Source organism: Natrinema sp. CRL1, from assembly GCF_059162405.1.
The window spans coordinates 992,776-1,047,545 of sequence record NZ_JBLVOY010000001.1 but is presented as its reverse complement, the minus strand read 5'-3'; the positions used below and the strand labels follow the sequence as shown (position 1 = coordinate 1,047,545).

Below are 54,770 nucleotides of genomic sequence, written 5' to 3'. Positions count from 1 at the left end.
GCCACCGACCGCGACCGCGGTGCTTTTGCCGCGAGCGACCAACAGTCCCCTATGAAGCCAGCCGATGTCGAGGAGATCATCGAGTCGAACCTCGAGGACGCCGACGCCACGGTCACGCACGCACGAGACGAACACGACGAGGACCACCTCGCCGCGACCGTCGTCTCGCCAGTCTTCGACAGTCTCCCGCTCGTCCAGCAACACCAAGCGGTCTACGATGCCTTGGGCGATCACATGACGACCGACATCCACGCCCTCGAGCTGTCGACGTACACCCCCGAGGAGTACGACGACCTCGAGGCCGAGTAGCCGCGATCGGTCGGGTTCCACGCTGAACGAATTCCGATCCCGCCGACTCGTTTCACGCCGTGAAGCGCCTTCACGGAGCGATTCGGACGCGAGGAGTGAAACCCTGATACGGCATGCATGATTTTCTGGACAATTATATTCCCCTCCGGACGCTAGCACGACGTAATGGCATCGTCCTCGAGTGGAACGAACGAATCGACCACGAATGGCGAACTTCACGCTTCAGATGAACAGTCGACGATCGCAGAGACGTTCGACCGCGTTCTCGTCGCGATCGACGGCGAGACCGACAAGGTGGTCGGGTCGGTCGCCGTCGCGGAGGCCGCCCGTCACGACGGGCGAGTCGAGACGCTGTCGGTCGTCCCGATGAACGCGTCCGTCGACCGGTGGGATATGGTGGTCGAGCGGCGGGAAGAGAGTGCCGAGACGGCGCTGGATGCGGTCGGCGACGCGGCCGCCGAGGTCGACATCCCGGTCGCAAAGCGACTCCGATACGGCGACCCCGTCGAGGAAATCGTCGGGTATGTGAGACGCAACGATGTCGACCTCATCGTTCTGGGTGAGCCATCTCGGTCCGGTTTCCGCCGATTCCTTTCGCCGACGAGCGTCACCGAACGGGTCCGCAAATCGGTGTCGGTTCCCGTCCTTACGGTTCCCACAAACGACTGAGCACCAGACAAATCCGCCGTCGGTGAGCCGATATCCGCGCCGTGTCCCCGGAACCGTAGCTTTATCCACCGGTCCTGACATGTATCGAACATGGAATCGCTGCATCCCCGCATCCGACTACTCTGGATCGCCCGCGGCGCGCTCGCCGCGGTCGTGATCGCCGTCGCCCTCGTCGCTCTCGAGCAATGGCTACCCGCCGTGCTCCCGGTCGATTTCTCCGTGCCGCCGGCGGCGATCGCCGCCGTCGTCGCGGTCACGCTCGTTCTCGGCAGTATCTACGCTATTCGTCTCTATCAAGTCTGGCAGTTCGAACTCCAGGACGACGCCCTCTATCTCGAGCGGGGCGTCGTCACCTTCGTCGAGACCGCGGTCCCCTTCGTGCGAGTCCAGCACGTCGACACCCAGTTCGGCCCCGTCGAGCGGGTGCTCGGCCTCTCGAGCGTCGTCGTTTACACCGCCGGATCCCGAAACGCCGACGTTCGGATTCCGGGGCTGACGCCGGACCGCGCCCGGAGCCTGCAGAACACGCTCCGCGAACTGGCCGTCGAGAGCGAGGCCGAGGATGCCGTCTGAAATGAACCGACTCCACTCGCTCAGCGCGGTCTCGATGGCGATCCAGCGCGGCGTCACCGGCCTCTCGATGCCGTTTTTCGTCGTCATGATCCTCTCGAGCCTCTTCGATTTCGTCGACGTCGGCTGGACGTTCGTGCTGGCCCCGATTGGATTCGTTGCCGGCGTCGGCTACGGCCTCGCGTACTACTATCGCTTTACCTACGAGGTCACCGACGACACCTTCGACGTGACCTCTGGCGTGTTCTCCCAGCGATCCCGCGAGATTCCTTACGGTCGCATCCAGAACGTCGACGTCGCGCGCGGGGTCCTCCAGCGGGTGCTCGGACTCGCCGTCGTCTCGATCGAGACTGCCGGCGGCGGTGAGACCGAGGCGACGCTCAGGTTCGTCAGCGAGGCGGAAGCGAACCGACTGCAACGTGACATCCGGCGGCGAACCGCCGCGGTGAAACAGCGCCGACGCGAGGCCGATTCGGCCGAGGCCGGCGCTGGTGCTGGCACCGGCACTGATACCGGCACCGATAGCGATCCGTCTCCCGACTCGTCGGGCGCTCGAGCCGACGATGGAACAGCGGATTCAGCGTTCGAATCCGGAGAGACGCCGTCCGCGGACCGGGCTCGCGAGGAGACCCAGTACGCCGGCCCCCGACGGCAGCAGTTGTTCGCGCTCGAGCCGCGGGAACTCCTGTTGTACTCGCTCTCGTCGTTTCGGCCGGCCGCCGCCGCGGGACTGCTCTTCGTCTTCGCCGTCGCGAGCGACCCCATTCTCGACTACCTCGTCGCCGTCGCCCAGCCGTTCGGCGGCCCGGCGGCCCTCGGAAGCGGCTCCGTCGGCAGTTATGGTATCCTGACGCTGGTCTCGATGATCAACGCGATTGCCGTTACGTACGTCCTCAACGCCGGGTACACGTTCGTCGCGTACTACGACTTCCAGTTGGGACGTGCCGACGAGGACTTCGTCTACGAACGCGGCCTGTTCCAGCGCTACAGCGGCTCGGTCCCCGCCGACAAGATTCAGGCCGTAACGATCACCGACAACCCCCTCCAGCGACTGCTCGGCTACGCCGGCCTCTGGGTCGAGACCGCCGGCTACGGCCCCGAGAGCAGCGGCGGCAGCCAGTCGGCTGTTCCCCTCGCCGACACGAGTCGGATCCGGCGCTTCGCCGAGAACCTCACCGGCGTCGAGCCGCCCCAGTTCCGGCGTCCACCGACGCTCGCCCGCCGGCGCTATCTCGTCCGCTACGCCATCGTCGCCGCCGTCATCGTCGCGATCGCGTTCGGGCTCGCACAGGTCTCCGCCCTCGAGCGCTGGTATGTCGCCGCGATCGTCTTCGCGGCGGTGCCGCCCGCGGCGCACCTGAAGTACGTGCATCTGGGCTACTTCGTGGGCGAGGACCACCTCGTGATCCGGACCGGGTTCTGGAAGCGCCGGACGACCGTAATCCCCTACTACCGCATCCAGACGGTCTCGACGCGGCGGTCGATCTTCCAGCGACGGCTCGGGCTGGCGTCGGTGGCCGTCGACACCGCCAGTTCGCGGACGTTCAGTTGGGGGACGCCGACGATCTACGACGTCGACCTCGAGGTCGCGCGTCGCGTCCACGACCGCAGTCGAGAGAACCTGCAGGTGGCCCTGCGCGACCGCGCTCGAGACGACCTCCGGCTGTCGGTGGATTTCACCTGATGGACTCGAGACCACGACGCTTTTGCCCCGACCGTTCCACTCGCTCCGTATGGATGCAGACGGTCTCGACCGACCGCTCGAGAGACGCGGTCGGATGCGGATATGATCGCCGACGCGCTCCGGTACCCGGTCGGCGACGCGGTCGGACGGGCGGCGCTGCTCAGGAGTAGCGTCTGTGTCGTCGCGATCGCGGTCGGACTGCGGTACGCGGCGGCGTTCTCGCCGTCGATCGCCGCGCTCGGCCCCGCGCTCGTCGCGGTCATCGCCACCGTAATCCTCTCGGGAACGGCGGCGGTCGTTCTCGGAGCCGCCGACCAGCAGTCACAACCGCCGATCCGAGCGGTGGTCAGACCCGGCCTCGCGGCGCTCGCGTTGTCGATCGTCTTTCTGGCCCCGCCGATCGCCCTGCTGGCGCGATCACTGACCACGACGCCGGCGGCGCTCGGACTCGAGAGCGGCGCGGGACTGTTCTCGCTGGTCTCCTCGACCGCGTCGCTGTTTTTCTTCGTCGCGTGTGCGTACACCTACCCGGCCGTAGTCGCCACAACTGCCTCGACTGGCCGCCTCCGTACGGCCCTCGAGCCCGAGACGTTACTCCCCGTGTTGACCGCCCCGGCGTACCTCCTACGGTGGATCGGCGGGTTCTCTTTCGTCGTCCTCGCGGTGTGGCTCGTCGGCGTCTCCGCCCGTCGCGGCGACGCATCGGGGCTTATCTCTGCGGCGGCGGCCGCCTACCTCCTCGTCGCAAGCGCCCGCGTCGTCGGCGTCGGCTACGCTCGAGCGTCGGGCAACTGACTCGGCTCGAGCCAAAAACGGCCGGCTACCACTCGCGGCGGAACGAAAGAACTAGCGCTGCAACCGTCTGACAACGCCGGATTCGGGGCCGATCAGCGCCGATCAGACGTTCGGCACTCGCGGCTCGTTGCTCTCGACGCGGCGGTTGTGAAGCGCCTCGTTGGTATCCCCGTCGAAGACGTGAACCGCGTCCTCGGGAACGTGGACGACCACGCGATCGCCCGCTTCGACCCGGCTCATGCCGTCGATCGTCGCGATGATCCGCTCGCTTCTGTCCGCACCGAGATCGAGGTAAACGATGTTCTCGTCGCCGGTTGGTTCGACGACGGTGACCGACGCGGGGACGGTGTGGCCGTCGGCCCGCCGTTGGTCGCCTTCGCTCCGTTCGATGCTAATGTCCTCCGGGCGAACGCCTAAGACGAGGTCGTCTCGACCGCCGATCGCCGTCGTGATGTCCTCCGAGACGGTGTACTCGAGTGTCTCGTTGACGAGGACGGCTCCGTTGCCGTCCGTGTCGCGACGCGTCACATCGAAGAAGTTCATCGCCGGCTCCCCGATGAAGTCCGCGACGAATACGTTTGCGGGCTCGTGATAGCACTCCAGCGGCGTGCCGACCTGCTGGAGTTCGCCGTCGTTGAGGATGGCGATCCGGTCGCCCATCGTCATCGCTTCCGTCTGATCGTGGGTCACGTAGACCGTCGTCGTCTCGAGTTGCTCTTGGAGTTGCTGGAGCTCGGTCCGCATCTGGGCCCGGAGCTTGGCGTCTAAGTTCGACAGCGGCTCGTCCATCAGGAACACGGCGGGTTCCCGGACGATCGCGCGACCGAGTGCGACCCGCTGTTGCTGGCCGCCCGAGAGCTCTCCGGGCTTTCGGTCCAGCAGGGGATCGATCCCCATCATTTCGGCGGTTTCCTCGACTCGAGCGGTGATCTCGTCGTCCGAGAGGTCCGTCGACTCCTCGAGTCCGAACGCCATGTTCTCCCGAACGGTCATGTGCGGGTACAGCGCGTAGGACTGGAACACCATCGCGATATCCCGGTCTTTCGCCGGCACGTCGTTGATCACCCGATCGTCGAGGCGAATATCGCCGTCCGAGATCGTCTCGAGGCCGGCGATCATCCGCAGCGTCGTCGACTTGCCACAGCCCGAGGGGCCGACGAGAACGAGGAACTCCCCGTCCTCGATGTCGATCGATACATCGTTGACGGCAACGATCTCGTTGCCGTCGTTTTCCGTGAATACTTTTCGTACGTCGTCGAGTTGGGTTTCTGCCATCGTCAAATCCTCCGGTTCGATACCGTTCGTTGTCGGTCGGTCATGTCTGTACCCCCTCCGCGAACTTGTCGGCGAACAGCACGTAGACGAGCAGCGTCGGAAGCGCCGTGATGAACGCGCCCGCCATCCGGAGCGGGTAGTCCGTGCCCTCCATCGACTGGCCGAGCCCGGACAGGATAAGGGTCGCGGACGCAGCCGGATTGTTGATGCTCCCGATGATCGTCAGCGAGAACAGAAATTCGTTCCAGATCTGGGTGAACTGGAAGATGAACACGACCGCGAACATCGGTATCGACAGTGGCAGGACGATCCGTCGGTAGACCCGCCAGACCGACGCGCCGTCGAGTCGTGCGGCTTCGATCATCTCTTCGGACATCGTCTTGTACTGCGACCGGAACAGCAGCGTCACGATTGGGATCCCGTAGGCCGTATGCGTAATGATCAACTCGAGGATCGTCGCGTGGTGTGGCTCGAGCAGCGGGAGCCCCCAGAGGAACGAGAGCCGTGCGCCCAGTTGCATGTACTGGCTCCAGAACTGGAAGAGCGGGACGATCACCGCCTGATACGGAACGAAAATACCCGCGATGAACAGCGCCAGCACGGCGATCTGACCGCGCCAGTTGACGAGCGTCAGCCCGTAGGCGGCCATGCTGCCGAGGATCGCACACAGAATCGTCGAGGGGATGGTGAACAGCATGCTGTTGACCATCCCGGGCGCGAGGAAATCGAACGCGATCTGCCACTTCTCGAGCGTAATCCCGCTCGCAGAGAAGGGTGGAAGGAACGGGAAGGTCTCCTGGAGTGCGGCCGACGTTTTGATCGACGTCACGAGTCCGGACTCGATCGGGATCAAGTAGAACCCGACGAGTCCGACCAACGTGGCGTACAGCCCTACGCGGCCGAGCGAAATGCCGTTGGTCTCGTGTTCTGTCGACGCCGCTTGCTCGGTGGTAACTGATTGTTCGCTCATAGGTTCCCCCGCTTGTACTGATTGTACAGGTACGGTGCGATGACCGCCAACGACAGCGCGAACAGCATGAGCGCGATCGAGGACCCGTAGGCCCACTCGGATCGGCCGAACGACTCACGGACCATCTTGGTCGCCAGAATGTCGGCCCCACGGCGGGGTCGGTAGCCGTCGAAGGTCGCGTACAGGAAGTCGAAGGCCTTCAGCGCGAACAGCACTAACGTGACGGACGCACTGACCATCGCTGGCCGTAGCTGCGGAATAATCACGCGCCAATACATTCGAGCCGTGCTCGCTCCGTCGACCCGTGCGGCCTCGTACTGGTCGTTCGGGATCGACCGGAGCGCGGCGAGGTAGATGATCATCGTGTACCCGCTGAACTGCCAGACGAGCGCGAATATCACCGACCCCAATACGAGTTTTGGACTCCCCAGCCAACTGTACGGGCCAAGCCCGAACACGCCGATGAACTGATTGATAATACCGTTGTTTACGTTGTACATCCACCGCCAGAACTGGGCCGTGACGATGAACGAAAGGGCGAACGGAAGGAGATAGATCGTCCGAAACGACCTGCTAAAGCGGATCTCGCGATCGAGCAGCAGTGCTAAGAGCAGGCCGACGATCAGGCAGACGACCGTGAATCCCACGAGCAAGACGAACGTGTTCCGCGTCGCCGCCCACATTCCCGGATCGTCCAGCATCGCCCAGTAGTTCTGCAGACCGAGGTTGCTGTAGTCGGGGTCTCCGAACCCGGAGTACTCCGTCAGCGAGAGCAGGAAGTTCCAGCCGATCGCGGCGTAGACGAAAAAGCCCATCAACAGGAACGGCGGCAGCCAGAACGGCGACGACTGTACGATGTCGCTGTCAAGCCAGCGTCGGAGCGTCGACCGTTCCTCGGTCGTCCCCCCATCTGTCATGACGCGTCGCTCGCGACTCGTCCGTTCGCTCTCGGGACCCTCGCCTCGGGGACGCCGGACGCTACGCAGTAATAATAAAAAACGTTTCATGTTTGTTGGGCGAGTTATACGCTGTCCATGAAGCCGCTCGTCGCACCGTCGACGTCGTAGGGGTCCGCGAAGTTGTTGTTGAGGACCTCCTCGAGGTCGGACTGCGTGTTCGTGTCCACGGCGAGTCCGTGTGCCAGTGTCGGCGGCTTCTCCGAGACGTTGTTGAAATCGTCGATCGTGTCCGTGAGATACTCGTTGAACTCGTCGGTAGACACGTCCGTCAGCGTCGGGATCGATCCCTTGTACTGGTTGAACGCGACCTGTGCCTCCTCGGACCCGACGAACTGCAACCACGTCGCGGTATCCTCGGGCGTCGGATTGTCGCTCGGGTAGATGAACGAGTCGATGTGGAGGGTGTAGTAGTCCTCCGTCCCGGGGTACCGGATCGCGTCCCATTCCGTGCCGTACTCGAGTTCCTCCGCGATGTACGCGCCGGCGGCCCAGTTCCCCTGGTGGATGAACGCGGCGTCGCCGCTCATGATGTCCTGATTGACCTCCGTGAACTCGACGGAGGCCGCGTCGTTGTTGATGTAGCCGAGGAGTTCCTCGAGTTTCTCGAACGTGTCGCGGACGGCGGCTTCGTCGCCCTCGCCGTTGATGAAGTTCATGTAGGCCTCGTAGCCGTGCTCGCCGAGCATCGTCTGGGCCCACGTCTGGAGGATACACCACGGCGCGAGCGAGAACGCAAACGGCGTCGCGTCGGTCTCCGATTCGACGGCGGCGAGCGCGTCGATCAGCGCGTCGGCGCTGTCGATCGACTCCGGATCGACGCCGGCGTCCTCGAGGACGCTGACGTTGTAGAAGAGGTCGTTCAGTCGGTGGGAACCGAGCGGGACCGCCGAGAAGCCGTCGTTGTGCTGGCAGAGGTCGACCGCTTCCTGGACGTGGGCCTCTTTCAGACCGGCCTCGTCCCAGACCTCCGACTCGATGTCGCCGACGGCGTCTCCGTACTGCTCCAAGTTCGCACCCGGCCAGCCGGCGAACGAACTCGGCGGATTACCGCCCTGAAGGCGGTTGGCGACCGTCTGGTCGAGGTTTTCGTTGCCGCCGCCGCCGATCGGGTTCTCGTTGAAGTCGACGTCCGAATGCGCTTCCTCGAACGCCGAGAAGAGCGCGTCTGCGGCCTCTTTCCCGTCGCCGCCGGTCCAGCCGTGAAGGACCTCAACCGTATCGCTTCCGCCGCCGCCCGTACAACCGGCGAGACCGGCGAGTCCCGCTGCACCTGCCCCTTTTAGCACCGTTCTCCGTGGCACCTTGTTACCATTAATCACTGCGAATCACACATGATTGTTTGTATGGTACCTACTTAATAGTTTCCAAAATTAATTATGTTCTGAGTGAATGGCTTGAGCAGCCAGATATAGCTCGTTTGCTCACCGAACCGGCAGGACGTACGTGGTGGCCGGGATGCCGAGTCCGATGTCGAATGCCGGAATCAGACCGGTGGATTTTACGCACCCGGCGGTCAACGCACCGCACATGAGCGAGGATTACAGAGTCGAACGCGACAGTCTCGGCGAGATGCAGGTGCCCGCGGAGGCATACTGGGGCGCACAGACCCAGCGCGCGATCCAGAACTTCCCCATCTCGGGGATCACGTTCAGCCGGCGGTTCATCCGCGGACTCGGCGTGGTCAAGAAGGCCGCCGCACAGGCCAACCGCGACCTCGGTCTGGTCGACGACGACGTCGCCGAAGCGATCATCGAGGCCGCCGACGAGGTCATCGCCGGCGAACACGACGACCAGTTCCCGGTCGATATCTTCCAGACCGGGTCGGGCACGTCCTCGAACATGAACGCAAACGAGGTCATCGCCAACCGCGCCGCCGAGGTCATGGGCAGCGAAATCGGCGACCGCGTCGTCCACCCCAACGACCACGTCAACTACGGCCAGTCGAGCAACGATGTCATCCCGACCGCGATGCACGTCGCCTCGCTCGAGGCCGTCGAGAAAGACGTCATCCCGGCACTCGACACCCTCCGCGAAGCCCTCGAGGAGAAAGAAGCGGAGTTCGACGACGTGATCAAGACCGGCCGCACGCACCTGCAGGACGCGACGCCGGTCACGCTGGGCCAGGAGTTCAGCGGGTACCGCACCCAGGTCGAGAAGGGTCTCGCACGGGTCGACCAGGTGCGTGACCACCTTGGCGAACTCGCACTCGGCGGCACCGCGACCGGGACCGGGCTCAACACCCACGAGGAGTTCCCCGGCCGCGCCGCGGAGTACATCACGAAAGAGACCGGCGTCCAGTTCCGCGAGGCCGACAACCACTTCGAGGCCCAGGCCGCCCACGATGCGATGAGCGAGGCCCACGGCGCGCTCCGGACTGTCGCCGGCTCGCTGAACAAGATCGCCAACGACCTTCGACTGCTCGCCTCGGGCCCGCGAAACGGGCTCGGTGAGATCGAACAGCCCGAGAACCAGCCCGGGTCCTCGATCATGCCCGGCAAGATCAATCCGGTCGTCGCCGAGGCCGTCAACCAGGTCCACAAGCAGGTCGTCGGCAACGACGCCGCCGTCTCCGCCGGCGCTGCGGAGGGCCAGATCGATCTGAACCTCTACAAACCCGTCCTCGCCCACAACTTCCTCGAGTCGGCCGAACTGATCTCGAACGCGAGCCAGGTCTTCGGCGAGCGGTTCGTCCGGAAACTCGAGGCCAACGAAGAATACTGCGAAGAGCGCGTCGAGCAGTCGATGGCGATGGCCACCTCGCTGAACGTCCACATCGGCTACGACAAGGCAAGCGAGGTCGCCAAGACCGCGCTCAAGGAGGACAAGACCGTCCGCGAGGTCGTCCTCGAGAAGGGCTACCTCGACGAGGAGGAGGCCGACGAGGTGCTCGACCCCCGGAAGATGGCCGAGCGCGGCATTCTCGGCCAGGACGACTGATCCGGGGCCCGTTTTCGGTCGTCTGCTACTCGGTTTCCCGTCTCCTGTCCGCATCGTCTCGCACATCGGTTACGGAGATGCAAGGAGAAAGCCCCGCCCTTCAGGGCGGGGAGGATGTCAACGCACACTGTTCGACCGATTCGGTCCTCGAGGGCCGTCGTTCTTCGCCGTATTTTTGACAATAACTCGGTGTTTTGATACAATCTCGAGATAGTTGTTCTCACATGGCATGATCCGTGTGATCTGACAGCAAACGGAATACTCGAGGGCGAGTAAACCGCCAATTCTGTCGTTCTTTTTTCCCGGACCGGATCGATCAAATCGGCACAGTGGAGCCGAATCAAGGCATAATTCGATGTAATAAAAGAACCCAAGCAGTTTTGACGGATGCTCGCGTCAGACGAAATATGCACACCTGTCGCAACTGCAACCAGTCGTTCCAGACCGAACTCGCCCTCGAATTACACCGAGATACGTGCAAAAACGGACAACTCCTCTGTCAGGTATGCGGGGAGCGATTTCAGGAAGGAACGGCGACCCAAGACGGCTGGCACTACGAATGTCCGAACGAGGACTGCGAGGGAGACGGCCTACAGGAGGATCTCTATCGCGTCGGAGACGTTCGAACGGCGACGCAGTAATTTTCGCGGCGCATTTCTACGTCTTCTTTCGTGTTCGGATGAAATGGGACAGGGCTATCGAATCCGAAGCCGACTCCGGAAAAAGCAACAAGCGGGTCAGGAGCCGCCGTACGTCGTCTCGAGATATACGATTAGTTCCTCGACAATCACCGGATCGTACGTCCAAAAGCCGTAGTACTGGCCCGGATCGCGCTCTTCGGCGATCACCGCACAGTGGTTCCATTCGGTCCCGCCACCATCAAAGATCACGAACCAGAACGCGTCGAGTTCGCCATCGCCGTCCGTCACGACGGTTACGTCGCTGGTGAGTCCGTTTTCGTACTTCCCGTCGAGAAACACTGTCACAGCGATCGAGTCGCGTTTACCGAACCGTTCATACACGTCGGTCTGTGCCCGGAGCGCAGCCGGTCGCTGAAAACCGGCGTACAACCGCCCCTTCCCGACGCGCCACGCCCGCTCTTCGATCTCTCGAGAGGTGGCCTCCATCTGCCGGCGATCGTACGACGAGAACAGCGTGTTCTCGAGGAAGCTAAACAGGTCCTCGCTGTCGAGGTCCGTTTCGGCGAGTTCCCACGGCGGATGGATCTCGGGCGAGAGGATCGCCTCGAACTGGTCGATCCCCAGTGCACCCCGAAATTCGCCGTCCCGATCTCGGATGATCACGAACCCCGTCCCATCGATCGAACCCAGCGGCCGGTGGGTCACGTCGACGTTGCGCGTGTCGAACTGGCGTCGGAACTCCGCTATGACGGACTCCTCGTCGGTGTGTATCTCGAGCGTTTTTCGTCGTTTATCGACGGTATCGAAGGCGTTTCGGAGCGATTGCATGTTAGTCGTCGATCCCCACGGCGGCAGTGACCGGTTCCGGAATCGATGTCTCGGTCACGGTGTTCGTCTCGCTGTCGAAGGTGATGAACTCCAACTCGGCGAGTTGCGGGAGGAGCACGTGATACAGTCGGAGCTGGATCCGGTCGCGGTCCGACGGCATCGCGATCGTCTCGTCGCTACTCGCGGCCGCGGCCGCGAGCACGTCGGCGAGTTCGTCGACCGTTGCCGTCGAGTGATCGTGGAGATAGATGATCGCGTTTCGGGCGTGAGCCGTCCCGAGAAGGCGGATCACATCGTCGACCGGAACGTCATCGGCCGCCGTTCGGAGGGCGAACAAATCGAGGGTGACGTGATCGTTGCCCATCGTAGTTTGTATGTTGACAATGGACAAATACTTACGGATCACCGGCGATACGGGACTCTCACTCGGGATCGCATATCAGCGATTGCTACCCGACGAGGAGTCTCCCCGGCGACGGTAGACGCCGTGTCAGCCATGCCCCGCTTCGAACGGGACCGCCGGCCGACCCGCTATCAGGTCGTGAGAACGGCCGCCGCTTTCCTATCCTTTAATCGGGTCGTTCCCACAGGGTACGTATGGAACGGCTCACCCCGCGAGTGCGGGTCGTCTGGATCGCCCTCGCGACCGTTCGAGCCGCGATTCTCGGCGGCTTTCTCGTGGGCGCGGCGATCGGCCTCACTCGAACCGATTTCTGGGACGCCGCGCCTTCGGTGCTCGTGCCCGCCGCCGTCGCAATCGCCGTCGTCCTCGCCGTCGTACGCGTCCTTGTGGCGTGGCGACGCTACGGCGTCTGGCGGTTCGACCTTCGGGACGACGACCTCTACATCGAACGCGGCGTGTTCACGCGCGTCAAGACGGTCGCTCCCTACGTCCGCGTCCAGCACGTCGACTCCCGGCGCTCGCCGCTCGAGCGAGCCACCGGTCTCGCGACCGTCGTGGTCTATACGGCCGGCTCCCGGAGTTCGGATGTCGCGATCCCCGGGCTGACACCGGCCCGCGCCGAGGAGGTCCAGGAATCGCTCCGACGACTCGCGATCGAGAGCGCGGGTGAAGACGCCGTATGAGGTCGCTCCACCCGGCGTCGGTCGCCGTCCGCTCGCTCTCGCGGAGCCTCAACACCGGCTTCCTGTTCTTCGTCGTCGGGATCGTGGTCTCGCCGGGCGGGAACGGGACCGATCTGGTGTCGGTCGGCGCGCTCGTCGCGATCGGCATCGTCACGGGGATCGTCTACGAGTTCGCGTACTACCGACGGTTCCGGTACGAACTCACTGAGGATACCTTCGACGTCACCTCCGGGGTGATCGCCCGCAGGGATCGAGAGCTTCCCCTAGGACGAGTCCAGAACGTCGATATCAGGCAAAACGTAGTTGGCCGGATTCTCGGCATCGCCGCCGTCCACATCGAAACCGCGGGCGGTGGCCAGACCGAGGTCAGCCTGCAATATGTCGCCGAGGAGGAAGCCCACCGACTCAGACGACGGCTTCGACGCGGCGCGAGCGCCGGAACGAGCGACGCGACCGACTCGAGTACCGACGAAACGGGAGTGCGGGCTACCGAAAGCAAACGGGAGGCCGACGACGAGACACTCCTGTTCGAGATCCGGCCGCACGAACTCGCGATTCTGAGTGTGTTCACCATCGATCCGGGTGCGAGTCTGCTGGGCGGCATCGCGCTCTCGTTTGCCAGTGGCTTCGACCCCGCGACGTTGCTCCCGACCGACCGCATCGCGGGGCTTCCGGGACCGGAATCGGGATTGCTCGCGCTCGCGTGGGGGCTCGGTCTCTTCTTGCTCGCCGCGTGGGTCATCAGCGCGGCGCTTACCTTCACGCGGTACTACGGCTTCCGGCTCACCCGCGTCGGCGACGAACTCTACTACGAACGCGGGCTCCTCCAGCGCTACAGCGGGACGATACCCCTCGAGAAGGTCCAGACGCTCACCATCTCGGAGTCGATCCCGTTCCGGTGGTTCGGCTACGCCGCGCTGAGCGTCGAGACGGCCGGCTACGCGCCCGGCCAGTCCGACTCCCGCGGGACGGAGTCCGCGATTCCGCTCGCCGACGCCGGCCGCGTGGCCGAACTCGCGCGGGCGATCGAACCGTTCGGTCCGATCGACCTCGAGGCCCCGCCGCGACGGGCCCGCGAGCGGTACGCAGTCCGGTATTCGCTCGTCGTTGCCGCTATCGTCGGCGGCGCGTACGCGGTGGCTCGGTATACGGCAGTCGTCCGGCAGTGGTACGCCCTCGCCCTCCTCGCCGTCCTCGTGCCGATCGCCGCTCACCTGAAATGGTCGAATCGGGGCTACCGCATCGGTGATCGGTACGTTCTCACCCGCACGGGCTTCTGGCGGCGGACGACCAAAGTCGTCCCCTACTACCGGGTACAGGCCGTCATCCACCAGGCGACGATCTTCCAGCGCCGACGCCGACTCGCCAACGTGACGGCCGATACCGCCAGCTCCGCGACGCTCCTCGGGCGGGCCGCAACCGCCTACGACGTAGACGCGGATCGCGGACTCGAGATCCAAGCCACTATCGAGGAACGGCTACAGGACCGTCTCCGGGCGCGCCAGCGCGAGCGGACGGTCGGACAGTGGTTCCGCGACGCGACCGAATCAACGGACGAGGAGTCGTCTGCCGACGAAACCGACGACCACTGAATCGCGGGCGACTCGGTCTGCCTCGTCATCGGCGACACCCATTCACTCTGTATAGCGCTATAAGGTATACGAGTTTGAATGTGAACAGTGTGGGTCGTGTTAAAGAAAGGAAAACTTTCCGTGGATACACGACCTCATTCCGTTGGATCGACAGATAGAGCTTGCAACTATAGTAGCCACTAAAAGTCATTGCACACCTGACCGCATGACTACGTCGAGGTCAGTGTGTAAATCGTTTCAGTGGCTCTATAGCCTCGACGAAGAGAACGTACACTATCGGTGTTGTCGTCCGATACAACGAAAAGCGCCACAGCGGCGTTTTGAGCGGATCGAAACACTCGACGCCCTTCGGGGACCAAACGACAGTTTCTCACCCGAGAGATTCGTTGCAGACGCAGTTCAAAGTGTTCTGCACTCGACTCGAGGCTCTGGCTAACGGGGGCCTCCAGTATAAGGAGGACGTGTCCGCCACTCGGCCGGTGACAGTTACGTCTCGGCTGATAAACGGGACCAGCAGACCGGTTCGAGCACGCAGCGACACACTCGAGCAGGACAGGTGGTCCTGGATTGGTTCACGAGCGAACCGTCGGTCCCGGGACCAATGCGATGACGACAGCTCACGATCGGACCAATCGACCCACTCGGAAGTGAGTCCGTTCGAGCAGACGAGTGTGGTACCTGATCCGCTCTCGACGACATCGTCCAGCACTGGCGCACCTCGAGTCCTCCTCACCACTGTTCGAAGGCTTGACGGCACTTTGCTCGACGCTGACTCCAGCGAGTCAATCTCTCACTGCAGTTCGATTTAATCCGAGTTAATCAGTCAGTGGGCTGTGTACGTGGCCAGTTCGCGGAGTCCGCCGAGTCGAAGACTCAAGACCCCCACATGGCCACTGGCCTATTCGCTCTCTACTCATCTCCATTTCAGTCTGAATACCGGAGCATTTCGGACTCGAGTCGGACCGGTTACGCCGCTCAGCGAGTGAATCGACTGCGTTGATTACCAGTGAACGGTCAAACGTCGTAGCCGAATTCGGGGCTCTAACTCGATTCCTCAATACGACCCACTGATTGGTTATATCGAACTATATCACTACATAGTCTAATCTTATATGTGAGAATATATCACCTCATTAATAGAATATCTGAATTCATAGGGCTACATTTGCTGCCTTAGGGGTGCGGTATACTGAGATAAATTCACTTAGCTCGAATAATGGGTAGATTGAAGATCATCGCGTTTGATGGGTGGCGTATGAGCGATTCGGCGGACACTACTCGGAAATCTGTCAAAACGTACGTGCCGGCCTACCAGAAAGTGGAGTGGCAATCTCACGCCGACGATCTCGATATGAGCCAGAGCGAGTTCGTTCGAACGATGGTTCAAGCGGGGCGAAAGGGGTTCGAATCCGGCTCAGCGGAACCCGATTCTACCGGCCCAGACCCTGGGGGTAACGCCCTCGAAGCACAGGTCCTCAATTCACTCTCGTCTGACACGTATTCGTGGGAGGAACTCCTCGAGGCGGTATCGGACGATATCGAGTCGCGATTGGACGAGACCCTCGAGGAGCTCCAATCGGAAAACCGGATTCGCTACAGCGGTCGCCATGGTGGGTACACGACGATCGATGGTGGTGGCGATGGCGACTGAACCCGGGACCGACGCGCCGGGGGACGTGGCCGACCCCATCGAGTACTTCCTCGACGACCAGCGCTATCACGGCAAGAGCGACCGCACGCTCGAGGCCTACGAACGGGTGCTTCGGCAGTTCGAGGGCTTCGTCCGGGAGCGTTTCGACGCGGACGCGGTCGGCGCGGCCGAGCGACGGGAGTGTATGGCCTGGATTCACTCGCTGCGCGGCGAGTTCGAATCGAGCACGATCGCGAGCTATGCGTCCTATCTCAACCGATTCTACGACTATATGACTCGCGTCGGCGTCTTCGACGACAATCCGATGGCGCTCGTCATGGAGGAGATGTCCGAATCGATCGACACCAACCCGACGAGACGGGATCTCTCCGTCGGCGAAATGCGGTCGTTCCTCGAGTCGATCGATCACCCCCTCGAGCGGGCCGTTGTTATCACTCTCCTGAAGACGGGGATGCGCGTCGGTGAACTGTGTAACCTCGATTTGCGGGATCTCCACCTCGAGTCCGTGCAGGCGGAACTCGACTGTAAGTGGTCGCCGCGTGTCGGCCTCGAGCGCCGGCCGTCGTCGCTGTTCGTTTCGGCCGAGCCGGCCCGCGGAACGACCGTTAACGGCGAGGAACGGACGGCCTCGAACAAGCGAAAGCGCGATACGGTCGTCCCCGTCGATGCCGAACTACGGCAGGCGCTGCTCGAGTGGCTGGCGATCCGTCCCGATGCAGTTTCGCCGGCCCGGCCGCTCTTTCTCGATACCAGAGACTCGTGGGGCGAGCGGCTCACGCCGTCGGATGTTCGCTATATCGTCGAAAAACACGCTCGAGAGCACGGCTGGTATCGAACCGGCGGCGGAACCCAGGAGAACGTCACGCCTCACTACTTCCGGCACTTCTTCACCACGCATCTGCGGGATCGAACCGGCGATCGGGGGATCGTCCAGTACCTCCGGGGCGATGTCGCCGGCGACGTGATCGATACCTACACCCACAACTGGGGCGACCGCGTTCGTGAGACTTACCTCGAGCACATCTACGCTATCACCGAGTAGGGACAGCGACTGCGTGATTCGCTGTCCCGACGACCCGGCTGCCAGCAGGGCTTTAGACCGGCGATTCGGCTGTGTGCTGCACGCTATATCAGAAATATACTATAATCCTCTATATCCCTCACGCTCGATATCGTCCAAATAAATTTTATATCGCTATATCAATTTCGCTACGAACACCGAACGCGATCGGTTGTCGAACACAGCGAACGGAAACGCCGCTGCAACGGCGTTGCCATCGATATCAGAGCTGTTCGCCAGAGAGTAAAACGGTCTCCAACACTACCGTCGCGGGATGAGACTGCGGCCACACGACCGAACGGTGGTGACGTGTCTCCACAAATCGGTGCCAGCAGTCTGAATCGACGAGCCTCGAGAACGCCGTTTACGGTTCGACGGCGAGTTCCGTCTCGAGGTCGCCCCCATTCAACAGGGATCGAACGAGACCGACCGTCTCGGTGGTTTCGGCCGTGTTCTCGAGTAAGACGGTCTCACTCGGAAAGAGCTGTTCGCCGAGCAAGAGACCGTGCTCGCGTGCGGTCGAGCCAGTGACGGTCAGGTAGACGCCGAGTCCCGCGTCGGCGATGGCTGCCTCCTCCTCGCGGCCCTCATCGGGGTAGCGAAAGTCGACGCCGTCGAGGGTCCGCGTGCCGAGGACCGCTTGGACGAGCCGTTCGTATCTGGGTTCGATACAGAGCGGCCCCTCGTAGGTCTCGAGGAAGTCCCGGTCGAGCGATCCGGACGACGGGGCAACCTCGGGCGACGCTAACAGCGTGTGGTAGACCGTATCACCGAGGCCGGTGACGACCTGCACGTCGGTATCCGAGGGGTTGATCCGGGCGTTCACGTCGGCGATCCGGTCGAGCGGCTCCGGCCGGAGTTCGACGACCTCCTCGAGGACCAGATCCGCGCTGTCGAACCCGAGCGCGAACTCGTGGGTCCGCAGGGAGCGAAACGGCTCCTCGCGGCCGACGAGTTGAATCGTTGCGTCGTCGGGTACCCCCTCGATATTCGTCAGCGGAATAGTGACGCTGTCGAAAACGATCCGGCGGGGTTTCCCGGCGCGGTCGTCGCGCAACAGCGTGTATTCGGGATCGGTCGGGTCGTCAACGGAGCTATAGTCGGCGAGACGATGGTAGACGCCCTCCTCGTCGGGATCGATAGACCCCTTCGTGAGTGCCTTTTCGTGGCGAAGCGTCGACGTGATGTCGTCCGCGAGTTCGGGGACATCGAGGCGATCCGCAAGTCGGTCGAGGACCGACTCGAGGGGTCGCCCCTTGCGTGGAACAGCGATCGGTATCGTCTCGCCCATCGATCGGTTCTCCACCGGCGACGGATAAACGAGTTGTGTTTCCGGAAGAGCCGCGAGCCGTGCAGTCAGGGGTTGCGAACCGAATCAGTCCGAGAACATCGAGCCGAGCTGGTCACGCCACTCCTGAATATCGGTCACGTCGTCTCGTACGGCCTCGAGTTCGTCTTCGACCGTCTCGAGGTCGTCTCCGACGGTTTCGACTGCTTCCTCGATGGAGTCGACGTCTTCGCCGACGCGTTCGAGATCGTTCTCGACCGTGTCGACGGTATCCTCGACATCGTCGAGGTCGTCCGCAACTGTTTCGACATTATCGTCGACCGACTCGATGTCCTCAGCAAGGTTGTCGACGTTCGATTCGAGTACGTCGACGTCGTCGCCGACCGCACGCAGATCGGCCTCGAGGTCGCCGTTCCAGTCGGTGAGATCGGTGACATCGCCTTCGATATCGGCGACTGTGGTCTCGGTCCCTTCGAGTCGGTCGTCAATCGACGCGAGATCGTCCTCGAGAGCGCCGATATCGGTCTGGAGTTCCTCGATGAGTTGTGCGCCGGTGCCGTTCTCCTCGAGGAACGTCTCGAGGGCGTCCGTATAGGCCGCGACCTCCTCAACGCGACTCTGGAGGTGCTCGACTTTAGCGATCTCCGGCCCCGCGGGCTCGAGGTCGAGTTCCGACTGAATGGTCTCGAGATCGGCGTCGTCGATCGTTCCGTCACGGATTTCGGTCGCGAGTCGGGCGGCGACCGAGCCGCCGAAGTCGGGATCCGGGTTCGGTGCCACAGCGGCTGTCGCGGCCGATTCGTCGGCGTCGTCGGCCACGACTGCCGTGTCTTCCTCGGCCGACGGCTCGGACTCGGCGTCGGCAGTTACGGATTCGGCGTCCGTTTCGGCGTCAGCCGCTTCCGGTTCCGGTTCTGCCTCCGGTTCCGGTTCGTCGTCGAGGACGGCCTCCTCGTCGACAGCTTCGTCTTCGTCGAGGGCGGGTTCGTCCGCCTCGTCTACCGCCGCGCCGCCCGTTTCGTCGGGTGCAGGCTCGTCGGTCTCGTCGGCGTCGGTCTCGGTTTCGGCGACCGGCTCGGTCGACTCGATATCGAGGTCGTCCGTCTCCGCCGTGTCCGTCTCGAGATCGGCGTCGGTGTCCGGTTCTGCGGTCGATTCGTCGGCTTCGCCCTCGTCCTCGTCGGCGGCAGCGGCCGCCTCCTCGAGGTCGAGTTCGATTTCGGGTTCGCCACCGGCGTCGGAGTCATCGGACGCGTCCTCCGCGTCATCGAACTCCTCGGTTTCGGTTCCGAGATCGAGATCGAGTCCGTCGGACTCGGCCGCGTCGCCGTCTTCGTCGTCTTCCGGCTCCGGAATCTCCTCTTCCTCGAAGCCGAGATCGATATCCGGCGCGTCGTCCGCATCGCCGTCGTCGTCCGCCTCGACATCGACCGGATCGGGATCGACGTTGCCGAGATCGAGATCGAGTCCGTCCGATTCGTCGGCCGGCTCGTCGTCGGGTTCCTCGTCGGTCGCTGTGGCACCGCCTGTCTCCGCCGTCGAATCGGCATCGGCTCCGTCGTCCTCGTCGTCCTCGAGTCCGGGGACGGTGTTCGATTCGCCGGCGATCATGTCTTTGACCGCCTGATTCCGGTCCTCGGAGACGATGTTGCCGATGACCTCGTCGTCGACCTCGTCGGCGTCTGCCGCGCCGCCGTCGTCGTCGGCGTTGCGTTCGAGGATCGTCGGCTCGGTGAGAAACGCCGCGGCCCGGCTCTCGTCGTCGATCTGGATGCCGTAGACCGTCTCGAGTCGGTCGCCGGCCTCGAGCGTTGCGGTAAATTCGACGTGGTTGTCCTGAAACGCCGTCCAGTCGTCGCTGTGATAGTCCGGATGGAACCCGACCTTATCCATCGGGAACGATTCGGGAATCTCCTCCGAAAGCTGAAATGTGACCGGCTCGTCGCGGTCCGATTCGATCTGGAACCGGATCACTGGGACGGGGAACTCGTCCGCTTCGAACGTCTTTCGGACGGCTATCCCGTCGCTACTGACCTCGATCACGTCATCCGTGTCGGCGGTGCTACTCATATGGAACCAACGTTACCATACCATTACTATAAATTGTGCGGACAGACTCATATCCGTCGGTAGACAGATCCTATAAGTCGACGCGATCGCCGATTTCGCGAATCTCGAGTCGGCGCGGATACTCGAAGCTGTTCGCGTGGTGGGAAAGCGCCGTCGGATCGGCGGTGAGTCCCTTCCACATGTCCCAGTGGCTCGGCAGGAGTCGCTCGCACTCGAGGGCGGCGGCACATTCGATGATCTGGTTCTCGTCGTTGTACCAGCGGGTTCGCTTCGGTTCGCCGGTCTGTTTGTCGGGGATCTGCCCGACGGTGCCGAACGCAAGCGCCGCGAGATCGATCTCGTACTCGTCGCCGATCCGCTCGAACTCGTCGCTTGGCTTCGTGTCGCCGCCGTGGAAGAAGGTCCCGGCGTCGTGTTCGATCACGTAACTCACGGGATGGGTCGCGTCGGGGTCGTTCGCCGTCTCGATATGAACCGTGAACTCGCCGACTTCGTGCGTCTCGCCTTCGGCCACTTCCGTCAGCTGATCGTCGGCGACGTCCCACTCCTCGGTCCAGTTTTCCGCCTCGCGGGCGACCGCGAGGCTGTCGTCGGGCGCGTAGAAGGTCGCGCCCGTATTCGCGAGGATGGGTGCCTGACTCGGCCCGTCGACGTGGTCGGTGTGCTCGTGGGTCGCGAAGACGGCGTCGGCCGCCTCGACATCGTCCGGATCGAACGGAACGGGGATCATGCGGATCGTCCGCGGCGGGCTCCCCAGCCCGACGTATGGGTCGATGAAGATCGTCGTTCCCTCGCGGCCTTTGAGGATAAAGCCGTTACAGCCGAGGTACCAGATCGCGACGCCGTCGGGTTCCGCGTCTTCCACGTCGCGAACGAGCCAGTCTCCCCAGTCGCTTTGGGTCATACTCGAGGGTGCGAGGACCGACTGGGTAAATGTTGTCGTCTCCGCTGACGGATCGACGTGCCGACAGTGTCGCGAAACGAACTCAGTGCGAGAGAAGAGCGGACAGAGCTGTGCGCGGGCTTCTGATCACGATATTACAGCGGAAGCTGCGACCGGCGGTCCGTGCTGCGTGCGTCGAGGTCGTCGAGGCGGGAGCCGAGCATCTGACGCATGAGGACGACGAGTCCGTTGTGGGTTCCCTCGCCCAGGATTGCGGTTTCGGCGTACTCGCCGTCGTCCGCCAGCGGCTGACCAAGGGTCCCGAGCATGATCGCCTCGCGGTCGGCAAACACCAGCCGACCGACCGACTCGCCCTCGGGCGGCAGGTTGAGCCAGTCGAGTTGGGGCTCCCAGAGGACGACTTCGGGCACGCGCTCGCCGACGAGTTCTCGCACACGCGGGTCGCGCGAGCCGAGATACACGTCGACGCCCCGGTCGACCGCGTCTTCGATCCGGCGGAAACACCCCTCCTCGAGCAGCCCCGTCGTCGTGAACATCAAGAAGAGTTCGTCCTCCGCGCGCTCACAGAGGGACTGGCCGGTCGCGATGATCGTGTCCCGACCCTCGAGGGTGCGGACGTCCGTCTCCGCCGTGCCGTTCGCGGGCGCGTCGACAGCGGCAGCGCTACCGGTGCCAGTACCGCCGGTCGTCGCCGGCGCGCTGTCGGCGGGCTGGATCCATTCGGCGCGGACGGCCGGGTGCCCCTCGTAGGAGACGCGTTTCGTTTCGTCGACCTCGTCGTAGCCGACGAGCGTGGCCTCGCACAACTGCGGTAGGTGCACGTGAACGAGCGAGACCTGGACATCGTCGACACGTTCCTGTGACACCTCGCGCTGGGACACGTCGGCTTCGCGGGCCGCGACATCGCGGGCGAGCGTCTCGGTTGCGATCGGATGATATTGATCGCTGAGGACGGCGAGAACGGTTCGCCGACGATCGTCGGCGAGCGCCGCGAAGACGGCATCGAGTTCGGCCTCGTCGTCGGCTCGGCAGCTCGAAACGGCGGCCTCGAGATCGAGCCCGTCGAAGGCGGGATCGTCGGCAGTCCGGATCAGTTCGTCGTCGGTCTCCTCGAGAAGGCCCGCGTCCGTCAGGCGGGGGAGCAGTCGGTGATGGAGGTCGACGAGCGCTCGCTGGTGGTCGTCGTCGGTGACCGACGCGAGCCGTTTATCCGAGGTTACCGCCGCGAGGTGGAACGCAAGATCGGCTTTCTCGATTCCCTGCGGTGATCGGTCGCAGACGAGACGGAGGACCGTTCGGCGGCGGGCGTCGGCGAGGGCGGCGAAGTAATCGTCACGGGGGGCGGCCGCGGATCCGCTCGGATATGAGTTACTCATCGACTACTCGTCGGGGACTAGCGTGCAAAAGAACTGCTCCAAACCACTTTGGATTCAGTAACGTATTATCCTTCTTTAGGAAGATATTCAACGATAAATATTATTTTTTCGATGAACGTAGCATACAACTCCGATACGTGTTCCGAATAGACAGTCGGAGCCGAAAATACCCGATCGGAGGGAGTCGTTCGTGCTGTAACGAAGCCGACGAGAGAAACGTGAATCCAGCGCGTGTTCTGTAGAGCCCGCTACCAGGTACCGTGGAACGTGTCGAAGGAGAGTTCGTCGAGCGGCTTGTTGCCGACCGCGATCTCGTACTCGCCGGGGGTCAGCATCGGTTTGTGGAACTGCGGTCCGTCGTCGGTCGTGATCCGCGGACAGCCGGTGTTGACGAACGCGTCCATGTCGAAGTTCCGGAGGCGATCGGGGGTGACCTCGTCCATGGTGATGAGGTAGGCGTCGTCGTTGTCCGCGAGGATCTCTTGGGCTTGCTCCCAGCGACCCTGGCCGATTTTGGTACAGAAGATGACACCCCACTTCTCGGCGTCCATCGCCCGGTGGACCGCGCCGTAGCGCTGTTTCATGAACTTCTCCGTATCCGCTACGGTGACGACGTTGTTAACGGGGTCGGCGATGACGACGTGTTTGTCCGGGTGTTCCATCGCCAGCCCGAGCGGGTGGAACTTGCCGCCGCCGACGTAGAGAACCTGGTCCGCGGGCACGTCCGCGCTCGCGTAGTTGCAGCCAAGCACCTGCCCCTCGTGGGTCAGTCGGTCGTCGCCGCGGCGGCTGTGGACCTCGTAGCCCCGTTCCTCGAGGAATTCCCGCATCTCGTCGTAGCGGTTCATGTGCTGGGCCGTCGTGACCAGCCCGACGCCCTCGGTCTCTTCGGGCGGCTCGAGGGTCTCGAGAGATTCTTCCATGATCGGCGTGACTTCGACGTTCGAGAACAGCGGGACGTAGATCACCTTGTCCGTGTCCTTCATCGGGGAGTGGCCGAAGTGAACGAACACGTCGGTGCGTTTCATCAGATAGGTATCGAGGTCACACGCCCCATAGCAGGGCTGGCCCGAGAGCATGAACGTCACGTCGTCGTCCGACAGTTCGCGGAGGTCGTCGGCGACGGCCGGGCCGCGCCGTTTCAGTCCCTCCGGGAACTGCAGGCCGACCTTCTTGGCGTCTCGCTCCTCGATGGCTTCGACGATCTGCTCGAGTTCGTAGTCCCACTCACGGTCGTGCTTGAGCTGCATTCCGGTGTTCCGGAGGTCCCCCTCGGTGTACTCCGACTCCTGACTCATTGACCGTTCTAACGACCACGGACGTATATACTGCACGCTGTCTCGAGACGCACGAATTCGCCGTCGTTCCGGCAGGTTCGTGTCCGCAGTCAGCGAGTGTCCGGCAATTTCGTGGGGCGACAGGCAGGGTCATTGGCGGGCTCGAAACAGGATGACGGGCTCGAGGCACCACTCCGCGACTGATCGTGACCGATCACGACCGGATTCGGGTACGCCGGCCACGACGGTCGGTGCCGGTTCCTTTCTCGACCCAACAGTCATAGTACTGGAGTGTAAACGGGGGGCTAATGGCAGCGGAACAGGCCGCAGACGGCTATCTCTTCGACCTCTATCGCCGATACATCGGTGAACCCGAGGACCGGACCGACGTCTACGTCGGGTTCGGACTCTTTCTCGGCGGGATCGGACTGGCAATCATCGGGCTCGTGCTCTTTCTGTGGGGCAATACGTTCGAGGCGCGATCCGGCGGCTACTTCGCGTGGGTCGGTCCCGCGTACGCGCTCGCGATGACGGCGCTTCCGGTGACGATGCTCGGCATCGTCGTGCTCTTGCCCTCGGAGCGGCGGATGCTGTACACGTCGATCGCCGGCGTCGCCGTCACGATCGGCGCGGTCGTCGGATTTCTCGTCGCCTATCCGGACAACTGGAACGGTTACGGCGCCGACTACACCGTCGAAGTCATCGCGACCTACGCCGTCGGGCTCGCCGCAATCACCGCCTCGACCGGCGCTGCGCTCATCGCTCACTACCTCGACATGGCCCAACAGGCCGAGGTCGTCGCGACCGAGGCGGCCGACGCGGACGACGACCCCGAACTCACCGACGAGGAAATCCAACAGGACATCGACGACGCGATGGACGGCGTCGAACTCTCGTGGGGCGGTGTCGAGAAGACCGAGCACAAACGGCTGAACTTCTCGAGCAATGACCTCGACGATGTCAGTATCGATACCGACGCTGGAACCACGACCACCCGCTCGTCGGGGGTCGACGCACAGGTCAGCGGCCTCAAGGGGCTGAAAGGCGGCGAGACGAAAGAGACGACCTCGAAATCGACGGTCGACGATCAGACGGCCAAGCTCAAAGAACTCCGCGAACAGCAGCGTGCAGAGGAGTTGGCGACGGCCGACGACGACGGTGGCGCTGTCGATACCGTGCGGAAACCCGTGGCGTCCCTCCTCGACCGGTTCCGAAACATCCTAAAGCGTAATTAATCGCCGACGCGGAAAGAAATATTCTGTTATAACGTAGTATCAGATCCGAATGTGACGCACATAGATTTATAATCCGTCGGCGGCCTTGCCCACACATGGCCAAAGGCCTGGACGTCGGTACGATGAACATCCTGTCAGCACAACAGGATGGGAACGACACGGTTTTCGTGCAACAGCGTAACTCATTCGTCGAGATCGAGTACTCGGATATGGCCGAGCAGATGCTCTCGCGAAGCGAAGTGCTCCACATTCGCAAGGACGATAAGGTCTACGTCGTCGGCGACGACGCCCTGAACTTCGCGAATATCTTCAACAAGGAGACCCGCCGGCCGATGAAACACGGGATCCTCTCGAACGACGAGCAGAGCGCGATCCCGATGATGAAACTCATCATCGAGCAGGTCGTCGGCGAGCCCGCCTATCCCGACGAGAAGCTCTATTTCTCGTCCCCGGCTGATCCGATCGACTCGGATCTCTCGACGCTGTACCACCAGAAGACGATCGAGTCGTTCCTCGACGACATGGGCTACGACTCCGAACCGATCAACGAGGGGATGTCCGTCATCTACAGCGAGCTCGCGGACAACAACTTCACCGGACTCGGTATCTCGTTCGGTGCCGGGATGACGAACGTCTGTCTCTCCTACTACGCGGTCCCCGTCATGAAGTTCTCGGTGGCCCGCGGTGGCGACTGGGTCGACGAACAGGCCGCCCGCGCGACGGGTACCCCCGTCGACAAGGTCACCTCGATCAAGGAAGACGACTTCGAACTCGACTTCACGACCGACGTCGGCGGCGTCGAGGGCGCGCTCTCGATCTACTACGAGAACCTGCTCGACTACGTCATCGAGAACATCGTCACGGAAGTCGACGAGGAAGACGTCGAGGAAGGACTCGACGTTCCCGTCGTCGTCACCGGCGGGACCTCGAGCCCCAGCGGCTTCGAGGCCCTGTTCAAGGACCACCTCGAGGACGCGAATATTCCGTTCTCGATCAGCGGCGTGACACACGCGAACGAACCGCTATACAGCGTGGCACGCGGTGGCCTCGTCGCGGCCCGGTCCGACGAGGACATCGACCACGACGGCGACGACGAGGAAGCCGAAGCGGCGGCCGCAAACGAGTAACTCGTTGGCCGGTCGGAATTCGTTCTTTTGCACTCGCGTCTCGCAGAGTGACGACTCGGATCACTGATCGACCCGAACTGACTGCGAGTCGCGGACCGTCGACTTACGGAAAGTCAAGGAGAAAGCCCCGTGCTTTAGCGCGGGGATGAATCCCACAATAGGGACGCAAACCACGAATTTTATAATAATTGACAGGATGTCGTAGAGTAAGCACATCAGACGAAAATTGGAGTTGGATTGGGGTCTCCACTATCAAAAAGCAACCCTGCGTCGGATGTTCTACCAACCACCGTGGTTGAGTCGGGTCGATGGCACGGCCTGTGAGGTGCAAGCGGATACCCAAGCACACCACGCCTCCTTGCGAGGCCCGACGCACTACTCACAAACCACAGCCGAGACCCCCGATGGTCTCGGTCAGGGTGCCTTCGGGGACACACGAACGGCGTGCTGTCCCACGAAGGAATCCTCGCCCTTCACGACGGGGAGGATGTCAATCCTTGTAAAAGCGGTTGAAGGCGTCTCGCCACGACTCCGGTTCCTCACCGGCGGGCAGGTGTTCGACGGGCACGTCGGCGTACCCACACCGGGAACACGTCACCGTCGACACGTCGCCGAGCGAGAGTTCTTCGATGGCCCCCCCACACCGTGGACACTCGTCCATACCTGTAACTTTCCCGGGCCGTCCTTAACTCTATTCGAAACTATCTCGAAACCGGCAGGTTTCCCACCGGCGGCCAAAGCGCTCCACACGCGCCGTCGCATCGGCTCGAGTGTATTACTACTGCGTATTCAACAATCTTTTTGTATGCAAGCCATGTATGGTCCGACAATGAGTACGACGTTATCCCACGCCCGCGCGATCGACCGCTGTCAGCCCGCAGACGCCACTCCCGTCACCCTCGAGGCCGACGCGCTCGAGTCCACGTCGCCGGAGTACCTGCGCGATTTCAAGGGCGAACTGACCGCGGAGGGGCTGGTCCCCGCCGAACTGACCGTCGAGGCGTGTTTCGACGAGGACTGCTCGCTGGCTACGCAGGAGGAAGTGGACCGCATCCGCGGTTACGTGCGCGCCGGTTCGTTTCTCGGCGTCGGGACGGTCATCGTCACCGTCGGCGACGTTGCTGACCCCGAAAAGGTCCGCCCCGCGCTGGTGGCCTGTGCCGAACGGGCCGACCGCGAGGGCCTCGCGTTCGAAATCGAGGGACCGATCGCCGTCGACGCGTGAGATGGCCGGTCTCGATCGGCGCACGCTCGCTCGCCGCCTCGAGTCGGTCGCCGACTTTGCCGATCCCAGCGCCGACTTGGAGCAGTACCTGACGCCGGCGGAACTCGCCGCACACCTCTGTCATCTGGCCGGGTTGCAAGACGACCTCGAGCGACGGGTCATCGACCTGGGAACCGGAACCGGGATGCTCGCGATCGCGGCGTCGCTCGCCGGTGCCGAGCGAGTTGCGGGGATCGACGTGGACTCGGACGCGCTCGCGTTGGCTCGCCGGAACGAACGGAAAGTAACCGCAGAGAGTGGTCGCGAACCCGCGATCGAGTGGCTCCGCGGAGACGTCACGCGGCACCCGTTTTCGACGACCGACGCGACCGTCCTCTCGAACCCGCCCTTCGGTGCCCAACGGGGGAATCGCCACGCCGATCGGGACTTCCTCGAGACGACCAGCAAAATCGCATCCGTCTCGTACACGATCCACAACGAGGGAAGCCAGGAGTTCGTCGAGTCCTTCGCCACCGACGCGGGCGGCGACGTGACCCACGCGTTCCGAGCCGAGTTTCCAATCGCGAAGCGATTCGAGTTCCACACCGAGGCCCAAGCGACGCTCGAGGCCGAGGTCTTCCGGATCGAGTGGGCGTGATTCGAGGGAACGATGCGATCGATCGCGCCATCACCGATTCTCAGCCGACCGCATCGTACGTCTCCTCGCTCGCGACCGCGACCCGCGTTCCGTCGGCGGCCGCGTAGACCGTCTCGTTGCTGCGTTCGAAGGTGAGCCCACCCGCAGTCGCCGTTTCGTTCGCCGCCGGAATCGGCGTCGTCGCGACGGCGGTTTCACTCGAGTCGACCTCGAGGACGAACTCGCCGTCGGCGGAGTCGACCGTCACGTTTCGGCCGGCGATGCGGGCTTCGGCCCGCGACTCGTTTGATTCGTGTGCGAGCTGTCTGTCGCCGCCGTCCTGCCACAGCCAGACCTGATAGACGGTCTCGTTGCCGACGGGTTCCCAGCCGGTGCGCTCGACGTAGACCGTCTCGCGCCAGCCGGGGCCGCCGACGGCGACCGTCTCCTCGCCGGTAAAGGACAGTCGTTGGGCGCTGACCGCCTCGAGCCAGATGTTGCGTTGCTCGCTCGCGACGATCACCCCGCTCGACTCGAGCCCTTCGTCGCTCTCGAGGGCTTCGATGCCGATTCCCGAGACGAGGCCGTTCGGAACGCCCTCGACGTACTCGACGGTGTAGTCCTCGATCTGGACGGCGGATTCCGAGGACGCGCTGGCGTCGTCGACGACGAGGAAATTGGCGGGAACCGCCATCCCGGCGACGACCGCGAGGACGGCCACGACCGCGAGAAACGCAGCCTGTTTGCGTGTGATGTCCGACAGCGCGCTCGAGTCGGCGGCTTCGGCGGCTCGCGTTCGCGCCCCCGAGGCGAGTTCGCGAACGCGTGCGAGTCGAACGCGGACGGCTCTATCGGCGGGATCGCCGGCGAGTTCGAACGATCGCTCGAGTGACGACCGCCCCCCGTTCGACCGCGGACCCGAGCGCGTCGAGCCGGCGAACACCCGCTCGAGTCGAGCCGGGACGAGCGGTTTCTCGGAGGCGGTTATCGAGAGCGTGACCACCAGCGCGAGTATCGAGACGACGGCGACGCCGGGGCCCTGAAAGAGGATGTACGTGTTCTCGCCGCCGAACCAGTAGATCGCCCACAGCCGCTTCGAGAAGCCTAACAGGAGGACGGCGAGCCACAGTCGAAGCGGGTTCGGACGGGTGCCCCGGCGCTCGAGGAGCGCGATGCCAAGGACGAAGCCGACGAAGAGCCCGAGCGCGTGGCCCTGAATGGCGATGCCGGCCCACGAGGGCGCAGACGGTGGACTCGGCTGTGCGGTGTAGACGCTGATCGGCTCCTGAAGCGCGTAATAGAGGCGTAGAATCACGCTCTGGACGCCGAGCGTGCCGACGATCGTGACGATCGGGTAGTGGACGACGGCGAAGCCGGCGAACGCGAAGACGACGCCCGAGAAGCCGATCACGGGGCCGAGCGAGAAGAGACTCGTCGCCAGCCCGACGGCGACGACGGCCAGTGGAAAGAGCACGAACGCCCGCAGCCGCGGATTCGTCCGCCACGAGCCGGCTCGCTCCGGGTCCCGGTCGTCGGGATAGTGACCCCACGTGAACTCGACGAGCGGAGCGACGACGACTGTGCCGGCCAGATTTCCGAGGAGGTGACCCAGTCCGGCGTGGGAAAACGACGCCGTTGCCATCCCGAGCGGGTAGAAGTACGACCACGTGCGGTAGGGGATCGTCACCGGATCGGACACGTCCGTGATCCCGTCTTGAACGAATAGGTAGACACAGACCACGAACGCGATCACGATCAGCGACCCCCACGGGATCCCGTACACGAGCCGCGACTCGAGGACGTCGCGCCAGCGCCGCGCCGGCCGGTGGACTCGCCTGACGACCGCGATCGACCCCACCAGCACTACGGCGATGACGACCGTCAGCAGGGCCGCAAGCGAGAGCATATCCCGTGGTTCGAACGGCGGCGTATAGTGATTTGCCTTCGCACACGGTCCTCGAGCGGCGGCTTCGAAAGGTACAAGCAGCCGACGAACGGACTCCGTGACATGGAACTGCGGGTCACCGAGAGCACCGAGGACGAACTCTCGATCGAAATCGCCGGCGAGGATCACACATTCATGAACGTGCTCAAGGGCGCGCTGCTCGAGCACGACGACGTGAGCGCAGCGACCTACGACGTCAACCCCGAACAGTCGGGCGGCCAGACCGAGCCGATCCTGACGATCAAGACCGAGGGCGGGGCGGACCCCCTCGAGTGTCTCGAGGAAGCCGCCGTCGCGGTCCGCGAGAAGGCCAACTCCTTCCGAGACGCGTTCGAAGCGGCCGCATAAGACGCCGAGTGGGCCGTCGCTCGATTGCAACGCTCTCGATCGTTCTTCTGTTCTCTCTCGTCGTTCGATTCGACTCACAGCCGGCGGAGAGATCGTAAGATAATATCCCTCGCTGAATTGCAACGCTGAAATAATGCGTCAGTCGACCGGTATGAGTTAGCACGCAGCGTAGAAGACGTAGATATTCCCGTTCGGCGCGACGTGAACGTCGACACCTTCGGCGTCGAACCCGGTCCGCATATCGTCGCCGTACTGCGAGAGCAACGCCGAAGCGATGTCCGCGGCGAGTCCCGACTCGTCTGCGTAGTCGTCAATCGAGACGTCCGTGATAACTGCCGGTGCGCTTTGTACCGGGGCCTCGCAGTCGTGATCGAACTCGTCGGGGTTTGCCGGATCCGGCTCTCTATCCCCGAATTCACGCACGACGAGCCTGCGGTTCTCGGACTCCGCGTAGGCCGCCAGTCCGTCGTCGTAGGTCCGCCGGTCCGCAGGCTCTCGTTCGTCCTCGAGCCGGTCGTGGACCGCTCGGTCTACGGCCTCGAGATCCAACCCGGAGGCCTCGGAGCCCTCCCCTGGCACGTCGGGCGGGCCGATCCCCGGCAGGATCGTCGGCGAAACGATCCCCGTCGCAAACAGCGCGATGATCACGCCGATGCCGACGAAAATCGGCAGGTACGGCTTTGCGACCTCGAACCAACTCGGCGTGTCCAGATCGCGTTCCAGCCCCTCGTAGGTCTGCTCGACCCGCTCGAGGTCGGGGTTGCCACAGCGAGAACAGGGTGGGGTGTTCCGGACGTGTTCCCGGCCGCAGTTGGTACAGGCCCAGACGTACTCGGGGCCCGTTTCGACGGTTCCGGACGGGATCGGTTCGGAGCCGCCGGCCTCGACGCTGTTCTCGGCTCCGGGCTCGCCCCCGCTTTCGCTCTCGCCGTCCGCGCGGACGACCGCCGCTTCGAAGGTGTTGTGCCCACAATTATCGCAGGGAGGTTCGTTCGCCGCGTGTGGCTTCCCACACCACGTACACCGCCATTTCACTGCTCGAAACGCAGGACCGTGACGAAATAAGCGTATTGAATGTCTGTCAGACTCGAGGTCGGGCCGTTGATCAGCGTCTCGAGAGCCATTGAAAAGCGAACGACTGCTATCGGGTGAGTCAGTTCGGGGGTTTCAGCGGCGGACGGGAACGCCCTGTTCGTCGAGGTACTCTTTCGTCTCCTCGATGGAGTACTCGTCGAAGTGGAAAATCGAGGCCGCGAGGCCGGCGTCGGCACCGGCGTCGGTGAACACGTCGTACATGTCCTCGGGGCCGCCACAGCCCGAGGAAGCGATGACCGGGGTGTCGACGGCATCGCAGACGGCCTCCGTCAGGGGGAGGTCGTAGCCGTCCTTGGTGCCGTCCTTGTCGATCGAGTTGACGAAGAGTTCGCCCGCCCCGCGGGACTCGGCTTCCTGGGCCCACTCGAGGACGTCGATCCCGGTCCCCTCGCGGCCGCCCTTTTTCGTACACTCGAACCAGCAGGATTCACCGTCAATTTCGACGTAGTGTTCGCCCTGCTCGTCGAAGCGCCGCCTGGCATCGACGCTGATGACGATACACTGGTTGCCGAAGGCTTTCGCGCCCTCGTTGATCAGTTCGGGGCGCTCGAGTGCCCCGGTGGTGATCGAGACCTTGTCCGCGCCGGCGCGCAGGGTCTCCTTGATGTCGTCGGTGGTGCGGATGCCGCCGCCGACCGTCAGCGGGATGAAGACCTCGTCGGCGACGCGCTCGACGACATCGAGCATCGTCTCGCGGCCCTCCGCGGAGGCGGTGATGTCGAGAAAGACGAACTCGTCCGCGCCGGACTCGTTGTAGGCTTTGGCCATCTCGACCGGATCGCCGGTGTACTTCAGATCCTCGAAGTTGACGCCGGTGTAGACTGCCGGGTTCCCGTCCTCGTCGAGATCCACGTCGATACACGGGATGACTCGCTTGGTCAATACCATGTGGTAACTACGGCACAGTTCGCACTGGGGGTAGTAAAGGGGTCTGGATCGTGTTTGCGAGCCGAGACAACCCGGCGTCGGGACGCGAGTCGACGATCCGTGTAGGTGTTCTTAAGTGATCGAACCGAGAACGAGCACGTATGACAGACGACACCGAAACCCCCGAGGGTGACGACACGGGAGCCGACGTCGGGCACGATCTCGACGCCGAGCGAACGACCGCACCGATGAGCGACTACTCGTCGCGGGCCGTCCTGATCGGGTCGGTCGTCGCGCTGGTCGGCGCGGCGATCGCGTTCGGAATTCCGTTGCTCGCGGTCGGGATCTAAGCTAGAAGACGTACTCGTCGTCGTGGCCCATCATGCCGTCGTCTTCGAAGCCGGTCCCGCCGGTTCCTGCTCCCTCCTCTTCGTCGGAGGGTCCACTGGTCTTGTAGGCCTTGATGCCCGTCGAAAGGAGGTCCTCGATCGCCTCCTCGCGGTTGACGAACTCGCCGCGTTCGACCATCTGGGCGATCTGCATCTCGAGGTGCTCCGGTATGGTGATCTCTACTTTCGGCATCTGATTCGGCTTTCGGCGAGGGGGTATTTAGGTTTGACGGGGAACCAACAGCGGGCGAAACGGAGGGTTTCAGTTCGTCGAGCGGAGCGACCGCTCGAGTGGCGGCCGAAGTCGTCGCGGGAACCGACGGCGAGAGGCGAGAAAGCGGCGGCGGGGCTCGACTTAACGGTTGCCCATCATCGAGTCGAACGCGTCCTTCAGCTTCGTACCGGGCTGGGTCAGCGTGTTGAGCTGCTGGCGCATCTTGCGCTGGTTGAAGTAACTCGCGAACGCGAGGATGGTCGGTGGCCAGAGACCGATGAACGCGCCCAGCTGGCGCTCTCCGCGGAAGAAAAAGTAGTATAACGAAAGGCCGACCGATGCGGCCGACGCGACGAACGCAGGCCCCATCGCCTGTTCACCGACTTCTTCCGCTGCCTGTCCGGACATCTCTCGTTCCGTTAGCTGTTGTTTGCTCGCCATGCAGTGATTTCTCTCGGCGAGATTGTACTAAGTGATGGCGAGGGTTTCGCGAGAAACCCTCGAGTAGTCCCGGCCGAGGGACCGTTTCGATCAGTTTCGAACCCCACTCCCGTCGTGCCAATTCGAGGTTAGTCGAAGAGTGGCTGTCCGAGCTCACACCAGTTCGGATCGCGAGGCGGAATCGGCGCGCTTTCCGCGGGGATCGAATCCGCGGACATCCCGCCAAGAGGCGTGACCGGCTGCTGAGACCGATAGGGAATGTCGCCGATGCGTCACACCTACGTCCGTCGGGACGTACGAACGCACATGGACACGACGGACGTTACGGACCTCTATCAGGAGTTCGGCGACGAGCGACTACCGCCCGGACAGCGCGAGACGTCCGCGTTTCCCGTCCTCTCGAAGAGCGGGACGCCGAACTGGGGCCCCGAAACGTGGGAGTTCACCGTCACCGGCGCAGTCGACGAGGAACTCTCCTTCTCGTGGGACGAGTTCCGGGACCTGCCGAGTGTCACCCAGCGACAGGATTTTCACTGCGTGACCGGCTGGAGCAAGTTCGACTGTGCGTTCACTGGCGTGGCGTTCCCCGAACTCGCCGAGCGAGCCGGCGTCCACGATGACGCGGTCCACGTCATGTTCTCCGCGATGGACGACTACACGACGGATCTCCCTCTCGAGGACTGCATGCGCGATGAGGTCCTGTTCGCGTGGGACTTCGACGGCGAACCGCTCCCGGACGATCACGGCGGCCCGCTCCGGGTGGTCACGCCCCACCGATACGCCTACAAGGGCGCGAAGTGGGTCGACGGCGTCGAGTTCCTCACCGAGCCCCAGCGGGGCTACTGGGAGCGGCGGGGCTACTCTCAGACCGCGGATCCGTGGCAGGAAGAGCGGTACAGTTAGCGTGACACTCTCGGTCAGCCACCGAATAGTTAGGCTGAAGGCGAGGCGGTCCTGACCTGTGGTCGATGGATCGATCGTCGGGCGATGGTCGACTGGCGGGTGAGACGGCTTCGACTGCAGCGGCTGACGGCCTCGTGAGCCGGAGCCGCGAACTCGAGGACGTCTCTTTCAGCGCGATACTCGACGGCAGCGCCGAGTCGCGCGTCCAGTGGGCCACGCCCGACGGTCTCGAACTCGTCGGTCGGGGCGTCGCCGCGCGGTTTACCGCCGCCGGTCCCGACCGATTCGATCGAATTCACACGCAGGCGAGCCGCGCGTTCGACGGGCTCGCACACGACGGCCCCGAAGCGGCTCGGCCGCGAGCAGTCGGTGGCGTCTCCTTTCACGACGGCCACGAGCCGGACCCGCCGTGGACCGGGTTCGACGCGGCCTCCTTCGTCGTCCCGCGGATACTGGTCACCCGAACCGACGACGGCACGTGGCTGACCGCCGTCGGAACCGGAGCCGACGAGGTCGACGATCGACTCGAGCGCTGGCACGAGCGCGTACAGGAGCTACCGGCGATGCGACCGACCGGCTCGACGCCCGGCGTCGCCGCCACCCGCCGGACGACCTCGCAGGCCGACTGGACCGCACAGGTCGAAGCCGCCCTCGAGCGAATCGCTGACGGAACGCTGACGAAAGTCGTCCTCGCACAAGCGCTTGCCGTCGAACTCGAGGGGCCGATCGACGTGCCTGCAACGGTCGAGCGACTGCGCCGCCGGTACCCGAACTGCTACCGATTTTTGGTCGGCTACGGGGTCGGCGGGACGTTCTTCGGCGCGCCGCCCGAACGGCTGGTTTCGAAACGCGGCGACCGCGTCGAGACGGAGGCACTCGCCGGCTCGGTCCCCCGCGGCGAGACGCCGGACGAAGACGAAGAACACGTCGAGCGGATGCGCGCCGACGCGAAGTTCCAGCACGAACACGGACTCGTCGCCGAGGCGATCACCGACCAACTCGAGCCCCTTGCGCGCGAGCTTACCGTCCGCGAGCAGACGATCCGCCGGCTGGCGACGATTCAGCACCTCCGGACGCCGATCGAAGCGAGACTCGAGGGGGACCGCCACGTCCTCGAACTCGTCGAAGCGTTGCACCCGACCCCCGCGGTGGGCGGCGTGCCGCCGGACGCGGCGTGGGAGACGATCCGCGAGACCGAACCCTTCGAGCGGGGCTGGTACGCCGCGCCCGTCGGCTGGTTCGACGCCGATGGCGACGGCGAGTTCGCGGTTGCGCTCCGCTCGGGCGTCGCGGCCGACGGGACGGTGACGCTCTTTGCCGGCAACGGGATCGTCGCTGATAGCGACCCCGACGAAGAGTGGGCGGAGGTAGAGCTAAAATTCCGACCGATCCTCGATGAACTGCGATAACACCTGAGATGAGCGCACCGAACCGCGCGACTCTGTGGGGTCGCGTCCTCGTCGACGAACTCGCGGCGGGCGGCCTCGAGGCCGTCTGTCTCGCACCCGGGAGCCGGTCGACCCCGCTGACCGTCGCGTTCGCCGAGCACCCGGACGTCGACGTTTACTCGCATTTAGACGAGCGCTCGGCGGCCTACTTCGCGCTCGGGCGCGCCCGACGGACCGGCGAGCCGACGGCGCTGGTCTGTACCTCGGGGACCGCGGCGGCGAACTTCCACCCCGCCGTGATAGAGGCCGATCAGGCCCGCGTCCCGCTGCTGGTGCTCACCGCCGATCGGCCGTCGGAGTTGCGCGACAGCGGCGCGAACCAGACCGTCGATCAGGTCAAACTCTACGGCGACGCGGTCCGGTGGTACGCCGAACTCCCCGACCCCGAACCCGCCGAGCGGAAAGTACGGAGCCTCCGGACGACCGCCGCTCGAGCGCTCTCGGAAACGACTGGGATTCCGTCCGGACCCGTCCATCTCAACTGTCCGTTTCGCAAGCCCCTCGAGCCGATCGAGGTCCCCGGCGACGTGCCCGACTCGTTCGCCGAGACGGCTGCCGGGCGGGGACGCGACGGCCCGTTCGTCGAAACGACCGGCGGGACGCGGACGCTCGCGACTGAGGACCACCGACGGCTGCTGCGAGCGCTCGAGGATGCCGATCGACCGCTGATCGTCGCGGGACCCGCCGATCCGACGACACTCGGCGACCTCGAGCCCGCCGCCGTGACTGAGCTCGCGGATCGACTCGGTGCGCCGATCCTCGCGGACCCGCTTTCGGGACTGCGGTTCGGCCCGCACGTCGGCCGCGAGGATGGTTCCGAAACCGGGGGCGAAGGCGACGGACAACCGCGGTCGATCTACGGCGGTTACGATACCTACATCGAAGAGTTGCCGGCTCCGGACGCAGTCCTCCGATTCGGAGCCTCTCCCACGTCGAAACCGCTCCGCCACTGGCTCCGCGACGCCGACGCCCGGCAGTTCCTGATCGATCCCGCGGGCGCGTGGCGCGAGGCGACGTTCACCGCGACGGATTTGCTCGCAGCAGCGCCCGGTGCCGTCGTCGATGGACTGCTCGAGGCGCTGGGAGACGCCGGCGGCGAGCCCGATCACGGCCGGCCCGACACCGGGTGGCGAGCCCGATTCGATACGGCCGAGCGACGGCAGTGGGAAATCTACGACGAGGCGCTGTCCGCCGATTCGCTCGAGTCGGAGCCCTTCGAGGGTGCGATTCTCGCGTCGGTGCTCTCGAACGCGCCGGACCCGGCGACCGTCTTCGTCTCGAACAGCATGCCGATCCGGGATACCGACCGATTCGCCCGGCCCCGGCCCACCGATCTGACGGTGCTTGCAAACCGCGGCGCGAGCGGCATCGACGGAATCACGAGCACGGCGCTCGGAGCCGGAAGCGCGACCGACGAGCCGCTGGTGCTTGCGATCGGTGATCTGTCCCTCTATCACGATTCGAACGGCCTGCTCGCGGTCGGTCGCTGTGACGTCGACGCTACGATCGTGTTGCTGGACAACGACGGCGGCGGCATTTTCCACAAGCTTCCGATCGAGGAGTTCGACCCGCCCTTTACGGACCAGTTCAAGACGCCCCACGGCCTCGAGTTCGAGGATCTCGCCGAGGTCTACGATATCGAGTTCGAACGCGTGGCTCCCGCCGACTTCGCGGCCGCCTACCGCCGCTCGCTCGAGGCGGCGGGAACGCAACTCCTCGCCGTCGAGTTCGATTCCGAAGCGAACCACCGGCGGCGCGACGCGCTCGCGGAGCGCGTCCGAACCGCGGTCGCGAGCGATCTCGAGACGGCGAGCGACGGGGCCGACTGATCTCGAGTCGGAACGCTCTTCCAGTAATTCGTGCCAAGGGTGCGTGCTTTGAGTGTTTCCGCGAGCCGCGTACTTACGGCCGCAGTACCCACCAGAGCGCGACGGCATAGCCGAACGGAATCCACGCGAATCCGAGCGCGAGCACTCCGAACAGCGAGAGCGGATCGACGGCCGCTGACCACAGCATGCCGACCGGAAAGAGGACGCTCCAGCCGCCAAAGGCCGCGGCCGCGATTCGGGGCATCGTCAGCAGATAGCCGATCAGCGCGAGCGTACAGACGGCGATGATCGCGTTGACCGGCAGCGAAAACAGCGGCGTGAGGCTCGCGGCGACGAACAGCGGGTACAGCAGCGCGACGGCACCGACCGACATCGCCGTCGTCCGATCGATCGCGGGGCCCTCCCACTCGAGGTCGACCTCATCGTTCCAGTCGTGGACTGAATACTCGGTCTCTGTGCTTTCCTGCGTGTCTTCGGTCTCCCCCGGTGGTGTAGCCGTCGTCTCGCTCGAGGCACTGGGGCCATCGCTGTCGAACGGCCAGTCCCCGGCTGCTCGTTGCTTCGCGCGTTGTCGGCGTCGTTTGGCCCGTTGGCGAGCGTGGTGGCTCGCCGTCCGATCGGTATCGTCGGTCTCGTTCCGTGTGCTATCGGCGTTGGTTCGAACCCGCTCGGCCCACTCGCTCGGGCCTCGAGCGTTCGCGGCCGTCTGTCTGCCGTCGGTCGCCGACGACTCGCCTGCCGATCCGGACGCTCCCGCGGTGGTTGTTGTCTGCTCCGTTGTCGTTTGACGGCTTTCCGACTCCGACTGTGCTGATTTAGCGTTCTCCCGGCTCGAGTCGTCGTTATCGTGAGCCGCTCCTTCATGGGCGAGTCCAACGTACGACTCGTGGCCGAGCCGATCGTAGCGGGCGCGTTCGGTTCCATCGGTGAGCACCGACTTCGCCGTCGTCACCCGCTGGAACTGCTCGGCCGCGTCGGGGTCGTCGGAGTGATCCGGATGCGTCTCGAGGACCCGTTCTCGATAGGCCGCCTCGATCTCGTCTCGAGTGGCCGTCGGATCGACCCCGAGGACGTCGTAGTACGTCTCGCCCATCTCGTACGGGACACTCGAACGTTCGCGTAAAAAATCAATCGGGCTAGACGACTGGGGCTCGCGGTCGATAGTGCCGTCCTCGTCTGTGGTGCCTTCGCAGTGGTCTGTGGTCCGTGGCGAACACATAAACCAAATAGCGCTGTACGAAATGGGCACGGATCGCGACGCGAACCTATTTCATATCTCGCGACCCAACGTCGAGCAAATGGTTTCGGAATGCTTCGATCCCGAGCAGTGGGAGCCTGCAGCACTGAACGACGAGTTCGACGATATTACCTACCACTGCGCGGTCGACTCCGGCACGGTCCGGATCGCGTTCGACCGACCGGACGTTCGCAACGCCTTCCGGCCGGGGACCGTCGACGAACTGTACGATGCCCTCGACCACGCCAAGCGCCAGACCGACGTGGGTTGTATCCTGCTGACCGGCAACGGGCCGTCCTCGAAGGACGACGGCTGGGCGTTCTGCTCCGGCGGCGATCAGACGATCCGCGGTAAAGACGGCTATCAGTACGAAGGCGACGAAGAGCGAGCGTCGGAGCAGGGGCGACTCCACATCCTCGAGGTCCAGCGCCTCATTCGACACATCCCGAAGGTAGTCGTCGCCGTGGTGCCGGGCTGGGCCGTCGGCGGCGGCCACTCGCTGCACGTCGTCTGCGATCTCACGCTCGCGAGCGAGGAACACGCGAAGTTCCTCCAGACCGATCCCGACGTGGCCAGCTACGACGCCGGCTTCGGCTCCGCGTACTTGGCCAAACAGATCGGCCAGAAGAAGGCCCGCGAGGTGTTCTTCCTCGGGAAGACCTACGACGCCGAGGAGGCCGCCGACATGGGCATGGTCAACGAGGCGGTCCCACACGACGAGTTGGAGGAGACCGCCCTCGAGTGGGGCGAGCGTATCAATTCCAAGAGTCCGACGGCGATGCGGATGCTCAAGTACGCGTTCAACATGACCGACGACGGCATGATCGGCCAGCAAGTCTTCGCCGGCGAGGCCACCCGGTTGGGATATATGACCGACGAAGCGGCGGAGGGACGGGACGCCTTCGTCGAGGGCCGCGACCCCGATTTCGACGAGTTCCCGTGGCACTACTGAGCGGTTGGATTCGAATCCCGACGCGAGTGACCCGACCATGAACCGACGAACGTTCCTCCGACGGACGACCCCGATTCCGGCCGCCCTCGCCGTCGCCGGCTGTGCGGCTCCGGGTGGCAAGAACGACGCCCAGACCGGCAACGGCGACGAAAACGGGTCCGACAGCGACGATGATGTCACGGGAACCGCACCGATCCCGATGCTCGAGGACCCGCCGGAGGCGGTCTACCTCCCCGGCCACCGGAAATCGATGCGGGCGCTCGAGTCGGTCGAAGCCGGCGACTACCTGCTGGCACCGATGCTTTCCTACCCGCACCCGTTCTGGGTCGTCACCGGGACCGATCGCCGGCTGATCGAACCCGAGTCCGGGCGCGGCGTTCACCTCATGCTCGTCTGCTGGGATCGGGAGACGGAAACGGTCCTCCCCGGTGGGGCCGAGCCGACGGTGACGATCGAAGGCGACGACGAGCGACTCGCGCCGCGGTCGCTGTGGCCCATGCTCTCCCAGGAGATGGGGCTACACTTTGGCGACAACGTCTCCCTGCCGGCCGATGGGACCTACACCGTCGACGTCGAACTGCCACCGCTGCCGACCCGTCGAACCGGCTCCCTCGCGGGCCGGTTTGCCGACGGCGGGACCGCGACGTTCGAGTTTACCTACGACGAGGCGTTTCGCGAGGAAGTCGTCGACGGCATCGAATTGCTCGATCGAGAGCGCTGGGGCGAGCGAGGTGCGCTCGAGCCGATGACTCGCGGCAGCGACGGAGGAATGAATGGGATGGCCGGAATCCCATACTCCGCGCTTCCGTCGGCCGGGGAGTATCCCGGAACGCGGCTGGTCGAGCCGACCGCGGAGGTCGACGGTGCGTCCGCTGGTGACCTCCCCAGAAGCGGCGACGCGGCCTTCGTGGTCACGCTGCTCGAATCCGGCTCTCGACTTGCCGACGGCGACGAACGATACCTGCTCGTCTCGCCGCGGACGCCGTACAACCGCGTGCCGCTGACGAACACTTCGCTGCTCGCTGTCGTCGAGCGCGACGGCGAGCCGGTCGGCGACGGCCCGGTGGAACTCGCACAGACCCTCGACGGCGAGTTGGGGCTGCACTACGGACGCTCGCTCGCCGATATCCGGGCCGGCGACTCGGTGACGATCGAGATCGAGTCGCCCCCGCAGACGGCGCGCCATCAGGGGTACGAAACGGCGTTTTTCGAGATGGAGCCACTCGAGCTAGCGGTCCCCGACTAGCCGTTCGCCCGCGCGTGACGACTCGCAATGCCAACGTTGACACTCTCTCGAGTGGGACACTCGAGCTATGAGTTCGGCCGAGGTCGAGATATCACGGACGAAGGCGTGGCTGATGGCGGCCCGCCCCCAGACCTTGCCCGCGGCTGCGGCCCCGATTATCGTGGGGACGGGACTCGCAGCCACTGAGGGCGTGTTCGCGCCGCTGCCGGCGGTGATGGCGTTCGTCGGATCGGCGCTGATACAGATCGGGACGAATTTCGCGAACGACTATTACGACGCGGTCAAGGGTGCAGATACCGAGGACCGCGAGGGTTTTACCCGCGTCACCCAGTCGGGGCTCATCTCACCCGAACAGGTCAAGCTCGCGACCGTCGTGACGTTCGGGCTGGCGATCCTCACCGGGACGTATCTGGTCTACGTTGGGGGGCTTCCGATCCTCGTCGTCGGGCTCGTGAGCGTCTTCTGCGGGTGGGCCTACACCGGCGGCCCCTATCCGCTGGGGTATCACGGACTCGGCGATCTCTTCGTGTTCGTCTTCTTCGGCCTCGTCGCGGTGACGGGGACCTACTACGTACAAGCCGCGGCCGTCCTCGCGGAGCCGCTGACGACGACGATTCCGGCGGGCACGGTCACGCGCGAAGCCGTCGTCGCGAGCCTGCCCGTCGCCGGCATCTCGACGGCGATCCTCGTCGTGAACAACGTCCGCGATCTGGAGACCGACGCCGAGACCGGCAAACGGACCCTCGCGGTCCGGCTGGGCTACGGGTGGAGTCGCCTCGAGTACGTTGCCATGCTCTCACTCGCCTACGTCGTCCCGGTCTGGTTCTGGCTCGGCGCGGGATTCAGCCCGGGTGCGCTACTGCCGCTCGTCACGCTGCCCTACGCCGCGATAGTCGCGAAGACCGTCTGTACGCGAACCGACGGCGAGGCGCTCAATCCGGCCCTCGAGGGGACCGGCAAACTGCTCGCGATGTACGCGGTCACGTTCGCCGGGGGACTGGTGTTGCTATGACCCCCAACGACCTCGCGCTCGAGTACCGCCCCTTTTCGCTCGCCCTCGCCGAGCCGTTCGAGACGGCCGGAGAAACGATCGACTCCCGCGACGGGTTCCTCGTTCGGCTGGTCGACGAGGGGAGCGACGCGGTCGACGAGCCCGCCGTCGGCTACGGCGAGGCGACGCCGCTGCCGGGCTGGACGGAGTCTCGCGATGACTGTGAGCGGGCCCTCGAGCGCGCACAGGAGGCGATTCGAACGGGCGGGCCGAGCGAGGCCCTCGAGACCGTCGACCGGCAGGTCGCAGCCCGGCACGCGCTGTCGCTCGCCCTCGCGGATCTGCAGGCCACCCGCGACTCGACGCCGCTCTATCGCTATCTCGGCCAGGGGCCGATGGTCGGCCGTGTTCCGGTCAACGCGACGATCGGCGACGGCTCGCCGGCCGAGACCGCGATCGAGGCCCGCGAGGCCGTCGACCGAGGGTTCGACTGCTGCAAGCTGAAAGTCGGCCTCCGGAGCGTCGAAGAAGACATCGAGCGCGTCCGTCGGGTGCGCGACAGCGTCGGCGAGACCACGGAGCTGCGGGCCGACGCGAACGAGGCGTGGACCTACGAGGAGGCCGAATCGGCCCTCGAGGCCTTCGGCGAACTGGGCGTCTCGATTCTCGAGCAGCCGCTGCCGGCGGGCGCGCTCGAGGGTCACGCCGACCTCCGAGCGGGGAACCACGGCGTCTCGATCGCCCTCGACGAAGGGCTGCTCGAGCACGGCGTCGATTCGATCTGCGAAGCCGAGGCAGCCGACGTGGTCGTCCTGAAACCGATGGCGCTGGGCGGTATCGATGTCGCGCGCAAGGTCGCGGCGTGGCTGACGGAACTCGACATCACGCCGCTGGTGACGACGACGATCGACGGGGTCGTCGCACGGACCGGCGCGGTCCACCTCGCCGCGGCGATTCCGGACGTGCCCGCCTGCGGGCTCGCGACCGGTAATCTGCTCGCGACCGATCTGGGACGGGACCCCGTCTTGCTTGAGAAGGGGTCGGCCGTCGTTCCCCAGGCGAAGGGTCTCGGCGTACAGGGTGTCTGGACGCGATGACGGGCGAACCAGTCGACTGGCCGACGCGCGATCCGGTCGCCCACCGCGTGGCGGCGACGCCCCAGCGGACGGCCCTGATCGACATCGAGACCGGGGCGGCGTGGAGCTTCCGCGAGTTCGATCGCCGCGTCGACCGCGCCGCGGCGGGGCTGCTCGTCGCGACTGAAGAGGGCAATCGTGACCGGATCGGTGTTCTCATGGACACCAGACCCGCCTTCGCGACCCTCTTTTTCGCCGCGATGCGGATCGGGGCGACCACGGTCCCGCTGAACGTCCGCGAGACGGCCGGCGAACTCGCCTCGAAGGTCGACCGGACCGACCTCGCCGCGATCGTCTGCGAGGCGGACACGGAGGAAACCGCACTCGAGATCGCGGCCGACCCCGTGATCGCCGTGCGCTCGGTCGACGAACCGAACGCCGATCGGACGGGGCCGCTGATCCGGTCGGACGGAGACGGGGGATCCGGATCTGAAGTCGACCCGGTTCCGCTCGAGCGCGAGGACACCCAACTGATCATGTTCACGTCGGGGACCTCCGGCGAGCCGAAGGCCGTCAGGCTGACCGTCGGCAACCTCGTCGCGAGCGCGACGGCCTCGGCGTTCCGGCTGGGCGTCGATCCGAGCGACCGGTGGCTGTGCTGTCTCCCGATGTACCACATGGGCGGACTTGCACCCGTCATCCGGTCGGTGCTGTACGGCACTACCGTCGTGGTCCAGCGCGAGTTCGGGCCAGAAAGCACCGCACGCGCGCTCGCAGCGTACGACGCGACCGGCGTCTCGCTCGTCCCGACGATGTGCAAGCGGCTGCTCGACGCCGGTTGGGAGCCGACCGACACGTTACGGTTCGTCCTGCTCGGCGGCGCCCCCGCGTCGGACGACCTGCTCGAGCGCTGTCGCGACGCGGGCGTTCCGGTCTTCCCGACCTACGGCATGACCGAGACCGCGTCCCAGATCGCGACGGCGACACCAGCAGAGACCGCCGCGCACGAGGGAACCGTCGGACAGCCGCTGCTCTTTACCGATGTCTCCGTTCTCGAGGATGGCGAACCGGTCGCGGCCGGGGAGCCGGGCGATCTCGTCGTCTCGGGGCCGACGGTGACGCCGGGCTATCTCGACGAGGAGGCGACTGCGGCCGCGTTCGGCGAGCGTGGACTCCACACCGGCGATATCGGCTATAAGGATGACGACGGCCGGCTGTGGATCCTCAACCGCCGCAGCGACCGCATCGTCACCGGCGGCGAGAACGTCGATCCCGGCGAAGTCGTTGCGGCGCTCGAGTCCCATCCTCGCGTCGACGCAGCCGCGGTCGTCGGGCTGGCAGACGAGGAGTGGGGCGAACGGGTCGCGGCGCTCGTCGTCCCCGACTCGGAACTGAACTCGAGCGACGGCGACTCCCTCGAGCCCCGATCCCTGCGCTCCCACTGCGACGACCGCCTCGCCGGGTTCAAATGCCCGAAGACGATCGGCACCGCCGACGCGCTCCCCCGGACGGCTTCGGGGACCGTCGACCGGGACGCGGTTCGGGAGCGCCTGCTCGAGGACGGAACGGACGTAACCGAATCGACGTAAGTTCGACTGTTCCTCCCCGCAGACTGCCGCCGGACTCGGAATTAAGGCGCTGGCACCCCTACCGCGAGTCGTGTGCACGCTCACGCTCGCCTGGCGGGTCTTCGACGACGCACCAGTCGCGGTCGCCGCGAACCGTGACGAAGCGCTCGAACGCGCGTCGAAGCCGCCCGCCGTCTACGACGACGATCCGGTGATCGTCGCACCCCGCGACGCCGAAGCCGGCGGGACGTGGATCGGCTCCAACGAGCACGGTGTCTTCGTCGGCATCACGAACAAGTGGACTGACGCCGACCTCGCCGGCGAGCGCTCTCGCGGGCTTCTCGTCGCCGACGCCCTCGCGGCCCGATCCGCCGCGGACGCGAAGTCGATCGTCGAGGACGCCACCGCGGCCGACGAGTACGGCGGCTTCTATCTCGTCGTCGCCGACGCGGCCGAGGCGTTCTGCTACCAGTGGGACGGCGATCTCGCCCTGACCGAGTTCGATCCGGGGATCCACGTCGTCGTCAACGTCGCCGTCGACGACGACGTCGATGTCCCTTCGATCCGGCCGGATGTGGGGAGAGAGCAGGCGGCCAACGCTCGAGCGGTTCGAGACGCACTCGCCGCCGAACCGGGCGAGACCGCCGCGGACTGGCTCGAGCGCGCCGGTAGCATCCTCGGCGATCACGAATACGGGGTCTGCATCCACCGAAACGGCTTCGGGACCCGGTCGTCGTCGCTGATCGCGCTCGGTCCCGAGACGACGCGCTATGCCTACGCGCCGGGGCCGCCCTGTCGAACGCGCTACGACGACATCGACTTCCCTGCCCTTGACGGTCCCGGTTTCGGGACCGCCGCCGGTACCGATCCCGAGTACCACACCGGGGACGCCGAGGGCAGCGACGACCCGTCGCTCGAGGGGGAAGGGCACATTTAAGCGGCTCGCTCTCTCTGTTGTGGATATGGACGCACTCCTGCCAGTAGCGACGCGCACGGCGAGGTGGTCACCGTGAGCGTTTCCGCGGCCGAAGCCGAACTCACCGAGGACGAACGGGCCGGCCTCGAACTCGTTCGTGAGTCCGGCGGCATTCACCAGAGCGATTTCTGGAAGGAACTAGATGTCTCCTCGCGGAAGGGCAGCCGGATCGTCGAGTCCCTCGTCGAGAAGGAACTCGTCGATCGCGAGGACACCGTCTACGACGGGCACAACACCTACTACATCACGCCGACCGCCCGCGATCTGGATTTTACCCTACTCATGGCCGGTGACATGCTCTCGCCGTTTATCGGCGAGGAAGAGGTCGATCCCAACAGCGACGCCTTCTCGCAGTGGATCATGAACCTCGCCTACGAGGAGTAACGACTTCTCGGGACCGTTGATCGGTTCCAGAAACAGTGTTCCGCGCTCGAGTCGCCGAGAGCTACTCGTAGAGGTCGAATCGCTCGATGAGAACGAACGGGTCGCGTTCGCGGTTGTAGTGGGGAACGTCGCCGTCGATGGCTTCGATAAGTCGTCGGTGGACTTCGCGTGCGGCCCGGCCTTCGTCGGGCGCTAAGTGGTGTTGGCCGCGCATGTCGGTCCAGAAGCCGCCGTCGAGCCAGAGCAACGTCTCGTCGTTGGACTGGTAGACGACTTCTCCCTGTTCGGTCAGGCCGTCGATCGCGAGCTGGCGACCGGAGAGCTGTGCGCGGGCGAGGACGGCGATGAGCTGACGGCGCGAGACGGGTGCAGACAGCGCGACGTCGTCGATAGTCTCGCCGAAATAGCCCTCGACGAGGTCACACGCCCGCGAGAACTCGTCGAACTCAACTTCGTGGTCCTGTGTGAGGTTCATGACATTCGATCCGAATGACTCGTTCGGTACCACTACTATCACGAAATGGTATAAAAGTTTATCCGTTATGTGGGTGCGGCGGCACCGTCGACTGCAACCGGTCCGCCCCGTGGTCGCCGGCGGTTAGGCGAGCGCGCTCGCGGCCCGGATCAGCCGCTCTTCGCCGAAGGCGGGGCCGACGAGTTGGAGGCCGACGGGGAGGCCGTCGGTTTCGCCCGCCGGAACCGAGATGGCCGGCAGGTCGGCGAGGTTCACGGGGACGGTGTTCGCGTCGGCGAGGTACAACTGGAGCGGGTCGTCCAGACTCTCGCCGAGTTCGAACGGCGGGACCGGCATCGTGGGACTCGCGAGCACATCGGCCTCTGAAAGCGCCTCGTCGAAGTCTTGTTTGACCCACGCGCGAGCGTCCTGTGCTTTCTTGTAGTACTTGTCGTGATAGCCGGCCGAGAGCGCGTACGTCCCCAGCAGGATCCGGCGTTTGACCTCGTCGCCGAAGCCCTCCTCGCGTGCCGTCGCGAAGGCTTCGTTCCAGTTGCCGTCGTAGCCGCCCGAACGGCCGTAACGAACCCCGTCGAACCGCGCGAGGTTCGAGGAGGCCTCGGACATCGCGATCACGTAGTAGGCCTCGACGGCGTGTTCGACCGACGGGAGGCTGACTTCGTGATACTCCGCACCGCGATCTTCTAACTCGCCGAGGGCGTCCCAGAACGTCTCGACGACGCCCTCGTCGGCACCCTCGAGCAGCTCCGTCGGAACGCCGATACTGAGCCCGTCGACATCGCCGGTAGCGGCGTCGGCGTAGCTCTCGTCGGCCTCGAGGGGCGTCTCGCGGGTGGTCGCGTCCCGGTCGTCGCTGCCGGCGATCACGTCGAGCAGCGAGGCGGCCTCTTCGACGGTCTCGCCGAAGGGGCCGATCTGCTCTAAGCTGTTGCCGTAGGCGACGAGGCCGTATCGGGAGACCAGCCCGTACGTGGGCTTGATACCGACGACGCCACAGAAGGCGGCGGGACAGCGGACCGAGCCGCCGGTATCGGAGCCGAGCGCGAGGTCTGCTTCCCCGGCGGCGACCGCGGCCGCGGAGCCGCCCGAGGACCCGCCGGGGACGTGGCCCGGTGCGGCGGGGTTGTCCGTCTCGCCGAAGTACGACGTTTCGGTGGTCGTCCCCATGCCGAACTCGTCCATGTTCGCCTTGCCGACGATGGTCGCACCGGCGTCCTTCAGGCGGGAAACGACCGTCGCGTCGTAAGGCGGGACGTAATCTTCGAGCATCCGCGAGCCGCAGGTCGTCCGGACGCCCTCGGTCGAAATATTGTCCTTGACCGCGACCGTCTTGCCGGCGAGCGGTCCGTCGTCGCTGCCGTCGATCCGCTCTTCGGTGATGAAAATGTTTTCAGACATGGTTACGAGACGTTCGGCCCCTTGAAGTAGCCGTCCTCGGTCTCTGGTGCGTTCCGGAGCGCCTCCTCGCTGTCGAGCGAAGCACGTTCCTCGTCCGGTCGCATCACGTTCGCGAGGTCGGCGTCGCGATCGACTTCCGGCACCTCGTCTAGGGTCTCAAAGTACTCGAGGATGTCCGCGAACTGCCCGGTGAACCGGTCGACCTCGTCGTCTGCGAGGTCGACGCGAGCCAGCTCCGCGACGTGGCGGACCTCCTCAGGACTGACGGCGTCGTCGCTCATACGTATTCGCACCGGCCTCCGGAGAGTAAGAGTTTCGATACCGCCGGCGCGACGCAGTCGTTTCGGCCGTGCTCTCAGCTACCGGCTCTCGCTGTCCCTCTCGAGGGACGGGTTCGTGACGCGGTTGCCCAGCGCGGTCGACGGCCGCTCGAGGCGACTTGCGGAAGCGATCTGAGTCTGCCGCGTGAACCGCTCGAGGGCGAAGTCAAAACGACGGAACGGTTCCCGGGTCGAACCGCACGCCGGGCTTTCGATTCAATAGCGAATTACCGCGTCCTAATTCGGTATTACCGGGACGAGCGCTCGAGTGCAACCGGTATAATAACTGTATACTCAAGACCGATGTTACCGATCGAACCAGTATGCACTGCGATAACTGCGACGCCGACGAGGTCGCGTACACCTTAACGACCTACGTCGAGCCGGACGGTCACGACGACGTCGAACTCCACTTCTGTTCGACCGACTGTCTCGACGTCTGGACCTGACGGCACGCAGGTACGGGTCAGCTACAACCGGGAGACGAGTCGACCGTCTCGAACTTCGAATGAACGACTCTCGGACAGTCGCTCGAGAAAAGGAGCCGGTGTGAGCGGGCGGTGCCCGCTCACGGATTTTCGTCGTAGACGTCGCGGGTGGGTTCGCCGTCGACGCTGACGACGCCGAGTGCGCCGCGGCGGGCGGCGCGGGTCAGCGCGTGGTCGACGATTTTGACCGGGCCGGGCACGGGGAACTCCATTTCGGCGGCAGTGGTGGTTCCCGGTGCGACGGGTGCGGTCTCGACGTTTTTGTCGGGGTCGGTCAGCAGGTCGCCGTCGCGGTAGTAACGGCTCCAGACGTTCCCGATGGGGTGGAACGAACTCAGGAGGTTCGGGCCGCCGTTGGCGAAGTAGACGCGGGCGGTTTCGCCGGTCTCGGCCTGCATGGGCTGGCCATCGTCGGGGGCGAAGCCGTAGGCCTGGCCGTTGAAGACGACGTAGGTCGGTTCTTCGGCCAGCATCGCGTCGAAGTCGAACTCGTGGTGGCCCTCCTCGCCGACCTCGCCGGTGGTGTAGATCTCGTGTTGGCCGAGGTAGTACTCGGTGTCGACCTCGGGGAGGCCGTCCTCGGGCTCGACGAGGATCGAGCCGAACATGCCCGCGCTGATGTGCTGGTCCATGTTCGGGATCGCACAGTGGTAGATGAATACGCCCGCGTAGTCGGCCGTGAAGCTGATCTGGGTCGGGTCGTCCCCGGGTGCGATCGTGGTCGCGTCCGCGCCGCCGCCGGGGCCGTAGACCGCGTGGAAGTCCATGTTGTGGGCCGCCACATTGAGGTCCTCGGGCACGTCGAAGGTCAGGTTCACCCGGTCGCCCCGGCGGACCCGGACCATCGGCCCCGGTACCTGCCCCTCGAAGGTCATGTACTCGAAGGTAACCCCCGGCTCGATCTCGGCGGTCACCCGCTCGGTCTGAATCGTGATGTCGTGTTCCCGGGGCTCGTTCCAGTCGACCGGCTCCGGAATGTCCGTCGGATCCCGCGCAATTCGGTCGACGTCGACCGCTTTGGCCGCCGGTAGCCCCTCCTCGCTCGCCGACTGATCGCTTTCCGCACCGTTCCCCTCGGTCTCACCGCCGAGACAACCGGCCACCGCAGCGACGCCGGTCGCCCCGAGCGCTTGCACCATCTGCCGTCGGTTGAGTCGAGTATGGGTCATCGGTCTTCCCCTCACTTCGTGATTCGGGTGGACATATGATCAACCACGGCGGCGGTTCCCATCGATTAGTAATCCAATCGGCCGTACCCACTATATCACGGTCAATTAAATACCCTCTCGAGTCGAGCGTCGTCCGAAACGGAAATCGATCGCTCGCCAGCGACTTTCGAGCCAACCGTCGACCGCTCGAGGCCGGAGCATACACGATCGCCACCCAACCGATATGGCGATCCGCGGTGCAGACTGCGACGATGCGATCGACCGAACCACCGCTGGCGGAAACGGACCTCGAGTCTATCGTCCCACCGACGGTCGAGGCGGAGTCGAGGATACGGACCGTCAACGGGATCGAGTTACACGTCGTAGTCGCCGGCGACGAAGCCGATCCGGCGGTCGTCTTGCTCCACGGCTTCCCCGAATTCTGGTACGGCTGGCGGGCCCAGATCGCACCGCTCGTCGAGGCCGGTTACCGCGTGCTCGTACCCGACCAGCGCGGGTACAACCGAAGCGAGAAGCCGACCGGCGTCCGAGCGTACCGAACCGCCGAACTGTCGGCGGACATCGCCGATCTGATCGCGACCGAGGGGCGCCAGACCGCACACGTCGTCGGCCACGACTGGGGCGGGATGGTCGCGTGGGACCTCGCGCTTCGGTATCCCGAGGTCGTCGATCGGCTCGCGGTCGTCAACGCCCCGCATCCGACCGCTTATCGCCGGCAGCTCCGCTCGAATCCCGAGCAGCTCCGGCGGAGCTGGTACGCGATGGGGTTTCAACTCCCGTGGCTGCCCGAAATCGCCTGTCGGTACGACGACTACCGTCTGCTCGAGCGAGCGCTTCGAGAGACGGCCGCGCCGGGGACGTTCAGCGGCGACGAGTTGGCCCGCTACCGGCGTGCGTGGGGTCGAGACGGAGCGCTCACAGGAATGCTCAACTGGTATCGAGCGGCCGCGCGGTATCCACCGCGCCCGCCGACGGAGCGGGTCGACGCGCCGACGCTCGTCGTGTGGGGCGAGGAGGATGCGGCGCTCGTCTCCGCACTGGCGATCGACAGCGCGGGGTTCTGTCGGGAGAGCCGCCTCGGGCTACTCCCGGAGACGAGCCATTGGGTCCCCCACGAAGCAGCCGAGGAGGTGACGACGCTGCTGTGCGAGCACTTCGGGGCCAAAGACGGCGTCAGTTCCGCCAGATGACAGTGACGACTTCGTCCTCGAGTTCGGCGGTCTCGTACTCGTAGCCCCGGTCCTCGAGTTTCGGGTAGAGGAACTGTGGCGCACGATCGTTGCGCTGGATTAGCACCGTCTCGTCGGGCAGTTCGACGAGCAACTCGAGGGTTTGCTGGAGCGGGTTCGGCGGGCCGAGCGACCGCACGTCGAGGGTCTCCTGTGGTCGGTCGCCCGGCGCGTCGGTCCGGTCGACGACTGTCGTCGGTGAGGCCATACGTGCCGATTGGATCGCCCGCTAGCTATCTTTCGTCCCGTACGTGTTCGGCGGAGTGCAGCTCAGTGGGAACCGACGGGGCGACGCCGTGGATCGCGGTGCCCTGCTACGCCTCTACTTTCGGGAACGTGGCGACGAACTCGTCGGGAGCGACCCGTTCGACTTCGTAGCCGTCCGGGTCGAAGCTGTCGACCTCGGCCTCGAACTCGTAGAACAACGGCTTGGGTTCGTGGTCGTTGATGATCTTCAGCGACTCGCCCGGCTCGAGGGCCTCGAACGCGTCGTGGATTTTCGGATGGCGGTTCACCGGCGGCACGTCCCTGACATCGAGTTCCGTCATGCAGTTCGTACTCGGAACGAACGATCCATCGACGTTTGGACGAATATGTTCGGTTTCGGTTCGGCCGGCTACGTGCGCTCGATAATGACGTGCCAGATACCGCCGTCACGCTCCTCGCTCTGATGGGCGAACCCGCGGTCGTCGAGCACCTCGTAGAGCGGTTTCGGCTCGAAGGGGACGATCAGCCGCAGTCGTTGCTCCGACCCGAGGTCCTCGAGTGCGGTCGTGATGTCGTCGAACGGCGGTCCGTCGATCTCTCTGACGTCCAGCGTTCGTTCGGTGGATTCGGTTGCCATCGGTTTCGCGTTCGGTTCGCGACCCGTTGGGCGTTCGTCCGAACGTGTTCGCTACTCCTGTTCTTCCCGCCCGGCGGGAATTCGCCGAACATATTCGTAGCCACCAGCATATAGATTCGAACGGAACACGTTCGTATGGCCCAAGCCACGCTCACTCTCACGATGCCAGAGGAGGTCTGGATACAGCAGGTATCGACTGCTCACCCCGAGTCGACCTTCCGGGTCCTCGCCGCCGTCCCCGGCGCTGACTCCGGCTTTGCGCTCGTCCGGGTCGCCGGTCCCGCGGTCCCCGAGGTAATCGAGGACATGGACGATCACCCGCAGCTCACCGAACTCACGCTCGCCCAGTGGAGCGACAACGAGGCAACGATCCACTTCGAAACGACGGCACCGCTCCTGTTGTTCTCCTCTCGAGAATCGGGAATGCCGATCGAGCTCCCGGTCGAGATTCAAGACGGCGAGGCGACGATCGACGTCACCGGCTCCCGGGAGCGGCTGGCCGAACTCGCCGAACAACTCGAGCACTTCGGCCTGCAGTATCGGATCGAGCACGTTCGCGAGCGACTCCACGAGAGCCAACTGCTTTCCGAACGCCAACTCGAGGTGATCGTCGCGGCCGTCGACGAGGGCTACTACGACACCCCTCGAGAGTCCTCGCTGACCGAACTGGCCGACCACCTCGACATCGCCAAGTCGACCTGCAGCGAGACGCTCCACCGTGCCGAGGAGGCGGTCATCAAGCGATTCGTCGAGGATCTGCCGAGCGTCGACAGCGAGGACCCGCTCGAGGAGGAACTCGCGAGCACGTAATCGGGACTCGGTGTGATGGCAGTCGGGGTGCGCCCGATGTCGATCTCCTGTCGATCGTCCATACCGTGGCAGTGAAAATTAATTTTTGTGGAGGTATTTTTCTTCTTCACTCGCAACCCGAAAACCGACGATTCCGGGGCTCCATCGTTCGCTCGTGTCCGGTGCTGCGCTGGCCGCGCCACCGACTCCTATTTAAATGCGCGAATATGTTCGCGTCCATTCTCACACGGTGGAAATTGGGTCGGTATTTCATCCGAGTACGGTTGTGAGACGGGGAACGAGGAGCAACAAATGAACGATTTGAAGTGCATGCTTTCGAGTACAACCAGCATGACACCAGCGTCATATTCAGAGGTGTTCTGATCTAATGAGTACGGACGATGAATCATTCCACCCACTCGGCGAAGAGTGGGAGGACGAACTCGAGACGATGCTCGACGATACCGAGTACGACAGCGACCTCGGTATGGAGATGGCCCAAGACGCGATGCGGGTCACGAAGGGCGAACTCTCCGAGGCCGAATTCCACGAGCGCTATCACGAGGACGTGATGGAGGAGTTCGGCGAGGACGAACGACCGACCAAGGAAGCCTACGAGGCGGCCCAAGAGGAGGCGAAAGGAACCGTCTCCAACATGCTCAACGCCTTCGACGGCGACGGCGGCGAGACCCGCCGTGAGACGATGAAGAAGATGGGGGTCGGCGCAGCGGCCGTCGGGGTGGGTGCGTTCGGTGCTGCTTCCGACGGTCCCGAGAATAACATCGCGGCCGAGGAAGGACACGGGCCCCGACAGGAGACCACCGAGGAGTCCGACACCCAGTGGGGGATGACGATCGACCTCGAGCGCTGTGACGGCTGTCTGAGCTGTATGACGGCCTGTTCCGAGGAGAACGATCTCGACCAGGGCGTCAACTGGATGTACGTTATGGCCTGGGAGGACGAGAACAACCACGGTCAAGAGGGCTCCGAATACGACGTCTACACCGACTTCAATATGGGGAGCGACTTCAACATGCTCGTGCGGCCGTGCCAGCACTGCACGGACGCTCCCTGTGAGAAGGTCTGTCCGACGACGGCCCGTCACACCCGCGACAAGGACGGGCTCGTCCTGACCGACTACGACGTCTGTATCGGCTGCCGATACTGTCAGGTCGCCTGTCCCTACGGCGTCAACTACTTCCAGTGGGACGAACCCGATGTGGCCTACGAGGATATCGACGGCCTCGAGGATCCCGAAAATCCCGACGAGATCACGCACGCCGAGTACGAACACGGCGAGCGCTGGGTCGACAGTCGCGCGCCTCGCGGCGTGATGAGCAAGTGTACGATGTGTCCGTCCATGCAGGACGGCAAACAGGGAGAAGACAAGGTCGGAACGAGCGCATGCGAGTCGGCCTGTCCACCGGGCGCGATCCAGTTCGGGAACGTCAAGGACGAAAAGAGCGATCCGTCCCAACACCGCGAGCACCCGGTCAAGAGCCGCGCGATTGTTCACCTGACGAACAGCACTGACAGCGACAAAACGGCTCCATCGGCCGACCAGATCAACAGCTCCCTCAGCGAAGGCGACGATCTCCAGACCGCGATCGGGCAGATCGAGGGTCTGACCGTGGATATCCTCGCGATCATGAAGTCGATCGAGATGGTCAGCGAAGGCACCGAGCCCGGCGACGAGGAGAACAACACCATCCTCTCGGCCGAACAGGATATCCTCTCTGCAGTCGAAGCCTTCCAACAGTACGTCGACCTCGAGACCGAGGAGGCATACAGCGAACTGGGCCTCGGCGATGGCAGCGAACAGCAGGCCCGTTTCCGACTTGAGCAATACACGGGCGACCCGAGTTCGTTCCAACTGCTCGAGGATGTCGGTACCAACCCGAACATCACGTACCTCGGTCAGCAACCCGGTCCGGAAGCGCACCAGGTCGAAGGACCGACCAAGTACGAGGACGTCGGGCTGCTCGACAAGCGACAGGAGTACCTC

At 64.4% G+C, this 54,770-nt stretch carries 56 protein-coding genes (1 of these 56 running past the window's edge); 31 read left to right on the top strand and 25 right to left on the bottom strand.

Features of this window, described 5'->3' with window-relative positions:
- Positions 1 to 51 precede the first annotated feature (51 nt).
- The 5 genes from ACJYUO_RS05440 to ACJYUO_RS05420 all read left to right on the top strand — a co-directional run bounded on the left by ACJYUO_RS05440 (position 52) and on the right by ACJYUO_RS05420 (position 4,027).
- On the top strand, positions 52 to 309 hold the full coding sequence (locus ACJYUO_RS05440) for a BolA family protein (RefSeq protein ID WP_494344367.1): 258 nt from the start codon (positions 52 to 54) through the stop codon (positions 307 to 309).
- Between the two features lie 165 nt (positions 310 to 474).
- Positions 475 to 978: a universal stress protein gene (locus ACJYUO_RS05435; RefSeq protein ID WP_494344366.1), complete on the top strand. Its 504-nt coding sequence runs from the start codon at positions 475 to 477 to the stop codon at positions 976 to 978.
- Positions 979 to 1,068: 90 nt separating this feature from the next.
- Positions 1,069 to 1,551: a PH domain-containing protein gene (locus ACJYUO_RS05430; protein WP_494344365.1), complete on the top strand. Its 483-nt coding sequence runs from the start codon at positions 1,069 to 1,071 to the stop codon at positions 1,549 to 1,551.
- A gap of 1 nt (position 1,552) precedes the next feature.
- Positions 1,553 to 3,232: a PH domain-containing protein gene (locus ACJYUO_RS05425; protein WP_494344364.1), complete on the top strand. Its 1,680-nt coding sequence runs from the start codon at positions 1,553 to 1,555 to the stop codon at positions 3,230 to 3,232.
- Between the two features lie 102 nt (positions 3,233 to 3,334).
- Positions 3,335 to 4,027: a hypothetical protein gene (locus ACJYUO_RS05420; protein WP_494344363.1), complete on the top strand. Its 693-nt coding sequence runs from the start codon at positions 3,335 to 3,337 to the stop codon at positions 4,025 to 4,027.
- Positions 4,028 to 4,129: 102 nt separating this feature from the next.
- Here ACJYUO_RS05420 and ACJYUO_RS05415 read toward each other — a convergent pair whose 3' ends face one another.
- The 4 genes from ACJYUO_RS05415 to ACJYUO_RS05400 all read right to left on the bottom strand — a co-directional run bounded on the left by ACJYUO_RS05415 (position 4,130) and on the right by ACJYUO_RS05400 (position 8,517).
- Positions 4,130 to 5,302: an ABC transporter ATP-binding protein gene (locus tag ACJYUO_RS05415; protein ID WP_494344362.1), complete on the bottom strand. Its 1,173-nt coding sequence runs from the start codon at positions 5,300 to 5,302 to the stop codon at positions 4,130 to 4,132.
- Positions 5,303 to 5,342: 40 nt separating this feature from the next.
- Positions 5,343 to 6,272 (bottom strand): carbohydrate ABC transporter permease, encoded by a 930-nt coding sequence (locus tag ACJYUO_RS05410; RefSeq protein WP_494344361.1) that lies wholly within the window; start codon positions 6,270 to 6,272, stop codon positions 5,343 to 5,345.
- Positions 6,269 to 7,189 (bottom strand): carbohydrate ABC transporter permease, encoded by a 921-nt coding sequence (locus ACJYUO_RS05405; RefSeq protein ID WP_494344360.1) that lies wholly within the window; start codon positions 7,187 to 7,189, stop codon positions 6,269 to 6,271. Before ACJYUO_RS05405 ends, ACJYUO_RS05410 begins: the two co-directional genes overlap by 4 nt.
- A 104-nt stretch (positions 7,190 to 7,293) precedes the next feature.
- On the bottom strand, positions 7,294 to 8,517 hold the full coding sequence (locus tag ACJYUO_RS05400; RefSeq protein WP_494344436.1) for an ABC transporter substrate-binding protein: 1,224 nt from the start codon (positions 8,515 to 8,517) through the stop codon (positions 7,294 to 7,296).
- 241 nt (positions 8,518 to 8,758) lie between these two features.
- On the opposite strand from ACJYUO_RS05400, the gene ACJYUO_RS05395 reads away from it, so the two are divergent.
- Together ACJYUO_RS05395 and ACJYUO_RS05390 are read left to right on the top strand one after the other, a co-directional pair.
- Positions 8,759 to 10,168: a class II fumarate hydratase gene (locus ACJYUO_RS05395; RefSeq protein ID WP_494344359.1), complete on the top strand. Its 1,410-nt coding sequence runs from the start codon at positions 8,759 to 8,761 to the stop codon at positions 10,166 to 10,168.
- Positions 10,169 to 10,575: 407 nt separating this feature from the next.
- Complete coding sequence (locus ACJYUO_RS05390) at positions 10,576 to 10,809, top strand: HVO_2901 family zinc finger protein (protein WP_494344358.1); 234 nt, start codon at positions 10,576 to 10,578, stop codon at positions 10,807 to 10,809.
- A 96-nt stretch (positions 10,810 to 10,905) separates the two neighbouring features.
- Here the strand turns inward: ACJYUO_RS05390 and ACJYUO_RS05385 are convergent, their stop codons facing one another.
- A complete protein-coding gene (locus ACJYUO_RS05385; RefSeq protein ID WP_494344357.1) occupies positions 10,906 to 11,637 on the bottom strand; it encodes a DICT sensory domain-containing protein in 732 nt (243 codons plus the stop codon).
- A 1-nt stretch (position 11,638) separates the two neighbouring features.
- Positions 11,639 to 12,001, bottom strand: coding sequence for a DUF7344 domain-containing protein (locus tag ACJYUO_RS05380; RefSeq protein WP_494344356.1), 363 nt, complete (start codon positions 11,999 to 12,001; stop codon positions 11,639 to 11,641).
- A 233-nt stretch (positions 12,002 to 12,234) separates the two neighbouring features.
- Here ACJYUO_RS05380 and ACJYUO_RS05375 point away from each other — a divergent pair, with 233 nt between their 5' ends.
- From ACJYUO_RS05375 to ACJYUO_RS05360, 4 genes are all read left to right on the top strand, one after another.
- Positions 12,235 to 12,723, top strand: a complete 489-nt coding sequence (locus tag ACJYUO_RS05375) for a PH domain-containing protein (protein WP_494344355.1) — start codon at positions 12,235 to 12,237, stop codon at positions 12,721 to 12,723.
- Positions 12,720 to 14,315, top strand: coding sequence for a PH domain-containing protein (locus ACJYUO_RS05370; RefSeq protein WP_494344354.1), 1,596 nt, complete (start codon positions 12,720 to 12,722; stop codon positions 14,313 to 14,315). Before ACJYUO_RS05375 ends, ACJYUO_RS05370 begins: the two co-directional genes overlap by 4 nt.
- A gap of 1,255 nt (positions 14,316 to 15,570) precedes the next feature.
- Positions 15,571 to 15,966 (top strand): DUF5805 domain-containing protein, encoded by a 396-nt coding sequence (locus ACJYUO_RS05365; RefSeq protein ID WP_494344353.1) that lies wholly within the window; start codon positions 15,571 to 15,573, stop codon positions 15,964 to 15,966.
- Positions 15,956 to 17,008, top strand: a complete 1,053-nt coding sequence (locus tag ACJYUO_RS05360; RefSeq protein WP_494344352.1) for a tyrosine-type recombinase/integrase — start codon at positions 15,956 to 15,958, stop codon at positions 17,006 to 17,008. The genes ACJYUO_RS05365 and ACJYUO_RS05360 overlap by 11 nt, the downstream gene beginning before the upstream one ends.
- Before the next feature lie 382 nt (positions 17,009 to 17,390).
- Here the strand turns inward: ACJYUO_RS05360 and ACJYUO_RS05355 are convergent, their stop codons facing one another.
- From ACJYUO_RS05355 to dph2, 5 genes are all read right to left on the bottom strand, one after another.
- Positions 17,391 to 18,317, bottom strand: a complete 927-nt coding sequence (locus tag ACJYUO_RS05355; RefSeq protein ID WP_494344351.1) for a phosphoribosyltransferase HisG-related protein — start codon at positions 18,315 to 18,317, stop codon at positions 17,391 to 17,393.
- Between the two features lie 84 nt (positions 18,318 to 18,401).
- Complete coding sequence (locus tag ACJYUO_RS05350; protein WP_494344350.1) at positions 18,402 to 20,384, bottom strand: midas domain-containing protein; 1,983 nt, start codon at positions 20,382 to 20,384, stop codon at positions 18,402 to 18,404.
- A 70-nt stretch (positions 20,385 to 20,454) separates the two neighbouring features.
- Positions 20,455 to 21,288, bottom strand: coding sequence for an MBL fold metallo-hydrolase (locus ACJYUO_RS05345; protein ID WP_494344349.1), 834 nt, complete (start codon positions 21,286 to 21,288; stop codon positions 20,455 to 20,457).
- A 134-nt stretch (positions 21,289 to 21,422) separates the two neighbouring features.
- On the bottom strand, positions 21,423 to 22,664 hold the full coding sequence (locus ACJYUO_RS05340; protein WP_494344348.1) for a DUF7344 domain-containing protein: 1,242 nt from the start codon (positions 22,662 to 22,664) through the stop codon (positions 21,423 to 21,425).
- A 248-nt stretch (positions 22,665 to 22,912) separates the two neighbouring features.
- Entirely contained in the window at positions 22,913 to 23,962 is a 1,050-nt protein-coding gene (dph2, locus tag ACJYUO_RS05335; protein WP_494344347.1) for a diphthamide biosynthesis enzyme Dph2, read from the bottom strand.
- A gap of 287 nt (positions 23,963 to 24,249) precedes the next feature.
- Between dph2 and ACJYUO_RS05330 the strand changes: the two genes are divergently transcribed.
- On the top strand, positions 24,250 to 25,176 hold the full coding sequence (locus tag ACJYUO_RS05330; protein ID WP_494344346.1) for a cell division protein CdpA domain-containing protein: 927 nt from the start codon (positions 24,250 to 24,252) through the stop codon (positions 25,174 to 25,176).
- Positions 25,177 to 25,271: 95 nt separating this feature from the next.
- On the top strand, positions 25,272 to 26,303 hold the full coding sequence (locus tag ACJYUO_RS05325; RefSeq protein WP_494344345.1) for a disk-shape morphogenesis protein volactin: 1,032 nt from the start codon (positions 25,272 to 25,274) through the stop codon (positions 26,301 to 26,303).
- Between the two features lie 490 nt (positions 26,304 to 26,793).
- On the opposite strand, the gene ACJYUO_RS05320 is transcribed toward ACJYUO_RS05325, so the two are convergent.
- Positions 26,794 to 26,964 (bottom strand): zinc finger domain-containing protein, encoded by a 171-nt coding sequence (locus ACJYUO_RS05320; protein WP_494344344.1) that lies wholly within the window; start codon positions 26,962 to 26,964, stop codon positions 26,794 to 26,796.
- 168 nt (positions 26,965 to 27,132) lie between these two features.
- Here ACJYUO_RS05320 and ACJYUO_RS05315 point away from each other — a divergent pair, with 168 nt between their 5' ends.
- Both ACJYUO_RS05315 and ACJYUO_RS05310 read left to right on the top strand, forming a co-directional pair.
- Positions 27,133 to 27,528: a DUF7961 family protein gene (locus ACJYUO_RS05315; protein ID WP_494344343.1), complete on the top strand. Its 396-nt coding sequence runs from the start codon at positions 27,133 to 27,135 to the stop codon at positions 27,526 to 27,528.
- A 1-nt stretch (position 27,529) separates the two neighbouring features.
- Positions 27,530 to 28,165, top strand: a complete 636-nt coding sequence (locus ACJYUO_RS05310) for an METTL5 family protein (protein WP_494344342.1) — start codon at positions 27,530 to 27,532, stop codon at positions 28,163 to 28,165.
- Positions 28,166 to 28,205: 40 nt separating this feature from the next.
- Here the strand turns inward: ACJYUO_RS05310 and ACJYUO_RS05305 are convergent, their stop codons facing one another.
- A complete protein-coding gene (locus ACJYUO_RS05305; RefSeq protein WP_494344341.1) occupies positions 28,206 to 30,050 on the bottom strand; it encodes a rhomboid family intramembrane serine protease in 1,845 nt (614 codons plus the stop codon).
- A gap of 102 nt (positions 30,051 to 30,152) precedes the next feature.
- Here ACJYUO_RS05305 and ACJYUO_RS05300 point away from each other — a divergent pair, with 102 nt between their 5' ends.
- A complete protein-coding gene (locus ACJYUO_RS05300; protein WP_494344340.1) occupies positions 30,153 to 30,437 on the top strand; it encodes a DNA-directed RNA polymerase subunit L in 285 nt (94 codons plus the stop codon).
- Positions 30,438 to 30,593: 156 nt separating this feature from the next.
- On the opposite strand, the gene ACJYUO_RS05295 is transcribed toward ACJYUO_RS05300, so the two are convergent.
- Positions 30,594 to 31,472 carry a hypothetical protein gene (locus ACJYUO_RS05295; RefSeq protein ID WP_494344339.1) on the bottom strand — a complete coding sequence of 293 codons (879 nt, stop codon included), beginning with the start codon at positions 31,470 to 31,472 and terminating at the stop codon, positions 30,594 to 30,596.
- Between the two features lie 132 nt (positions 31,473 to 31,604).
- Complete coding sequence (gene hisF, locus ACJYUO_RS05290) at positions 31,605 to 32,420, bottom strand: imidazole glycerol phosphate synthase subunit HisF (protein ID WP_494344338.1); 816 nt, start codon at positions 32,418 to 32,420, stop codon at positions 31,605 to 31,607.
- A gap of 140 nt (positions 32,421 to 32,560) precedes the next feature.
- On the opposite strand from hisF, the gene ACJYUO_RS05285 reads away from it, so the two are divergent.
- Positions 32,561 to 32,749 (top strand): DUF7550 family protein, encoded by a 189-nt coding sequence (locus tag ACJYUO_RS05285; protein ID WP_494344337.1) that lies wholly within the window; start codon positions 32,561 to 32,563, stop codon positions 32,747 to 32,749.
- Position 32,750: 1 nt separating this feature from the next.
- On the opposite strand, the gene ACJYUO_RS05280 is transcribed toward ACJYUO_RS05285, so the two are convergent.
- Together ACJYUO_RS05280 and ACJYUO_RS05275 are read right to left on the bottom strand one after the other, a co-directional pair.
- A complete protein-coding gene (locus ACJYUO_RS05280; RefSeq protein WP_006180851.1) occupies positions 32,751 to 32,981 on the bottom strand; it encodes a ribbon-helix-helix domain-containing protein in 231 nt (76 codons plus the stop codon).
- Between the two features lie 162 nt (positions 32,982 to 33,143).
- Positions 33,144 to 33,443: a hypothetical protein gene (locus ACJYUO_RS05275; RefSeq protein WP_494344336.1), complete on the bottom strand. Its 300-nt coding sequence runs from the start codon at positions 33,441 to 33,443 to the stop codon at positions 33,144 to 33,146.
- A 267-nt stretch (positions 33,444 to 33,710) separates the two neighbouring features.
- Here ACJYUO_RS05275 and ACJYUO_RS05270 point away from each other — a divergent pair, with 267 nt between their 5' ends.
- From ACJYUO_RS05270 to menD, 3 genes are all read left to right on the top strand, one after another.
- Positions 33,711 to 34,346, top strand: a complete 636-nt coding sequence (locus ACJYUO_RS05270) for a sulfite oxidase-like oxidoreductase (RefSeq protein WP_494344335.1) — start codon at positions 33,711 to 33,713, stop codon at positions 34,344 to 34,346.
- Positions 34,347 to 34,411: 65 nt separating this feature from the next.
- Positions 34,412 to 35,755 carry an isochorismate synthase gene (locus tag ACJYUO_RS05265; protein WP_494344334.1) on the top strand — a complete coding sequence of 448 codons (1,344 nt, stop codon included), beginning with the start codon at positions 34,412 to 34,414 and terminating at the stop codon, positions 35,753 to 35,755.
- Between the two features lie 8 nt (positions 35,756 to 35,763).
- The gene (gene menD / locus ACJYUO_RS05260; RefSeq protein WP_494344333.1) at positions 35,764 to 37,623 is read left to right on the top strand and encodes a 2-succinyl-5-enolpyruvyl-6-hydroxy-3-cyclohexene-1-carboxylic-acid synthase; all 1,860 of its coding nucleotides are present in this window, start codon (positions 35,764 to 35,766) and stop codon (positions 37,621 to 37,623) included.
- 73 nt (positions 37,624 to 37,696) lie between these two features.
- Here the strand turns inward: menD and ACJYUO_RS05255 are convergent, their stop codons facing one another.
- Entirely contained in the window at positions 37,697 to 38,716 is a 1,020-nt protein-coding gene (locus ACJYUO_RS05255; protein WP_494344332.1) for a J domain-containing protein, read from the bottom strand.
- Positions 38,717 to 38,921: 205 nt separating this feature from the next.
- On the opposite strand from ACJYUO_RS05255, the gene ACJYUO_RS05250 reads away from it, so the two are divergent.
- The 7 genes from ACJYUO_RS05250 to ACJYUO_RS05220 all read left to right on the top strand — a co-directional run bounded on the left by ACJYUO_RS05250 (position 38,922) and on the right by ACJYUO_RS05220 (position 46,053).
- The gene (locus ACJYUO_RS05250) at positions 38,922 to 39,812 is read left to right on the top strand and encodes a 1,4-dihydroxy-2-naphthoyl-CoA synthase (protein ID WP_494344331.1); all 891 of its coding nucleotides are present in this window, start codon (positions 38,922 to 38,924) and stop codon (positions 39,810 to 39,812) included.
- Between the two features lie 37 nt (positions 39,813 to 39,849).
- Positions 39,850 to 41,058, top strand: coding sequence for a DUF7350 domain-containing protein (locus tag ACJYUO_RS05245; protein WP_494344330.1), 1,209 nt, complete (start codon positions 39,850 to 39,852; stop codon positions 41,056 to 41,058).
- A gap of 67 nt (positions 41,059 to 41,125) precedes the next feature.
- Positions 41,126 to 42,070, top strand: a complete 945-nt coding sequence (locus ACJYUO_RS05240; protein WP_494344329.1) for a 1,4-dihydroxy-2-naphthoate polyprenyltransferase — start codon at positions 41,126 to 41,128, stop codon at positions 42,068 to 42,070.
- Positions 42,067 to 43,146, top strand: a complete 1,080-nt coding sequence (locus tag ACJYUO_RS05235) for a mandelate racemase/muconate lactonizing enzyme family protein (protein WP_494344328.1) — start codon at positions 42,067 to 42,069, stop codon at positions 43,144 to 43,146. Before ACJYUO_RS05240 ends, ACJYUO_RS05235 begins: the two co-directional genes overlap by 4 nt.
- Complete coding sequence (locus ACJYUO_RS05230) at positions 43,143 to 44,714, top strand: class I adenylate-forming enzyme family protein (protein WP_494344327.1); 1,572 nt, start codon at positions 43,143 to 43,145, stop codon at positions 44,712 to 44,714. Before ACJYUO_RS05235 ends, ACJYUO_RS05230 begins: the two co-directional genes overlap by 4 nt.
- 70 nt (positions 44,715 to 44,784) lie before the next feature.
- On the top strand, positions 44,785 to 45,630 hold the full coding sequence (locus tag ACJYUO_RS05225; RefSeq protein WP_494344326.1) for an NRDE family protein: 846 nt from the start codon (positions 44,785 to 44,787) through the stop codon (positions 45,628 to 45,630).
- A 72-nt stretch (positions 45,631 to 45,702) separates the two neighbouring features.
- Complete coding sequence (locus tag ACJYUO_RS05220; RefSeq protein ID WP_006430056.1) at positions 45,703 to 46,053, top strand: helix-turn-helix transcriptional regulator; 351 nt, start codon at positions 45,703 to 45,705, stop codon at positions 46,051 to 46,053.
- Between the two features lie 61 nt (positions 46,054 to 46,114).
- Here ACJYUO_RS05220 and ACJYUO_RS05215 read toward each other — a convergent pair whose 3' ends face one another.
- From ACJYUO_RS05215 to gatC, 3 genes are all read right to left on the bottom strand, one after another.
- Positions 46,115 to 46,528, bottom strand: coding sequence for a DUF8048 family protein (locus ACJYUO_RS05215; RefSeq protein WP_494344325.1), 414 nt, complete (start codon positions 46,526 to 46,528; stop codon positions 46,115 to 46,117).
- A gap of 123 nt (positions 46,529 to 46,651) precedes the next feature.
- A complete protein-coding gene (gene gatA / locus ACJYUO_RS05210) occupies positions 46,652 to 47,926 on the bottom strand; it encodes an Asp-tRNA(Asn)/Glu-tRNA(Gln) amidotransferase subunit GatA (RefSeq protein ID WP_494344324.1) in 1,275 nt (424 codons plus the stop codon).
- 2 nt (positions 47,927 to 47,928) lie between these two features.
- Entirely contained in the window at positions 47,929 to 48,207 is a 279-nt protein-coding gene (gatC, locus tag ACJYUO_RS05205) for an Asp-tRNA(Asn)/Glu-tRNA(Gln) amidotransferase subunit GatC (RefSeq protein ID WP_006430053.1), read from the bottom strand.
- A gap of 362 nt (positions 48,208 to 48,569) precedes the next feature.
- Here gatC and ACJYUO_RS05200 point away from each other — a divergent pair, with 362 nt between their 5' ends.
- The gene (locus ACJYUO_RS05200; RefSeq protein WP_494344323.1) at positions 48,570 to 48,695 is read left to right on the top strand and encodes a hypothetical protein; all 126 of its coding nucleotides are present in this window, start codon (positions 48,570 to 48,572) and stop codon (positions 48,693 to 48,695) included.
- 119 nt (positions 48,696 to 48,814) lie between these two features.
- On the opposite strand, the gene nirK is transcribed toward ACJYUO_RS05200, so the two are convergent.
- Positions 48,815 to 49,870, bottom strand: a complete 1,056-nt coding sequence (gene nirK / locus ACJYUO_RS05195; RefSeq protein WP_494344435.1) for a copper-containing nitrite reductase — start codon at positions 49,868 to 49,870, stop codon at positions 48,815 to 48,817.
- Positions 49,871 to 50,154: 284 nt separating this feature from the next.
- Here nirK and ACJYUO_RS05190 point away from each other — a divergent pair, with 284 nt between their 5' ends.
- Complete coding sequence (locus tag ACJYUO_RS05190) at positions 50,155 to 51,093, top strand: alpha/beta fold hydrolase (RefSeq protein WP_494344322.1); 939 nt, start codon at positions 50,155 to 50,157, stop codon at positions 51,091 to 51,093.
- On the opposite strand, the gene ACJYUO_RS05185 is transcribed toward ACJYUO_RS05190, so the two are convergent.
- The 3 genes from ACJYUO_RS05185 to ACJYUO_RS05175 form a co-directional block, all read right to left on the bottom strand.
- Positions 51,077 to 51,340 carry a DUF2249 domain-containing protein gene (locus ACJYUO_RS05185; RefSeq protein WP_494344321.1) on the bottom strand — a complete coding sequence of 88 codons (264 nt, stop codon included), beginning with the start codon at positions 51,338 to 51,340 and terminating at the stop codon, positions 51,077 to 51,079. The genes ACJYUO_RS05190 and ACJYUO_RS05185 overlap by 17 nt on opposite strands.
- Before the next feature lie 106 nt (positions 51,341 to 51,446).
- Positions 51,447 to 51,680: a DUF2249 domain-containing protein gene (locus ACJYUO_RS05180; RefSeq protein ID WP_494344320.1), complete on the bottom strand. Its 234-nt coding sequence runs from the start codon at positions 51,678 to 51,680 to the stop codon at positions 51,447 to 51,449.
- A gap of 68 nt (positions 51,681 to 51,748) precedes the next feature.
- A complete protein-coding gene (locus ACJYUO_RS05175) occupies positions 51,749 to 51,976 on the bottom strand; it encodes a DUF2249 domain-containing protein (protein ID WP_494344319.1) in 228 nt (75 codons plus the stop codon).
- A gap of 135 nt (positions 51,977 to 52,111) precedes the next feature.
- Between ACJYUO_RS05175 and ACJYUO_RS05170 the strand changes: the two genes are divergently transcribed.
- Positions 52,112 to 52,786 (top strand): helix-turn-helix domain-containing protein, encoded by a 675-nt coding sequence (locus ACJYUO_RS05170; protein ID WP_494344318.1) that lies wholly within the window; start codon positions 52,112 to 52,114, stop codon positions 52,784 to 52,786.
- A gap of 367 nt (positions 52,787 to 53,153) precedes the next feature.
- Positions 53,154 to 54,770: the 5' portion of a 4Fe-4S ferredoxin N-terminal domain-containing protein gene (locus tag ACJYUO_RS05165; RefSeq protein ID WP_494344317.1), read on the top strand. The gene runs 42 nt beyond the window's last position; the window shows 1,617 of its 1,659 coding nt (coding positions 1-1,617); the start codon lies at positions 53,154 to 53,156; the stop codon falls past the right edge of the window.

Coding starts and splice junctions, on each gene's coding strand:
- ACJYUO_RS05425 (WP_494344364.1), top strand. CDS start 1,553: ATGAACCGACTCCACTCGCTCAGCGCGGTCTCGATGGCGATCCAGCGC.
- ACJYUO_RS05190 (WP_494344322.1), top strand. CDS start 50,155: ATGCGATCGACCGAACCACCGCTGGCGGAAACGGACCTCGAGTCTATC.
- ACJYUO_RS05180 (WP_494344320.1), bottom strand. CDS start 51,680: ATGACGGAACTCGATGTCAGGGACGTGCCGCCGGTGAACCGCCATCCG.
- menD (WP_494344333.1), top strand. CDS start 35,764: ATGAGCGCACCGAACCGCGCGACTCTGTGGGGTCGCGTCCTCGTCGAC.
- gatC (WP_006430053.1), bottom strand. CDS start 48,207: ATGAGCGACGACGCCGTCAGTCCTGAGGAGGTCCGCCACGTCGCGGAG.
- ACJYUO_RS05370 (WP_494344354.1), top strand. CDS start 12,720: ATGAGGTCGCTCCACCCGGCGTCGGTCGCCGTCCGCTCGCTCTCGCGG.
- ACJYUO_RS05270 (WP_494344335.1), top strand. CDS start 33,711: ATGCGTCACACCTACGTCCGTCGGGACGTACGAACGCACATGGACACG.
- ACJYUO_RS05170 (WP_494344318.1), top strand. CDS start 52,112: ATGGCCCAAGCCACGCTCACTCTCACGATGCCAGAGGAGGTCTGGATA.
- ACJYUO_RS05340 (WP_494344348.1), bottom strand. CDS start 22,664: ATGAGTAACTCATATCCGAGCGGATCCGCGGCCGCCCCCCGTGACGAT.
- ACJYUO_RS05185 (WP_494344321.1), bottom strand. CDS start 51,340: ATGGCCTCACCGACGACAGTCGTCGACCGGACCGACGCGCCGGGCGAC.
- ACJYUO_RS05395 (WP_494344359.1), top strand. CDS start 8,759: ATGAGCGAGGATTACAGAGTCGAACGCGACAGTCTCGGCGAGATGCAG.
- ACJYUO_RS05410 (WP_494344361.1), bottom strand. CDS start 6,272: ATGAGCGAACAATCAGTTACCACCGAGCAAGCGGCGTCGACAGAACAC.
- ACJYUO_RS05280 (WP_006180851.1), bottom strand. CDS start 32,981: ATGCCGAAAGTAGAGATCACCATACCGGAGCACCTCGAGATGCAGATC.
- ACJYUO_RS05175 (WP_494344319.1), bottom strand. CDS start 51,976: ATGGCAACCGAATCCACCGAACGAACGCTGGACGTCAGAGAGATCGAC.
- ACJYUO_RS05325 (WP_494344345.1), top strand. CDS start 25,272: ATGGCCAAAGGCCTGGACGTCGGTACGATGAACATCCTGTCAGCACAA.
- ACJYUO_RS05315 (WP_494344343.1), top strand. CDS start 27,133: ATGAGTACGACGTTATCCCACGCCCGCGCGATCGACCGCTGTCAGCCC.
- ACJYUO_RS05390 (WP_494344358.1), top strand. CDS start 10,576: ATGCACACCTGTCGCAACTGCAACCAGTCGTTCCAGACCGAACTCGCC.
- ACJYUO_RS05250 (WP_494344331.1), top strand. CDS start 38,922: ATGGTTTCGGAATGCTTCGATCCCGAGCAGTGGGAGCCTGCAGCACTG.
- ACJYUO_RS05265 (WP_494344334.1), top strand. CDS start 34,412: ATGGATCGATCGTCGGGCGATGGTCGACTGGCGGGTGAGACGGCTTCG.
- ACJYUO_RS05435 (WP_494344366.1), top strand. CDS start 475: ATGGCATCGTCCTCGAGTGGAACGAACGAATCGACCACGAATGGCGAA.
- ACJYUO_RS05305 (WP_494344341.1), bottom strand. CDS start 30,050: ATGCTCTCGCTTGCGGCCCTGCTGACGGTCGTCATCGCCGTAGTGCTG.
- ACJYUO_RS05350 (WP_494344350.1), bottom strand. CDS start 20,384: ATGAGTAGCACCGCCGACACGGATGACGTGATCGAGGTCAGTAGCGAC.
- gatA (WP_494344324.1), bottom strand. CDS start 47,926: ATGTCTGAAAACATTTTCATCACCGAAGAGCGGATCGACGGCAGCGAC.
- ACJYUO_RS05240 (WP_494344329.1), top strand. CDS start 41,126: ATGAGTTCGGCCGAGGTCGAGATATCACGGACGAAGGCGTGGCTGATG.
- ACJYUO_RS05320 (WP_494344344.1), bottom strand. CDS start 26,964: ATGGACGAGTGTCCACGGTGTGGGGGGGCCATCGAAGAACTCTCGCTC.
- ACJYUO_RS05275 (WP_494344336.1), bottom strand. CDS start 33,443: ATGGCGAGCAAACAACAGCTAACGGAACGAGAGATGTCCGGACAGGCA.
- ACJYUO_RS05385 (WP_494344357.1), bottom strand. CDS start 11,637: ATGCAATCGCTCCGAAACGCCTTCGATACCGTCGATAAACGACGAAAA.
- ACJYUO_RS05255 (WP_494344332.1), bottom strand. CDS start 38,716: ATGGGCGAGACGTACTACGACGTCCTCGGGGTCGATCCGACGGCCACT.
- ACJYUO_RS05420 (WP_494344363.1), top strand. CDS start 3,335: ATGATCGCCGACGCGCTCCGGTACCCGGTCGGCGACGCGGTCGGACGG.
- ACJYUO_RS05245 (WP_494344330.1), top strand. CDS start 39,850: ATGAACCGACGAACGTTCCTCCGACGGACGACCCCGATTCCGGCCGCC.
- ACJYUO_RS05415 (WP_494344362.1), bottom strand. CDS start 5,302: ATGGCAGAAACCCAACTCGACGACGTACGAAAAGTATTCACGGAAAAC.
- ACJYUO_RS05365 (WP_494344353.1), top strand. CDS start 15,571: ATGAGCGATTCGGCGGACACTACTCGGAAATCTGTCAAAACGTACGTG.
- dph2 (WP_494344347.1), bottom strand. CDS start 23,962: ATGAGTCAGGAGTCGGAGTACACCGAGGGGGACCTCCGGAACACCGGA.
- ACJYUO_RS05215 (WP_494344325.1), bottom strand. CDS start 46,528: ATGAACCTCACACAGGACCACGAAGTTGAGTTCGACGAGTTCTCGCGG.
- ACJYUO_RS05345 (WP_494344349.1), bottom strand. CDS start 21,288: ATGACCCAAAGCGACTGGGGAGACTGGCTCGTTCGCGACGTGGAAGAC.
- ACJYUO_RS05375 (WP_494344355.1), top strand. CDS start 12,235: ATGGAACGGCTCACCCCGCGAGTGCGGGTCGTCTGGATCGCCCTCGCG.
- ACJYUO_RS05285 (WP_494344337.1), top strand. CDS start 32,561: ATGACAGACGACACCGAAACCCCCGAGGGTGACGACACGGGAGCCGAC.
- ACJYUO_RS05200 (WP_494344323.1), top strand. CDS start 48,570: ATGCACTGCGATAACTGCGACGCCGACGAGGTCGCGTACACCTTAACG.
- ACJYUO_RS05330 (WP_494344346.1), top strand. CDS start 24,250: ATGGCAGCGGAACAGGCCGCAGACGGCTATCTCTTCGACCTCTATCGC.
- ACJYUO_RS05405 (WP_494344360.1), bottom strand. CDS start 7,189: ATGACAGATGGGGGGACGACCGAGGAACGGTCGACGCTCCGACGCTGG.
- ACJYUO_RS05380 (WP_494344356.1), bottom strand. CDS start 12,001: ATGGGCAACGATCACGTCACCCTCGATTTGTTCGCCCTCCGAACGGCG.
- ACJYUO_RS05355 (WP_494344351.1), bottom strand. CDS start 18,317: ATGGGCGAGACGATACCGATCGCTGTTCCACGCAAGGGGCGACCCCTC.
- ACJYUO_RS05235 (WP_494344328.1), top strand. CDS start 42,067: ATGACCCCCAACGACCTCGCGCTCGAGTACCGCCCCTTTTCGCTCGCC.
- ACJYUO_RS05230 (WP_494344327.1), top strand. CDS start 43,143: ATGACGGGCGAACCAGTCGACTGGCCGACGCGCGATCCGGTCGCCCAC.
- hisF (WP_494344338.1), bottom strand. CDS start 32,420: ATGGTATTGACCAAGCGAGTCATCCCGTGTATCGACGTGGATCTCGAC.
- ACJYUO_RS05360 (WP_494344352.1), top strand. CDS start 15,956: ATGGCGACTGAACCCGGGACCGACGCGCCGGGGGACGTGGCCGACCCC.
- ACJYUO_RS05440 (WP_494344367.1), top strand. CDS start 52: ATGAAGCCAGCCGATGTCGAGGAGATCATCGAGTCGAACCTCGAGGAC.
- ACJYUO_RS05430 (WP_494344365.1), top strand. CDS start 1,069: ATGGAATCGCTGCATCCCCGCATCCGACTACTCTGGATCGCCCGCGGC.
- ACJYUO_RS05300 (WP_494344340.1), top strand. CDS start 30,153: ATGGAACTGCGGGTCACCGAGAGCACCGAGGACGAACTCTCGATCGAA.
- ACJYUO_RS05310 (WP_494344342.1), top strand. CDS start 27,530: ATGGCCGGTCTCGATCGGCGCACGCTCGCTCGCCGCCTCGAGTCGGTC.